The 42,441-nt window shown below is 59.2% G+C and carries 38 protein-coding genes and 1 pseudogene (1 of these 39 cut by a window edge); 15 read left to right on the top strand and 24 right to left on the bottom strand.

Annotated elements, in window-relative coordinates; genetic code table 11:
* The 7 genes from DV520_RS07200 to DV520_RS07170 form a co-directional block, all read left to right on the top strand.
* Nucleotides 1-1,343, top strand: a 1,343-nt coding sequence (locus DV520_RS07200) for an S-layer homology domain-containing protein (protein ID WP_187422458.1), incomplete at its 5' end; no start/stop codon positions are given.
* 160 nt (nt 1,344-1,503) lie between these two features.
* Nucleotides 1,504-1,731 carry a preprotein translocase subunit SecG gene (secG, locus tag DV520_RS07195; RefSeq protein ID WP_021918889.1) on the top strand — a complete coding sequence of 76 codons (228 nt, stop codon included), beginning with the start codon at nt 1,504-1,506 and terminating at the stop codon, nt 1,729-1,731.
* Nucleotides 1,732-1,813: 82 nt separating this feature from the next.
* A complete protein-coding gene (locus tag DV520_RS07190) occupies nt 1,814-2,446 on the top strand; it encodes a helix-turn-helix transcriptional regulator (RefSeq protein WP_021918890.1) in 633 nt (210 codons plus the stop codon).
* A gap of 1 nt (nt 2,447) precedes the next feature.
* Nucleotides 2,448-3,848, top strand: a complete 1,401-nt coding sequence (locus DV520_RS07185) for a Sapep family Mn(2+)-dependent dipeptidase (RefSeq protein ID WP_021918891.1) — start codon at nt 2,448-2,450, stop codon at nt 3,846-3,848.
* Between the two features lie 19 nt (nt 3,849-3,867).
* The gene (locus DV520_RS07180; RefSeq protein ID WP_021918892.1) at nt 3,868-4,413 is read left to right on the top strand and encodes a chromate transporter; all 546 of its coding nucleotides are present in this window, start codon (nt 3,868-3,870) and stop codon (nt 4,411-4,413) included.
* Nucleotides 4,410-4,973, top strand: a complete 564-nt coding sequence (locus tag DV520_RS07175) for a chromate transporter (protein ID WP_117142283.1) — start codon at nt 4,410-4,412, stop codon at nt 4,971-4,973. The genes DV520_RS07180 and DV520_RS07175 overlap by 4 nt, the downstream gene beginning before the upstream one ends.
* Before the next feature lie 40 nt (nt 4,974-5,013).
* Nucleotides 5,014-6,378, top strand: a complete 1,365-nt coding sequence (locus DV520_RS07170) for an MATE family efflux transporter (protein WP_021918894.1) — start codon at nt 5,014-5,016, stop codon at nt 6,376-6,378.
* A gap of 40 nt (nt 6,379-6,418) precedes the next feature.
* Here DV520_RS07170 and DV520_RS07165 read toward each other — a convergent pair whose 3' ends face one another.
* Together DV520_RS07165 and DV520_RS07160 are read right to left on the bottom strand one after the other, a co-directional pair.
* Entirely contained in the window at nt 6,419-7,330 is a 912-nt protein-coding gene (locus tag DV520_RS07165; protein WP_165850061.1) for a DUF975 family protein, read from the bottom strand.
* 25 nt (nt 7,331-7,355) lie between these two features.
* Nucleotides 7,356-8,981, bottom strand: coding sequence for a VanW family protein (locus DV520_RS07160; RefSeq protein WP_117142281.1), 1,626 nt, complete (start codon nt 8,979-8,981; stop codon nt 7,356-7,358).
* 281 nt (nt 8,982-9,262) lie between these two features.
* On the opposite strand from DV520_RS07160, the gene DV520_RS07155 reads away from it, so the two are divergent.
* Nucleotides 9,263-10,090 carry an EFR1 family ferrodoxin gene (locus DV520_RS07155; protein WP_117142280.1) on the top strand — a complete coding sequence of 276 codons (828 nt, stop codon included), beginning with the start codon at nt 9,263-9,265 and terminating at the stop codon, nt 10,088-10,090.
* Nucleotides 10,091-10,188: 98 nt separating this feature from the next.
* On the opposite strand, the gene DV520_RS07150 is transcribed toward DV520_RS07155, so the two are convergent.
* The 16 genes from DV520_RS07150 to ilvD form a co-directional block, all read right to left on the bottom strand.
* Nucleotides 10,189-10,662 (bottom strand): GNAT family N-acetyltransferase, encoded by a 474-nt coding sequence (locus DV520_RS07150; RefSeq protein ID WP_165850060.1) that lies wholly within the window; start codon nt 10,660-10,662, stop codon nt 10,189-10,191.
* A 228-nt stretch (nt 10,663-10,890) separates the two neighbouring features.
* Nucleotides 10,891-11,622, bottom strand: coding sequence for a DUF1835 domain-containing protein (locus tag DV520_RS07145; RefSeq protein ID WP_117142278.1), 732 nt, complete (start codon nt 11,620-11,622; stop codon nt 10,891-10,893).
* A 55-nt stretch (nt 11,623-11,677) separates the two neighbouring features.
* Nucleotides 11,678-12,115, bottom strand: a complete 438-nt coding sequence (gene rpiB, locus DV520_RS07140; protein ID WP_021918900.1) for a ribose 5-phosphate isomerase B — start codon at nt 12,113-12,115, stop codon at nt 11,678-11,680.
* A 41-nt stretch (nt 12,116-12,156) separates the two neighbouring features.
* Entirely contained in the window at nt 12,157-12,960 is an 804-nt protein-coding gene (locus tag DV520_RS07135) for a histidinol-phosphatase HisJ family protein (protein WP_021918901.1), read from the bottom strand.
* Nucleotides 12,961-12,987: 27 nt separating this feature from the next.
* Nucleotides 12,988-14,151, bottom strand: a complete 1,164-nt coding sequence (gene dnaJ / locus DV520_RS07130) for a molecular chaperone DnaJ (RefSeq protein WP_021918902.1) — start codon at nt 14,149-14,151, stop codon at nt 12,988-12,990.
* Between the two features lie 116 nt (nt 14,152-14,267).
* Complete coding sequence (gene dnaK, locus DV520_RS07125) at nt 14,268-16,142, bottom strand: molecular chaperone DnaK (RefSeq protein ID WP_021918903.1); 1,875 nt, start codon at nt 16,140-16,142, stop codon at nt 14,268-14,270.
* A 106-nt stretch (nt 16,143-16,248) separates the two neighbouring features.
* Nucleotides 16,249-16,785: a nucleotide exchange factor GrpE gene (gene grpE, locus DV520_RS07120; RefSeq protein WP_117142277.1), complete on the bottom strand. Its 537-nt coding sequence runs from the start codon at nt 16,783-16,785 to the stop codon at nt 16,249-16,251.
* Nucleotides 16,786-16,802: 17 nt separating this feature from the next.
* Complete coding sequence (hrcA, locus tag DV520_RS07115; protein WP_021918905.1) at nt 16,803-17,861, bottom strand: heat-inducible transcriptional repressor HrcA; 1,059 nt, start codon at nt 17,859-17,861, stop codon at nt 16,803-16,805.
* 287 nt (nt 17,862-18,148) lie between these two features.
* Nucleotides 18,149-20,809: an ABC transporter permease gene (locus tag DV520_RS07110; RefSeq protein WP_242984662.1), complete on the bottom strand. Its 2,661-nt coding sequence runs from the start codon at nt 20,807-20,809 to the stop codon at nt 18,149-18,151.
* Between the two features lie 7 nt (nt 20,810-20,816).
* Nucleotides 20,817-21,488: an ABC transporter ATP-binding protein gene (locus DV520_RS07105; RefSeq protein ID WP_117142276.1), complete on the bottom strand. Its 672-nt coding sequence runs from the start codon at nt 21,486-21,488 to the stop codon at nt 20,817-20,819.
* 99 nt (nt 21,489-21,587) lie between these two features.
* Complete coding sequence (locus DV520_RS07100; protein WP_117142275.1) at nt 21,588-22,526, bottom strand: sensor histidine kinase; 939 nt, start codon at nt 22,524-22,526, stop codon at nt 21,588-21,590.
* A gap of 1 nt (nt 22,527) precedes the next feature.
* Nucleotides 22,528-23,202 carry a response regulator transcription factor gene (locus tag DV520_RS07095; RefSeq protein WP_117142274.1) on the bottom strand — a complete coding sequence of 225 codons (675 nt, stop codon included), beginning with the start codon at nt 23,200-23,202 and terminating at the stop codon, nt 22,528-22,530.
* Nucleotides 23,203-23,436: 234 nt separating this feature from the next.
* Nucleotides 23,437-23,913: a hypothetical protein gene (locus DV520_RS07090; RefSeq protein ID WP_117142273.1), complete on the bottom strand. Its 477-nt coding sequence runs from the start codon at nt 23,911-23,913 to the stop codon at nt 23,437-23,439.
* Between the two features lie 250 nt (nt 23,914-24,163).
* On the bottom strand, nt 24,164-25,537 hold the full coding sequence (locus DV520_RS07085; protein ID WP_117142272.1) for an ATP-binding protein: 1,374 nt from the start codon (nt 25,535-25,537) through the stop codon (nt 24,164-24,166).
* Between the two features lie 89 nt (nt 25,538-25,626).
* Nucleotides 25,627-26,691 (bottom strand): branched-chain amino acid aminotransferase, encoded by a 1,065-nt coding sequence (locus DV520_RS07080; protein ID WP_117142271.1) that lies wholly within the window; start codon nt 26,689-26,691, stop codon nt 25,627-25,629.
* 75 nt (nt 26,692-26,766) lie between these two features.
* Nucleotides 26,767-28,431, bottom strand: coding sequence for a dihydroxy-acid dehydratase (gene ilvD, locus DV520_RS07075; RefSeq protein ID WP_021918912.1), 1,665 nt, complete (start codon nt 28,429-28,431; stop codon nt 26,767-26,769).
* Between the two features lie 129 nt (nt 28,432-28,560).
* Here ilvD and DV520_RS12675 point away from each other — a divergent pair, with 129 nt between their 5' ends.
* From DV520_RS12675 to DV520_RS07060, 3 genes are all read left to right on the top strand, one after another.
* The gene (locus DV520_RS12675) at nt 28,561-29,241 is read left to right on the top strand and encodes a FadR/GntR family transcriptional regulator (RefSeq protein ID WP_021918913.1); all 681 of its coding nucleotides are present in this window, start codon (nt 28,561-28,563) and stop codon (nt 29,239-29,241) included.
* Between the two features lie 166 nt (nt 29,242-29,407).
* Complete coding sequence (locus DV520_RS07065; protein WP_021918914.1) at nt 29,408-29,704, top strand: hypothetical protein; 297 nt, start codon at nt 29,408-29,410, stop codon at nt 29,702-29,704.
* A 2-nt stretch (nt 29,705-29,706) separates the two neighbouring features.
* On the top strand, nt 29,707-29,901 hold the full coding sequence (locus DV520_RS07060) for a helix-turn-helix transcriptional regulator (protein ID WP_021918915.1): 195 nt from the start codon (nt 29,707-29,709) through the stop codon (nt 29,899-29,901).
* Nucleotides 29,902-29,996: 95 nt separating this feature from the next.
* Here the strand turns inward: DV520_RS07060 and hpf are convergent, their stop codons facing one another.
* From hpf to DV520_RS07035, 5 genes are all read right to left on the bottom strand, one after another.
* Nucleotides 29,997-30,542 (bottom strand): ribosome hibernation-promoting factor, HPF/YfiA family, encoded by a 546-nt coding sequence (gene hpf / locus DV520_RS07055; RefSeq protein WP_021918916.1) that lies wholly within the window; start codon nt 30,540-30,542, stop codon nt 29,997-29,999.
* Between the two features lie 265 nt (nt 30,543-30,807).
* Nucleotides 30,808-31,827: a ketol-acid reductoisomerase gene (gene ilvC / locus DV520_RS07050; protein ID WP_117142269.1), complete on the bottom strand. Its 1,020-nt coding sequence runs from the start codon at nt 31,825-31,827 to the stop codon at nt 30,808-30,810.
* The gene (gene ilvN / locus DV520_RS07045; protein ID WP_021918919.1) at nt 31,808-32,359 is read right to left on the bottom strand and encodes an acetolactate synthase small subunit; all 552 of its coding nucleotides are present in this window, start codon (nt 32,357-32,359) and stop codon (nt 31,808-31,810) included. Before ilvN ends, ilvC begins: the two co-directional genes overlap by 20 nt.
* Nucleotides 32,360-32,374: 15 nt before the next feature.
* A complete protein-coding gene (gene ilvB, locus DV520_RS07040; RefSeq protein ID WP_117142268.1) occupies nt 32,375-34,093 on the bottom strand; it encodes a biosynthetic-type acetolactate synthase large subunit in 1,719 nt (572 codons plus the stop codon).
* Nucleotides 34,094-34,543: 450 nt separating this feature from the next.
* Nucleotides 34,544-35,458: a ketopantoate reductase family protein gene (locus DV520_RS07035; protein ID WP_242984661.1), complete on the bottom strand. Its 915-nt coding sequence runs from the start codon at nt 35,456-35,458 to the stop codon at nt 34,544-34,546.
* A 264-nt stretch (nt 35,459-35,722) separates the two neighbouring features.
* On the opposite strand from DV520_RS07035, the gene DV520_RS07030 reads away from it, so the two are divergent.
* Both DV520_RS07030 and DV520_RS07025 read left to right on the top strand, forming a co-directional pair.
* A complete protein-coding gene (locus tag DV520_RS07030; RefSeq protein ID WP_117142267.1) occupies nt 35,723-37,510 on the top strand; it encodes an aminopeptidase P family protein in 1,788 nt (595 codons plus the stop codon).
* 27 nt (nt 37,511-37,537) lie between these two features.
* Nucleotides 37,538-38,209 carry a peptidoglycan recognition protein family protein gene (locus DV520_RS07025; protein WP_021918923.1) on the top strand — a complete coding sequence of 224 codons (672 nt, stop codon included), beginning with the start codon at nt 37,538-37,540 and terminating at the stop codon, nt 38,207-38,209.
* A 113-nt stretch (nt 38,210-38,322) separates the two neighbouring features.
* Here DV520_RS07025 and DV520_RS12565 read toward each other — a convergent pair whose 3' ends face one another.
* A complete protein-coding gene (locus tag DV520_RS12565; protein WP_117142266.1) occupies nt 38,323-41,694 on the bottom strand; it encodes an S-layer homology domain-containing protein in 3,372 nt (1,123 codons plus the stop codon).
* Between the two features lie 333 nt (nt 41,695-42,027).
* Here DV520_RS12565 and yabP point away from each other — a divergent pair, with 333 nt between their 5' ends.
* Entirely contained in the window at nt 42,028-42,321 is a 294-nt protein-coding gene (gene yabP / locus DV520_RS07015) for a sporulation protein YabP (protein WP_021919355.1), read from the top strand.
* Nucleotides 42,318-42,441, top strand: a pseudogene (gene yabQ, locus DV520_RS12770) (spore cortex biosynthesis protein YabQ); its annotated part runs 134 nt beyond the window's last position; the annotation flags it as partial. The gene yabP and the pseudogene yabQ, both read left to right, overlap by 4 nt.

Raw genomic sequence — 42,441 nt, 5'->3', positions numbered from 1 at the left:
CCATCACCTCGGATGGCCTATTCACCGCGGGAAGCAACACCGCCAGCGGTAAAATCAAGGTGGCCTCGGGCAACTACGCGGTCACCATCTCCGTCTCGGTGACCGCCCCCGCCAAGTACACCCTTCTCTCGGACTTTGAAGGAAGCGACCCTGGTTTCTCCGCCCAGAACGCCACCCTTTCCCTGAACGATACCCAGGTGCGCTATGGCAGCCAGAGTCTCCAGGTCGCCTATCAGAACGACGCCAAGCTGACCGCCTCCCGCACCCTGACCCAGGCGGACCGTTATGTCTCCCTTTGGGTCTACGGGGATGGGTCCGGCAGCATTCTCTCCGCCGCCTTCTCCTATGAGGACGGCACCCCCGTCACCCAATCCCTGGCCACCTTAAACTTTACCGGCTGGAAACAGGTCAGCGCCGCGGTCCCGGAGGGGGCGGTCTCCTTCGACGGCCTCTCTCTGTCCGCTTCCCAAAAGGGCACCCTGTGGCTGGATCAGGTGGTCCTGTCCAACGAAAACACCTGGGACACCACCGCGCCCACGGTCTCCCTCTCCGTCTCCGGGACTTCGGCAACCGCCAAGATCACCGACAATCTCCAGGGGGGCTTGGCTGCGGATCGGATGACCTTGAAGGTTGACGGACAGCCTGTCCCCTTCCAGTGGGACGCCGCCTCCGGCACCCTCTCCGCCACCCTCTCCGGCCTGGGCAAGAGCAGCCATCAGGTCACCGTCACCGCCGCCGACACCTGCGGCAATCTGGCCCGGGATTCCGTGACCCTCTCCGGCGCCTCCTCCAACCCCTTTGCGGACATGACCAACCACTGGGCCCGGACCTATACCGCCCGCCTGAGTGAGCTGGGCATCATCTCCGGGATCACCAGCGGAGACGTCACCAATTTCTACCCCAACCGCAACATCACCCGGGGGGACTTTGCCCTGATGGCGGCCAACTGGCTGGGACTGGACCTGAACGCCTATGCGTCGGTCTCCCTTCCCTACACCGATACCAAAGACATCCCCTCTTGGGATCTGAACGCGGTAAAGGCCCTTTACGAGCTGGGCATCATGCAGGGCAGCCGGGCCAACGACGGGACCCTGCGGGCCAATGCCCGGGCCTCCATCACCCGGGCCGAGGCCATGACCATTCTGGGCCGGATGACGGAAAAGGGCTATCCCCAAGCCGCTCTGTCCGCCTTCTCCGACGCCGCCGCTGTCCCCAGCTGGGCCAAGGAACACGTGGCCACGCTGGTGGGCATGGAGGTGGTGGGCGGCTCCAATGGGAAGCTGCGGCCCAGTTCCCCGGTCACCCGGGCGGAGGTGGCCAAAATGCTCTTCACCCTTTGGTAACCCCCCATTTTTCCTGGAAAAAAGCCTTGCAAATGACAGAATAGTATGGTATCATGCTTTGTAATCAATTTTAATACTCTTCTTTCAATGGGAAAGAGATGCCGTTTTCCAGAAATTTTTTTACATTCATGGGATAAGGCAAGGGAAAGGAATATATACTATGGCTGTAACAATCCTCTCGATCATTCAGGTGCTGTCAGGCGCCGTCCTCATTCTGTTTGTGCTGGGTCAGTCTGGCAAGCACTCTGGCCTGGGCATGATCTCCGGTGCCAGCGATTCTTTCCTGTCCAAAAACAAGGCAAAATCCGCTGATGCCAAGTTAGCTCGCTGGACCAAATGGGTCGCCATTGTCTTTATTGTACTGACCCTGGTGTTGAACTTCCTGTAATCGTTTCCTTCCAAAATGCCCTTCCATACCGGAGGGGCATTTTGCGTTTATTTTTCCACTTTTCCAAGAGGTGATATCCCCCATGACTCGTCAAGAAGCCTTCACAATGCTGGACCAGATGGCGAAAGGCATCGCCGAGATGTTTGGCTCCAACTGCGAAACCGTCATTCACGACTTGGCCGACCCCCTTCACCCGGTGCTGGCCATCTACAACGGCCACGTCTCCGGCCGCTCGGTGGGTTCCACCCGGGACGTCACCGGGGTGGAGCAGGACCTCTACCTGGACAACGACGTGGTCAATCTGTTGGCCGTGACGCCCAGTGGACAGCAGACCAAAAGCTCCACCTTCTCCATCAAAGGGGAAGATTACCACCTGGGCTTTGGCATCAACTACGATTTTACCCCTCTGGCCTACGCCAACCGGGTCCTGCTGGACCTGATGCACACCGAGGTGGACTTTCACAGCGCCGTCTATAAGCCCCGGGACAACGGGATCAGCGAGCTGTTTGACAGTGCGCTTCTCCGGGTGGGCAAGCCCGCCCGGGAAATGAATAAGGCAGACCGTCTCCGGGTGATTGAGTACCTCAAAAACATGGACGCGTTCTCCTACCGCCGGGCCGTGCCCTATGTGGCCGCCCATCTTGGCGTGTCCCGCTATACCATTTACAAGTACCTGGACGAGGTCAACGGAACCCAAGAGGAGGAGGCCACCTGACATGCACGAGCAAGCCATTCAACACTACTTCGCAGACAAGGAACCGATGCTGGTGGAGGCCGTCTCCCGGCTGGTTCGAATTGACAGCACCTTAGGCCCCGCCCTGCCTGGCAAGCCCTTCGGCGAAGGGCCGGCCGCCGCCCTGGAGGAGCTGCTGGCCCTGGCCCGGTCCTGGGGCCTGTCAGGGCAGAATCTGGAGGGCTATGTGGGCACAGTGGACCTGAACGACCAGGAAACCGTCCTCCACATCTTAGGACACCTGGACGTGGTAGACCCTGGAGAGGGATGGACCGTCACCGAGGCCTTTGTGCCCAAGCTGGTGGACGGTCTTCTCTATGGCCGCGGCACCGACGACGACAAGGGGCCTGTCGCAGCGGCCCTGCTGGCGATGAAAGCGGTCAAAGACCTGGGCATCCCCCTGCGCCGGAATGTCCGTCTCATCGCCGGCACGGACGAGGAAACCGGGTTCCGGGATGTGAAATGGTATTACAGCCGGCACCCCTATGCCCCCTATACCATCTCTCCCGACGCCGATTTCCCCATCATCAACATTGAAAAAGGGCACTATCAGCCCACCTTTCAGGCTGCCTGGCCCCAGGAGCAGGCTCTGCCCCGGGTCTCTGACTTCACCGGCGGCACCCGGCTGAATATGGTCCCTCCCAAGGCCCAGGCCACGGTTTTGGGTCTGTCTCTGGACACCGTGGAAGCCGCCATCCGGGACCTGGCGCTGGAGGAGGCCATCTCTTTCTCCTGTCAGGAGAAGGGACCAGGGGTCCACATCCTCTGCAGCGGGCAAAACGCCCACGGCTCCACGCCGGAAGAGGGGCACAACGCCCAGACCGCCCTGGTGGCCCTGCTGGCCGCCCTGCCCCTGGCGGACTGCCCCTCCACCCGGGCTCTTCGGGCCCTTCACGCCCTGTTCCCCCACGGAGACCACCACGGGCAGGCCCTGGGCATCGCCCAGGCCGATGACCTCTCCGGTCCCCTGACTCTGGCCTTCACCATGCTGACCCTGCACGACACCGGCTGCCAGGGGCGGTTCGACAGCCGCACCCCGCTGTGCGGAACCGAGGAGACCATCTGCCGCCCGGCGCAAGCTGCCTTGACCCAGGCCGGGTTCACTGTCCAGGGTCCTCTGGACCCGCCCCACCATGTTCCCGCCGACTCTCCCTTCCTCCAGGTCCTGGCCAAATGCTATGAGCAGTACAGCGGCCGGAAGAGCCAGTGCCTGGCCATCGGCGGAGGCACCTATGTCCACGATATCCCCGGCGGGGTGGCCTTTGGGGCCAGTATGCCGGGCTTCGTCTCCAATCTCCACGGCCCCGACGAACGGGTGCATGTGGGGGACCTGCTCACCGCCGCCAAGATTTACGCCCAGGTCATCCTGGCGCTCTGCGCCTGATGGGCGGGAAGGAGACCGCATGCGCGAGAATTGGGATCTTTTTCTGACCTTTGCCCGGATCAGCGCCAGCTGTTTCGGCGGTGGCTACGCCATGCTCCCGTTTTTTCAGCGGGAGCTGGTATCCAAAAAGGGCTGGCTGACCGATGAGGAGCTGCTGGACCTCAACGCCGTCGCCCAGTGCACCCCTGGCGTCATCGCCGTGAACACCGCCACCTTCTGCGGGTACCGGGTCCACGGTCTGTCGGGATCTCTCCTGGCAACCCTTGGCGTGCTGGTGCCCCCCATGATCATTGTCACCATCATCTCCGCCTTCTTCTGGTCTTTCGCGGAAAATCCCTGGGTGCAGCACGCGCTGACAGGGGTGCGGGCCTGCGTCTGCGCCCTGATCATCAACAGCACCATCCGCCTCTACCGTAAGGCGGTTCTGGATCTGCCCACCTTTCTTGTCTTTCTCACTGTGCTGATCCTGGCCGCTTTTGTGGGCCTCTCTCCCGCCATTCTGGTGGTGGGCGCCGGTCTGTTCGGTCTGGCGTATCACCGCATCCGAAAGGAGCGCCCTCTATGATCGTCCTGCTGCTCCGCCTGTACTGGGAGTTTTTTCTGGTGGGCCTGTTCTCCATGGGCGGCGGGATGGCCACGGTTCCCTTCCTGTTTGACCTGTCAGCACGAACCGGCTGGTTTACCACGGCGGACCTGACCACCATGATCGCCATCTCCGAAGCCACCCCCGGCCCCATCGGGGTGAATATGGCCACCTATGTGGGCTATGTCTCCGCGGGAATCCCCGGCAGCATCATCGCGCCCCTGGGCCTTGTGACCCCCGCGGTGATCATCATTCTTCTTGTCTCCAAAATTCTCAATACCCTTTGGCAAAACCCGAAGGTCAAAGGACTCTTTTACGCCCTGCGCCCCGCCTCCGTCGGCCTGATTGGCGCAGCGGCTTTTTCTGTGTGCGCGGTCTCATTGTTCAGCACGGAACAGGGCCTTGTTCTCCACTGGCCCTCTATCCTGCTGTTCGGAATCATGCTGACTGCGATGAATCTTCCCAAGCTGAAAGAGCTTCCCTCTGTCTTCTTCATCGCAGTTGCCGCAGTGGTAGGTATTGTTTTTCAAATGGTGGATTGAATGAATTAAGATAGAACATTCTTAAAAGGAGATGACCCTTATGTCCTCTTTACAGCAGTCTACCAACGCGTTTGACGCCTTACCCATTCGGCAAGCTGTATTCCGGCAGACCTTTCCCGCCATCGCCAGCCAGATGATTACTTTGATTTACAACCTGGCGGACACCTATTTTGTGGGCATGCTCAACCAGCCCAGTCAGACAGCGGCCATCACCGTAGTCTATTCCTCCTTTCTCATGCTCACTGCCATCTCCAACCTGTTTGGCGTGGGCGGCGCCAGCGCCTTGGCCCGGGCACTGGGGCGGAAGGCCCCCGATGAAGCCCGGCGGATTGCCTCCATCTCCTTCTGGTTCGGCCTTTTCAGCGGGGCCCTTTTCTGCCTTCTCTTCTGGTGCTTCCGGCAGCCCATTCTCGTTCTCTGCGGCGCCACCCAGGACACCCTTCCCATCGCCCTGGGCTACGCCCAATGGGTGGTGGTGATCGGCGGCCCCGCCACCATCCTCAGCACCCTTTTGGCCAACCTGGTCCGGGCGGAGGGCAAGGCAGGGCAAGCCTCCTTCGGCCTTTCTTTGGGTGGGGCCGCCAACCTGGTGCTGGACCCGTTGTTTATTCTGCCCCAGTTTCTGGGGTTGGGCGCCGTGGGCGCCGGCATGGCCACCTGTCTGTCCAACGTTCTCTCCACCCTTTACTTCCTGGTCCATTTGCTGCGCTGTCAGGGAGAGACCGCCGTTGACCTCCACCCCCGCCACCTGCCGTTTATCCGCAAGTATGGAAAAGAGATCCTGGCCATCGGATTCCCCTCCGCCCTGCAGTATGCCCTTACCGTGGTGGCGGTGGCCGCCCAGTCCCGGTTTGTCTCCCGCTACGCCACCGAGGCGGTGGCGGGGCTTGGCATTGTCAAAAAGCTGGATCAGCTTCCCCTGTATTTTTCCATCGGCGTCTCCAATGGTCTGCTTCCCCTGCTGGCCTACCACTATGCCGCCGGACAGCAGGAAAAGCGCCGGGCCGCCTTCCGACTGGGCTGTACCCTCTCCCTGGCCTTTGCCCTGCTCTGTCTTGTGACCTTTGAGCTCTTCGCCCCACAGTTGGCCTCTCTCTTCATCGACGACCCGGCCACCATTCATTACAGCGCAGGATTTCTGCGGCGAATGGTCATCGCCATGCCCATGATGTCCCTGTGCTATCCGATGATCATCCAGTTTCAGGCCATGGGCAAAGCCCGGGAATCCCTGGTCTGCTCCATTCTTCGGAAAGGGGTCCTGGACATCCCTTTGCTGTTTCTCCTGGACACTTGGCTTCCCCTCTACGGCTGTATGTGGGTACAGCCCATCGTAGACACCATCTCTCTGATCGTCGCCATTGGATTTTACCGCGCTCTCCGCCGGAAAGAGGATGCTTCCCCATAAAAAACCTCCGCAGCGATGTTCGCTGCGGAGGTTTTTTATCTTAGCTTGCCTGGGGTGTCTGTGTTCCACCCTGTCTGGCCCTGGCAGCCTCCTGGAGGAACACCATCCCGCCCAGGGAGGAGTAAGGGGTCACAAACAGGTCCATCGCCCCATAGGTGAGCTGGGACGCCGCAAACCACAAAATGTAACTCAGCCGGAACCGGAAGAAAGCCCCCCGAACCCCCTTGGCGCTTTGCAGTCCCCGGCGGAAGGTCTGCCCCAGGGAATACTCTGGATGGGCGCACAGGCAGTACCGCACCGGCAGAAAGACACTGTGGAGCCAGAAGGTAAACAGCGCCGCCGCCACCGCCAAAAGGGTTGCCCCCATCTGCGTCAGGGAACTCAGTGTGGTATAGGCGTCTGCCGACGGGGTGTTGGTATAGAAGACATAGAAGAGATACAGGCTGGGAATGGTGGCCACAATCCCCGCCAGCCGCACCAGAATGCTCAGCACAAACTCCACCGCCACAGCCTTTCCCAGGCGCTTGGGCTGGCGGAACCACTGAAACACCCGGAACACACTCAGTTGTGTGCTGCCCCGCAGCACACCCCAATACTGCTCCATCGCCCCCAGACGCAGAGGGGCCAGGAGGACAAAAAAGAGGGCATTGACCAGCAAAAACACCAGGATCTGATGATAGGTCACGGGAATGGCCAGCACCGTCTGGGTCAGATCCATCCGAAAGAGGATGCTGAAGCCCTCCGCGTTAAAGTAAATCCCGCTGGCCGTATCCCCATACTCAGAGAGTTTGGCCAGTCCATAGGTCAGCGTCCCGCCGCAGAAGACGCGCAGGCCATAGAAAGCCAGCTGCACACAGACCAGCAAGAGGGTCACCCGCATGCAGATCGGGTGCATCATCAGACGTTTGGCCAGGAATTTCATCTCCCGGCGAGTAGGCAAGTTCTGTTTCATACGTTTTTCCTTTCTGCCGCTGGAATCAGAGTCCATACTGCGCGGCATCCTCCGGGCTCACCAGAACCACCTTATCCCGGCTGCGATACACACTGGTGCTCTCCAGCTTGGTGTCCTTTAACTTGCCGTTCTCATAGAGGTTCCGATACACCTTCACCGTGTACCCGGCGTAGGGGGTCACACTGACCCGGGTGGACCCCGCAGGCAGGCTGCTGTCCACCTTATAGACCGTCTTGTAGCCGGTGGTCCCGACGGTCTGGTTGGTCATCTCCACAGTGATGTTGTCGCTCTTGGTTCCCAGGATACTCACCGTCAAAGACCGACCGGACACAGAGCCCACCACTTGAATGGGGAAGGGCGTATTGTTTCGGAATCGGAAGTCCTTCGCCCCATAGTAAACCGTGGCGTCCATCCCATCGGGGACATAGCGGGTGATATAGCCGTGGGGATATCGTTCCACAATTTCCAGGTTTGACCGCAGCGCGGCCAGATACACTGTGGAAGAGCCCTGGCAGACACCGCCCCCCGTCTCCTGCACCGTCTCTCCGCCCACGTAGGCGGGGGCGGGCAAAAAGCCCCGGGCCGCGGTGCGCCGTCCCACAACACCGTTGTAGGAGAATTCCTCCCCAGGCATTAAAACGGTACCGCTGAAATACTGGGCGGCCAGCTGAATGTTCCTCACCCGGTTGGCACTGCCGGAGATGTTTGTGGTGCAGGAGCCCAGCACATCCTGATAAAGCTGCGGTGTCAGGTCCGCCACCGTGGTCTCCGGCTGGGTGATCTCCAGGGGAATCTCCTGGCTCTGTCCCCAGTCCAGCCCATCAAAAACGGTCTGGGCCTGGGCCGCGTCGAAGGAGACCCCCGGCTGATCCACCTGAAACTCCTTTTTGGCCTTGTCAAAGCGGGCGTTTTGCACCTTCCGCTCCACCTTCCCCAAAACCTCTGTGAGGTCCAGCTCCCCGGGCAGGGTTTGGGTCAAATCTATGGTAAATTGGGGCTTTGCCCCTTTCAGCTCTACCATTTCGTTCTTCCCCAGGGCCTGAAAAATCGCCTCCTGAATGGCCTTTCGATCTACCTGGTTGCCGGGCTGGCCCTTGGTGAGGATCAAGTGGGTGTCGTTGGTCTCCCAAGTTGGCTCCACCGGGTCCCGCCCCAGTGCCTGCTCCACCCCATCCAGGATGGTATCCAGGTTTTCACTGTCTTGGTACACCGGCAGCACCGTTTCCCCCTGCACCAGGCATTTCAGATACACACCGCCCCGGGCTCCAAAGGACAGGGTATTTCCCACCTGCCAGGCCCGGTCGATGGAGGCCGCGTAGTCCGTGGCCACACTGGACAAAGGCACCTCCACAACCTTTTCCTCGCCCTCGGCGGTGCGGACCGCGAAAACCACCCCTCGGCTCTCGTCCGGCGCCTGCTTCTGCACCGCCTTCTCCAAGGCGGTCTGAGCCTCCTGCTTTGTCAGTCCCCCCACGTTCACCCCGCTGATGGTAACATTGGGATAAATAGTCCCTCTTCCGGCCATGCCGCACAGAACGCAGTATGCCACCACAAGGATGGCCGCCACCAGACAGCACAGCAGGAGAATCTTTTTTCTGGGATTCGGTTTTGTCTCCTCCAAATGGGTTTCCGTCGCATGGGTTTGGTCCATGGTTCCTCCCCTTTCCCGGCCCACAGAGCTCTGGGGGCCGCTTGCTTCTATCTTACGCAACACGTTCTTCCCCGGGACTAAAACACGCCGCTGGGAAAAAACGGCAGTCTTCGACAAGGCTATGGTTAGGTTATATTATATGGAATATACCGGGAAAAATCAACACGGCGGAAGAGGTTATTTCCCTTTCGCCTTTTTCCCCCAGGATATTTACTTTTTATAGGAAATCTTTATAATGGATACCAACCACGCACTCTATTTTAGGAAAGGGGAACTCCTCCATGACAACCAAAACCGTGTGGGCCGCCTACTTCAGCGCCACCAACACCACCAAAAAAGTGGTCACGCAAATCGCCCGGCGGCTGTCTCAGCAGACTGCCTGCCCCATGGAAATCTATGACTTCACCCACCCGCAGGCCCGAAAAACGCCCAAAGCCTTTGCGCCGGGAGATCTGGTGGTATTCGGAACGCCAGTCTATGCCGGCCGGGTTCCCAACCTACTCATCCGCTTCGTGGCCGCCGTCCAGGGCAACGGGGCTCTGGCGGTCCCCGTGGTCTGCTACGGCAACCGAAACTACGACGACGCCCTGATGGAACTGCGAAACACCCTGGAGGCCGGCGGGTTTCATACGGTGGCCGGCGGGGCATTCTCCTGCCAGCACGCCTTCTCCCTCACCCAGGCGGCCGGCCGGCCGGACCGCAGCGATCTCACCATTGCCTCGGGATTTGCCGACCAAATCTTCCGCAAAGTGGAGGCCCTTACCTCCCTGGAAAGCCTTTCCCCGGTTGCCGTGAAGGGCAACGACCCCGTGGGTCCCTACTACACCCCCCGGGACCGCCACGGAAACCCCATCAATATCCTCCCTGTGAAACCCAAAACCACGGACGCCTGTACCCAGTGCGGCCTGTGCGCCCGGGAATGTCCTCTGGGGGCCATTGACCCTGAGGACGCCCACCTGGTGCCCGGCAAGTGCATGAAGTGCAACCGCTGCGTCCGCCTCTGTCCCAAACAGGCCAAGTATTTTGATGACCCCAATTATCTCTATCACAAAACAGAGTTGGAGGACCTGTATTCCTGGCCGCGGAAAGAGCCTGAGCTGTTTCTGTAATTCCATTTATGGTCTCCCCCGTTTTCATCTGTTAACGATACAGAGAAAGCAGATCCAAAAAGCCCCGGTTCGGTGAACCGGGGCTTTTTGGATCTTTTCTATGCGATTCGTCTCACTTTTGGTGGCAGTGTGGTATTTTCAAACATCCGGGTGGGCTCTCCCCAGGCACAGGCGTCGGGGCCAATGGGGAAAAATCCATACTTCTCATAGTAGTTGCTGTGCTCTGTGGCCAGATAGATCTTCTCAAATCCCAGCCGGCCGCCCTGCCGGCGGGCATGAGCAAGCAGGACCGGGCTGAGATGCCTGCCCCGAAACGCAGGGTCCACATAGAGGGTGGCAATCCAAAGGCCTTTGTCCTCACTCCAGAGAATCTCTTTCACGGCCAGAGTGTATCCTCCCACCACCTTGCCCTTCTCCACCGCAATGTAGGCGTCGGGAAGGGGGGCGTCGGTCTGGCGCACCTGCTCCATGTGCTTCTGAATCCACGGCATACAGGCCGGCCAATGGTTTTCCAAGCTTTCCAGCATGGCCGGAATGTATTCCGGTCTCTCCCGAATCGAGTAGATCCTCATCATTGTCCCCTCCTTTCCGGGGTCATGATGTCTGCCATGTCCTTCTGGCGTGGGTACCCTCTTCTTCTATCTATAATATATCATTTTCGTGTGGAAATCGCAATATAATCCCATTATTTTTGTATATATTTTATTGACAGCACCCCCTGCTCCGATTCTTCCGGTGCAGGGGGGTGCTGTCAGTCCCAAAACGGCAGGCCTCCTCCGAGTAGGAGCTCCTCCTCTTTTTTACATCTCCCGCCGTCTCACAACGTCCACACGATGAAGCAGAAAATGAATGTTCATCTTCCCGTGGAAACGGGTACGGTACTCTTCCTCCACCTGGATGGCAATGGAAAAATTGTCCCTCTCCTGTGGCGCCTCTTGAGCCAAAAGTCTTTGAATCCATGGATCAAAAAAGGTCTCTGGAACGGAGCGAGGGAGCCCATCCACAGCAATCCGAAGAGACGTGTTTTCCTCCTGCAATCGCTTCCAAAGGGCTGCCCAAGGGCGCAGAGAGGTCACGGCAGCTCGGGAGAGTAACGCGTCACAGACCGCCCGGGCCCTTGCGGGTTCAACGTCTTGCAGCAGACCACTGTCGCAAAAGAGAACCTGTTCTCGTTTGGAGGCCAGATATGTACTGGCCAGCGCAAACCCCGTCAGCTCATAGGGGTCCTTGGAGCACCAGACATAACAGGAATCCTCCGGCGACAGTCCCTCTATTCTCCGAAGAAACGTGCGGTATTCCCCACAAAAAGAATCTTCTGTCAGAATTCCCCGTTCCTCCAACATTCGCTTTCGAAAGGAAGGGGTCAAGGGATTCAATCGCCCAACGGACAGGTCCTCATCCAAAAAAAGAAGGTCCATGGTTCTGCCCATCTCTGCATGATAGGTCTGCATGAGGAGCCCTCTGATATTGGCATCAAAACAGAGATGGACTTGTCTTTTTTTATACACGGTGTGCCTCTTTCTCTTTTCCATGCCACACCCCCCAGGCGGTCATAGCCGCCTGGGGGGTGTACCCGTCTTCTATAATTTATGCCTCTTCCATCTCCGTAATCAGCCCCACCCGTCGGGCGTGGCGTCCACCCTCGAAGTCCGTGTGGAGAAAGACCTCCACAATCCGCTCTGCCAAGTTGGGCCCCACCATGCCGGCGCCCATGGCCAGCATATTGGCGTCGTTGTGCCGGCGGGTCATTTCCGCGGAGAGGGGATCACTGCACAGAGCGCAGCGGATGCCCCGCACCTTGTTGGCCGCAATGGAGATGCCGATGCCGGTGGTGCAGATGACGATGCCCTTTTCACAAACCCCCGAGGCCACGGCCTCCGCCGCGGCTTTGCCAAACACAGGGTAATCACAGCTCTCCTTGCTGTGGCAGCCATAGTCCTGATAGGGGATGCCCTCCCGGTCTAAATAGGCCTTCACCCGTTCCTTCAGGTCAAAGCCGCCGTGGTCAGAACCCAATGCAATCATGGTCGTCTCCTCCTTGTTTTTTTCGGCGGGGCCCTGCCCCGTTATTTCAGCCGGATCATCTCCGGCTTGCGTGCATGGTAAACGGCCACATAGCGGAAGCCGCAGTCGGCCATAAGGCCATAGGCCTCCCGAATCCCCCGGCCCAGAGGTTCCGGCGCGTGGGCATCCGAGCCCACTGTGAGGATCTCCCCTCCTAACTCCCGGTAATCCCGCAGAATGGGAATCCATTCCCGGAGCGTCTGCCCCTTCCAGGTATTGATCTCAATGCCCCGGCCCGACTGAATGGCCAGGCGAAGGATCTCCCGGATTTGATCCCGATACCGGTCCAGGCTGGGGGTGTCATAGGGGCCGTTCATGTAGCGAAGCGGATAGATCACATGGCCCACCACATCATAGCAGGGGCTGGCGGCCATGGCCAGCATGGACTGGAAGTAGTTGTCCAGAGCCCGATAACAGTCCTCCAGGGTGTCATAGGGCAGCAGATAAAAGTCCCGTCCTCCCGCCGCCTCGTCCAGGTTGTGGCAGGAGCCGATGACAAAATCCAGCCCGGGCTCCCCGAGAATTTTCTCAGATGCCTCGGGAAACAGATGGCCCATGCCAAACTCCAGCCCCATGGGCAGGTCCAGCCGGGCACCGAAGGCGTCCAGCATCCCCTTCCGCTCCCGGTGCACAGGGGTCCAATCATAGTCCAGAGTCCGCTCCCCCTCCAGGCTCAGCAGATCACAGTGGTCTGTCAGGCACAGCGTATGCAGACCATATTCATAGGCCTTCTGGGCCATCTGGAGCATGGGGGCATTGCTGTCCGGGGAGCAGAGGGAGTGGGTGTGGCAATCGGCAAGAAACATATTGTTTTCCTTTCTGTCTACGGAGCCTTACTTTTTCTTCCGACGGTGGAACACGGACCGCTCCCCGCTTTCCCCTGCGCTGCTGGAGGCGGGAAGCTCTCCCATGGCCTCGGCAAACTTCCGCAGAGCCTCCTTCTGGTCCTCGTTCAGGTTCCGGGGAATCTCCACCCGGATGGTGACATACTGGTCCCCCCGGCCTCTGCCGTTGAGGGCCGGCACGCCTCTGCCCCGCAGGCGGAGGGTGGTGCCCGGCTGGGTGCCTGGCTCCACCTTACACTTCATCTTGCCATCCAGAGAGGGAATCTCCACTTCACCCCCCAGCGTAGCCTGGAGAATGGAAACCGTCTGATCCAAGTAAATGTGGGCGCCGTCCCGGCGGAGCCGGGCATGGGGCATCACATTGATTCCCACAATCAAATCCCCGGCAGGACCGCCGTTGCGTCCCATATCCCCCTGGCCCCGGACCGAAATGGCCTGGCCGTTGTCAATGCCGGCGGGCACTTTCACGTGAACCTTCTTCTGCCGGCGGACGCCGCCGCTGCCGCCGCAGGCCTTGCACTTCTGGTGGATGATCTTCCCTTCTCCCCGGCAGTTGGGGCAGACGGTGGAGGTGGACATGGTCCCAAACATGGTCCGCTGCTGCATCCGCACTTGGCCGGAGCCGTGGCACTCCGGGCACACCTCTGCGGTGGTGCCCGGCTCACAGCCTGTGCCGCCGCATACGTCACAGGACTCCACATGGGAGATGTTCACATCTTTCTCACAGCCGAAGGCCGCCTCCTCCAGGGTCAGGGTCAAACTGGCCCGCACGGTGCTCCCTTTGGCCGGTCCTGTCCGGGACTGTCCGCCCCCGCCGAACCCGCCAAAGCCGCCGCCGAAGAAGGAGCCAAACAGGTCGCTCACGTCAAATCCGCCGAACCCGCCAGCCCCGCCGGGACCACCGGCGCCAAAATTGGGGTCCACCCCCGCAAAGCCAAATTGATCGTACTTGGCCCGCTTCTCCTTGTCCGAGAGCACCTCATAGGCCTCATTGATCTCTTTGAACCGGGCTTCCGCCGCTTTGTCGCCCGGGTTCAGGTCCGGGTGATTCTGTTTGGCCAGCTTCCGGTAAGCTTTTTTCAGTTCATCGTCCGAGGCGCCTTTCTTGACCCCCAGGACCTCATAGTAATCTCTTTTCTTCTGGTCTGCCATTGGTTTCTCACCTCACAATAGGCTCTATGGAACCGGCGCAGCCCCGCCGCTTCCTTTTCACACAAGCAGGGGGACAGGAAATCCTGTCCCCCGCTGGCTGCGTTGGATTCGCTTTCTTACTGGTCGTCAACCACGGTGTAATCCGCGTCCACAACATCATCGGGGCCCTTGTTCCCGCTGCCGCCGGCTGCTCCGCCGGCCTGCTGGCCGCCAAAGCCCGCGCCGCCCATATCGGGGCCAGGCTGGCCGCCCTGGGGATTGGCCTGCTGATACATCTTCTCACTGACCTTATAGAAGGCCTGGGTCAGGCTCTCTGTGGCGGTTTTGATGGCCTGGGTATCGGTGCCCTTCAGGGCCTCCTTCACCTTGTTGATCTCCGCCTCCAGCTCGCTGACCTCGCTGGCATCCAGCTTATCCTTCATCTCCTCCATGGCCTTCTCACTTTGATAGACCATCTGGTCGGCCTGGTTCCGGGTGTCCACTTCCTCCTTGCGCTTGGCGTCCTCGGCGGCGAACTGCTCGGCCTCCTTCACGGCCTTCTCCACATCCTCCTTGGACATGTTGGTGGAGGAGGTGATGGTGATATGCTGCTCCTTACCGGTGCCCAGATCCTTGGCCGAGACGTTCACGATGCCGTTGGCGTCGATGTCGAAGGTAACCTCAATCTGGGGCACACCCCGGCGGGCGGGGGCGATGCCGTCCAGGCTGAACCGGCCCAGGGTCTTATTGTACTGGGCCATCTCCCGCTCTCCCTGGAGGACGTGGACCTCCACCTGGGTCTGATTGTCGGCCGCGGTGGTGAAGATCTGGCTCTTCTTGGCGGGGATGGTGGTGTTGCGCTCGATGAGCTTGGTGTTCACGCCGCCCATGGTCTCAATGCCCAGGGACAGGGGGGTCACGTCCAGCAGCAGCAGGCCCTTCACGTCGCCCACCAGCACGCCGCCCTGAAGGGCTGCGCCCATGGCCACGCATTCATCGGGGTTGATGCCCTTGAAGCCCTCTTTGCCGGTGAGCTTCTTCACCACATCCTGCACAGCGGGAATCCGGCTGGAGCCGCCCACCATGAGGACCTTGGCGATGTCATTGCCGGTGAGGCCCGCGTCGCTCATGGCCTGCTTCACCGGTCCGGCGGTGGCCTCCACCAGGTGGGCGGTCAGCTCATTGAACTTCGCCCGGGTGAGGGTCAGGTCCAGATGCTTGGGGCCGGTGGCATCGGCGGTGATATAGGGGAGGTTAATGGTGGAGGAGGTGACGCCGGACAGCTCAATCTTGGCCTTTTCCGCAGCCTCCTTCAGGCGCTGCATGGCAACCTTGTCGCCGCTCAGGTCGATGCCCTCGGCCTTCTTAAACTCCGCCACCATCCAGTCCATGATGCACTTGTCGAAGTCGTCGCCGCCCAGCCGGTTGTTGCCGGCGGTGGCCAGGACTTCGATGACCCCGTCACCGATCTCCAGAATGGAGACGTCGAAGGTGCCGCCGCCCAGGTCATAGACCATGATCTTCTGATCCGATTCCTTGTCCACGCCGTAGGCCAGGGCCGCCGCCGTGGGCTCATTGATGATCCGCTTGACCTCCAGGCCGGCAATCTTGCCCGCGTCCTTGGTGGCCTGCCGCTGGGCGTCGGTGAAGTAGGCAGGGACGGTGATGACCGCCTCGGTGACGGTCTGGCCCAGATAGGCCTCGGCGTCTGCCTTCAGCTTCTGCAGGATCATGGCGGAGATCTCCTGGGGAGTGTACGCCTTGCTGTCGATGTTCACCTTGTAGTTGGAGCCCATCTCACGCTTAATGGAAATCACAGTCCGGTCGGGGTTGGTGATGGCCTGGCGCTTTGCCACCTGGCCCACCATCCGCTCGCCGTCCTTGGAAAATGCCACAATGGAAGGGGTGGTGCGGTTGCCCTCCGCGTTGGGGATAACGACGGCCTCGCCGCCCTCCATCACGGAGACGCAGGAGTTGGTGGTTCCTAAGTCGATACCAATAATCTTAGACATAATGTTGTTCCTCCTTATCAAGAACAGATGGCTGTTGTTTACACGTTTATCAAATTTATATGGTGATCTGGAAATGGTTCGGGGCTGTCCGCCCGGACAGGGCCGGTCAGTTGGCCACCTTGACCATGGCGTGGCGAATGACCTTTTCTCCCATCTTAAAGCCGGCCTGGAATACTTCTACTACGGTATTCTCTCCCAAAGCCTCGTCTTCCATGTGCATCACTGCGTTATGGACATTGGGGTCAAAGGATTCGCCCTGGGCGGGAATCTCCTCCACCCCCAGCTTTTCCAGCACAGTCTTGAGCTGGGTCATGGTCATCTGCACGCCCTTGGCATAGGCCTCGTCGGCGGTCTCCTGCTTCAGCGCCCGCTCCAGATTGTCATACACCGGGAGCAGTTCCTTGATGGTGTCCGCCCTGGCGGTGGTCCAGGCGTTTTCCTTTTCCTTCTGGCTTCGCTTGCGGTAGTTGTCGTACTCCGCCAGCAGCCGGAGGTATTTGTCTTCCTGCTCCCGCAGGGCCTGCTGGAGGGCTTCCTCCTGGCTGGATTCCTGCTTTTCCTGAGAGGCTTCGGTCACTTCCTCCGGGGTCTCCTCCTTGGTTTCCTCGGGGACCTGATTCTGATCGTTATTTTTCTTGCTCATGGGATGTGGTATCCTCCTCATTCTTCAGGTTCGCTCCCGGCGGGGGGCGGAATCTCGCCTTTGCCAAACATGCGGGAAAGACCTTCCGCAAAGTAGGACAACCGGGCCGCCAGGTCCGCATAGTCCATGCGGGTGGGGCCCACCACGCCGATGACGCCCTGCATTCCGCCGCCAATATCATAGCTGGCCATGATCACGCTGGATTCTTTCAACTCGTCGGCCACGTTCTCCGGGCCAATGAGAATTTTTACGTTTTCTCCCTGCACCACCGGCAGGTTGACCCCCTCTCCCATCTCGGAGAGAAAGTTCATCAGGGGTTCCGCCCGCTCCAGGCTCTGGTACTCCGGGTGGGCCAGCAGCGTGGGGATGCCAGCGGTGTGAATCACATTGGTCTCCAGCTCCTCCAGCACCTCCATGGCGAAGGAGACCACCAGACTGATCAGTCCGTAGGCCTCGCCCCCGGCATGGGAGGCCACCCGCGCCAGTTCCGGCCCCAGTTCCTCCAGGGTCAGGCCCGTAAACGAGGTATTCAGCAGGGTGCCCAGCAGCTGCAGCTGGGTCTCCGACAGGGGGGTAGGCAGGCGGAAGAGCTTATTCTTCACCATCTGGCCATCGGTCATCAGCACAGCGATGAACGCCGATTCCTCCACCATGAGCAGGTCATAGCGGGCGATGGTGGCTTTTCTGGTCCCCTTGGTCAGGGAAAAGGTGGGATACTTGGTCAGCTGGGAGATGATCTTCCCCGCCTCCGTCATCACCTGGTCCATTTCCCGGATTTTGAGGTTGAGAGCTTCGTTGATCTTTTGGGCCTCCTGCATGGTCAGCCGGTGCTCCTCCATGAGTTCGTTCACATACAGCCGGTATCCCTTGGGAGAGGGAATCCGTCCGGCGGAGGTATGGGGCTGTTCCAGGTAACCCAGGGTCTCCAACTCCGCCATCTCATTGCGGATGGTGGCGGAGGAGACCTTCAGGCCGGCGCTGACCACAATGGCTTTGGAGCCCACAGGTTCGGCGGTCTGTATGTAGTTTTCTACCACCGCGCGAAGGATCTGTTTTTTGCGCTCCGACAGTTCCATTCTCAGGCCTCCTTTGGCCTCTTCTATCATTTTAGCACTCATTCTCCCTGAGTGCTAAAGCTAATGTAGCACTTCCCCTGCAAAATGTCAAGCACTCCGAAAAAAATATCTGAGCTTCTTTTCACTTTCAGGACTTTTCATAGTTTTGTGTTCCCCCTGCTTCCGTTTTCGTGCAATCTTTGCACCTTCCCGGCGAGACTGCCAAAACGCCATCAACAAACCGGCCCTATCCTGTGGGATAGGGCCGGTTTGTTCCGAACGATTATGCAGTTTGACAGGGCAGCGCCTCAGCCCTCCGCCTCCCGCAGCCGCTCCACCACGGAGACCCGGGCCACCGACCGGTAAACCGCCAGCGGGACCAGGCCGCCCAGCAGCAGAAAGATCGGCAGCAGAATCAGAACCGGGGTCACCGTCAGATGATAGGTGAAGAACCAGAACAGGTTCTCCAGGGTGGGTGCGGACAGCGGCCCCAGCACCAGGGCCAGCACCAGGGCAATGAGGATAGACCCCAGCGCGTAGAAGAGGCCCTCCCAGACCAGCATGATCTTCAGCTGCCGCCCGGTCATGCCGATGGACTGGAGCACGGCAAACTCCCGCTTCCGGGTCAGGATGCCCGTCAAAATGGCGTTGAAGAAGTTCAGCACGCCCACCAGCCCCACAATGAAGCTCAGCGCCCCGCCCAGCATCAGGAACATGGCGCGGAAGCTCTCAAACTCCGCCTGGTAGGTGACCTTGCTCACATAGTCGTATTGGGGATTCTGGTTTTCCGTGTAGTCGGCCAGGAAGTCCTCCATGGCCGTCGCCCCGCCCTCCTGGGTGTTGAAGGCATAGAGCATCACGCTGTCACTCTGCGTATCTTGGCAGAATGTTGCATCGTTGAGCACAAATTCATCCGCCCCATAGTAGCCATAACCCAGACAGCTGGGCACAGCTACCAACGCCGCCACCTCATAGGTAACCTCTTGGTATTCCACCGCCCGGGACAAGTATGCCTCTTTCTCCGGGGGTTCGGACCCGAAGACCTCCCCGGTGGTGGGGCTGTAATATTCAAATTCTGACACGTACCGCAGGGTGACCTGGTCCCCCACCTTGGCCCAATGGGAGTCTGGCCTCCACTTGCCATAGTCATCCTTGTTATACACGGCGGCAATGTAGCGCCCGCCCGGCTCATACAGCTTGGACAGGTCCCCTTCCATCACGTCCAGCTGATCCAAGGCAAAGCCTTCCATGCCATAGAGCTGTGCTCTGTCCAGCAGGTGGTTCCCAGCATCCCGTTCCATGCCCGTAATCAAGCTCTCCATTTGCTCCTCGGTATACCACTGCTGGTTGGCAGAACGGAACCAGTCCTCCGTCACGCCCTCCTGTACTGCGGTCGTCATTCCATAGACCTTTCCCCCCTCGGCCACGCCGCCCTGGCTGGTCACCTGGTCAATGACCTCCTGGGGCAGGGCCATACCGGCGTGGAAGGTGTCCCCCACCTGAAAATGCCCCGCGTCCGCCAGGACAAAGTCCGTGCAGATGCTTTTGGAGAGATACTTGTCCATGTCAAAGCCCCCCACAAAGGTGGCCGTTATGGTGGTGAGCACCACCGCCAGGGACAGGGAGAGCACCGTCACCACGGTCTTGCCCTTGCTGCGGCCCAGGTTGGCTCGGGCCATGGAAAAGGGCGACACCCTTCCGCTGCCTCGCTTTGCCTTCTTCTTGCTTTGGCTGCCCTCCGTGTACCGTACCGCCTCAATGGGGGAGACCTTCGCCGCCAGCCGGCCTGGCTTGGCGCAGGACAGCAGCACGGTGAACAGGGCAAACAGGGCCGAGCCCACAAAGATCAGGGGATGCACGGACACGGTACTCACTACGCCGTCCAGCCGCTGGATCACCATGGGCGCCAGCAGACCGCCCACCATCCAGCCCAGCACAAGCCCGATGGGGATGCCGATACAGCTCAGAAGCAGCGCCTGCTGCCGCAGCAGAGCTTTGATCTGCCGCCCGGTGGTCCCGATGGTCTTCAGCAGGCCATAGAATCGGATGTCGTTGGTCACGGAGATCTGGAAGACATTATAGATAATCAGGTATCCGGTGAACACAATCAGCAGCAGCACCGCCGCCAGCGCCGCCAGCGTGGCCGGGTCCATGTTCTCGGCCATCTTGGCTCCGGTGTAGCCCCAGTTCACGCCGGTATTCACATAATTGTCCTCCTGCCGGTTCTGGTCCTGATAGCCGTGGTTGGCCAGAATGGTCTGGACATCCTGTTCAATGTGCAGGGAGCTGTCCAGCATCACATCCAGGCCCCAGAGTCCCGCGCCGGAGGCGTCCTGTCCAGGGACATATCCCGTCTCCGCCAGGATGGACTCCAGCCGGCTCTCGGGAATGAGCACATGGTCAGCCGGGATGGCCTCGTCATATTCCCACCAGCCGCAGAGGGTAAAGGTCTGGGTGGTCTCCACCGAGCCCGCCCCGATCCCGAAGGTCAGGGTAAACTCCGCCCCCAAAACAGGCTCCACCCCCAGCAGCTCCAGTACCCGGGTGTCGGTGGCCGCCTCATTGGTGCCCTCCTGGGGCAGGCGTCCCTCCTGGGGCTGGCAGAACATCCACTTGGCCTGGGTTGGGTCGGAGTAGCCGATCTCCACATGGCTCTTGTGAAAGGGGGCCTCTGTGGGCATCCCTATGAACCGGCGCAGGCCCCACTCCTTAATCAGGGGGTCCTCCTTGATCTCCCCAAATTGTTCCTGGGTCAATGATTTGAAGGTGGCGTGGTTATATCCCCCCGCCTGCCGGAAATTGGACTGCTGAAAGCCGTCGTTGATGGACAGGGCGATGGTAAACAGGGAGGTAAAGAGCACCGTGGTCAGGGCGATGGCCAGCACGGCGATGCAGTTTCGGGTTTTGGCCGCCTTCATGGACTGGCGTCCCAAATGCCGGACGCAGGCTTTGTTGGATACGCGGATCATGTCCCTCTCACCCCCGGCTGGTAATCTGTCCATCCTCAATGCGGATGGTCCGGTCGGCCATTTGGGCAATCTCCTCATTGTGGGTGATCATCACAATGGTCTGGGCAAACCGCTGGGAGGTCACCTTGAGCAGCCCCATCACGTCCTGGCTGGTCTTGGAGTCCAGGTTGCCCGTGGGCTCATCGGCCAAAATAATGGCGGGCTTGGCCGCCAAGGCCCGGGCGATGGCCACCCGCTGCTGCTGACCCCCGGAGAGGTTGTTGGGCAAATTTTGGAGCTTCTTCTCCAGCCCCAGGGTGGCGATGATCTGCTCCACATAGGCCCGGTCCTCTACTTTGCCGTCCAGACGAATGGGCAGGACAATATTCTCGTAAACGTTGAGCACAGGCACCAGATTATAGTTTTGAAAGACGAAGCCGATCTTCCGGCGGCGGAAAATGGTCAGTTCCTCATCCTTAAGCTGAAAAATCTCCCGGCCATCCACCGTTACAGACCCCGACGTGGGCCGGTCTAAGCCTCCCAGCATGTGCAGCAGGGTGGACTTGCCGGACCCCGAGGTCCCCACCACCGCCACAAACTCTCCTTTTTCCACCGTGAGATGGACGCCGTCCAGGGCACGGACCTCCGTATCCCCTGCGCCGTAGACCTTTCGCAGGTCTCTGGTCTCCAAGATTGTCATATCAAATTCCTCCATGGTTCCAAACAGAAAATAGTCTGTACGTCCTTCGACAGTACAGACTATACCAGAGGATTCTTTCCACATTCTTTCTGAATTCTATCAGTTTCGAAAGATTCTCTCCGACGCGGCAGCCCCCTCCCGGGGAAGAAACAGGGAGAAGGTACTCCCCCGCCCTCGCTGGGAGGATACCTTGACATAGCCCCCCTGCCCCGCCGCAATCTGCCGGACCAGGTACAGGCCGATCCCAACGCCTTCCCCGTCCCGGGCCGCCGGAGCCCGGTAGAACCGCTGGAACACCTTGGCCTGCTCCTCCTCCGCCAGGCCCATCCCCGTGTCGGTCACGTCAATCCGGCAGAACAGCTCATAAGCGGTCACCGACACGGTGACCGCCCCGCCGGTGGGGGTGTACTTCACCCCGTTGTCCAACAGGTTGCACACCGCCTCCTCCGTCCACTTGGGGTCAAACCGCGCCTGGGCCTGGGTGGGCAGCAGGGTCAGTGTGATCCCCTTCCTGTCCGCCTTGGGCTGGAGTCCCGCCACCGCCTGTTCCAGCATAGGGGCCAGGGGCCCCACCACAGGCTGAAAGGTCAGGATGCCGTTCTCCAGGCGGGAGGTCTTCACCAGGGCTTCAATGAGGGTTTTTAATTTCTCCGCCTGTCTCTCCAGGGCCGCGGCACAGTCGCGGCCCTGGGGGGGCAGAGGCTGCTCCCCCAGCAGCTGGGCATACAACAAAAGATTGGCAATGGGCGTCTTGGTCTGGTGGGAGATGTCCCCAATGAGGGTTTTGATGGCGTCCTTTTCCGCCTGAAGGTTCCGCGCCGACACCGCGGAGGCCTCCAGGTAATCGGCCAGCCGGCTCTCCACCGCGGAAAAGAGGCTCTCGTCAAACTTGGTCGGGGAGAATTCCCCACAGATGGCCTGGTCCAGCATCCCATCCAGGCTTTGCAGGGTGCGCTTTTCCCGCCGGCGAAACCACAGCCCGCCGGCCAAGGCCCCCAGGACGGCGGAAACCGCGCACAGAACAACGGTCACTCCCATCTCACTTCACCGCCCAGGTATACCCGATCCCATAGACGGTTTTGAGATACCGGGGCTTGGATGGGACCTCCTCCAGCTTGTCCCGCAGCCGCTTCACCGTGACAGACAGGGCATTCTCCTCCACATATTCTGCACCATCGGTCCACACCCGGTCCACCAGGTCCCCCCGGCTGAGGGTGGTCCCCCGGTTCTGGACCAGGAGCCTCAACAGCCTTTGCTCCGTCTTGCTCAGCTCCACCAGCTTCCCCTTCTTTCGATACTCCATCCGGCCAAAGTCAAAGACAAATTCCCCGGTCTCCACCACCTCATTCCCGGCGCCTTTTCCCCGGCGCAGCTGGGCATTCACCCGGGCCCGGAGGACCGCCAGGGAAAAGGGCTTTGTAATGTAGTCCTCCGCCCCCAGCTCCAGCCCGGCCACAATGTCGGTCTCCAGATCATTGGCGGTGAGGAGGATCACCGGCACCCGCCCCTTGACCTCTTCCAGCAGGGACAGGCCGCTGCCGTCGGGGAGGTTCACATCCAAGATCAGCAGGGCAAAGGGCCCGGCCTCCTCCAGCGCCTGCCGGGCCTGGGCCAAAGTCCGGCACAAGGTCACCGGCCGGTCATCCCCCTGCAGCGCCAGCCGGACCCCCTCTCCCAAGGCCAGATCGTCCTCCAAAATCAGCAGCCGTTCCATCCTACGTCTCCTCTCTGCACCCGCGTCATTTTTGCGGTAAAATGATAGCACACTTTTCTCTCCCGGGCAAGGCAGAACGCCGGGAAACAAAAGAGACAGCCTGATCCGCCGCTCTTTGGACCAGGCTGTCTGCTCATCCCTTTGCTTCTAAAGGGGAAATTCACCGATTCGTCTTTTCCTATTCTGAAAAATATAAAACCAGGGCATGGGAGAACTCCCATACCCTGGTGTCCTTTAGGGTTGTGACATGGGCATATCGGCATTCAGGGAGATGACCGCCGCACTGTCATAAGCATCATATCCAGAGCCCAAGCTGACATAATAAGTAAAAGGTACCGTAGCTTGCCAACCATCGTCACTGAGGTAAATGTGCTCTCGGTCAATCTCTGCAACCCGGTTTACATGGAACCAGCCTTTCGCATTCTCTACCGTGGCCTCTCCGATGCCGGTAATCTGCTTTTTCCCTTCCTTATCGCTGTATTGGAAAGACAGAGTCACTAAGACCCCATAATCCTCACCCACGCTCACCGGAGTAGCTAAGGTACCTTGGCCGTTTTCTCCTAAGGTGAGAACTGGCTTGTCTGGCATGATTGGTTCCACTGCGGCAGTGTCTTGGACAGGCTCTGCTGAAATAGAAGCTGTTTCCTGCGGTGTACAGGCCGCTAAACCCAGTATCATCATCAAAAACATTCCGTAAAATAGATACCGCATAAGTTCCCCCCTTATTTTCTATGTCATAGTTTATCTATAACATAATTTCGCAAAATTCGCAACGCATTTTCATCATTTTATCTATTATATTTCAAATTGTTTTCCTCAATTACGGTATAATGAATAATTGAAAACACTTTTATATGTGATTTCATCAAGGTGTAGCGTATTCGCATATCCGACACACCCAAATTACAAGGCCACCTCTCCCTGTTTCTCAGAGAGAAGCGGCCTCGCTTTTAGACCCTCTTCAAATAGATGCTTCTCCCGGGGAAGGAGATTCTCTTTTTTCCATCTGGTTCCCCGAACCAGCAAATGCTGGGGCGCTGGCCCCACCCATATAGTTGATAAACTGCTGGGCCGTGCGGCCGGAGACGCCGCCGTGGCGCAGTTCCCACTTGTTGGCCTCCGCCAGCAGCACCTCCGCCGGCACCGTCAGGCCCTGCCGCTGGGCCAGGGTCCGAACCATCTCCTGGAACTGGGTCCGGTTGGGGATGGAATAGTTGATCCGCACGCCAAAGCGGGCGGAGAGGGAGAGCTTTTCCTCCAAGGTGTCCGAGTGGTGGACGTCGTTCTCATGCTCCATGTCCGCCCGGTCCTTCCAGGTCTCCCGGATGAGGTTTCGCCGGTTGGAGGTGGCGTAGAGAAGGATGTTGTCCGGTTTGGTCTCCACCCCGCCCTCAATCACCGCTTTGAGGAACTTATACTCCACCTCGTTCTCCTCAAAGGAGAGGTCATCAATAAAAATAATGAACCGGTAATTCCGGTTTTTCACCTTGGCAATCACCGCCGACAGGTCCCGGAACTGATGCTTATAAATCTCAATCATCCGCAGGCCCTGGTCATAGTACTCGTTGATCAGAGCCTTGACGCTGGAGGACTTGCCGGTGCCGGCGTCCCCATAGAGCAGGGCGTTGTTGGCGCTTCGCCCCGCCAGGAAGGCCTCCGTGTTGTGCCGCAGCTGCGCCTTCTGGCTCTCGTAACCCACCAGGTCCCGCAGCATGACCTTGTCCGTGTTGTAGATGGGGATAAACCCAATCCCCTCCGGCCCCGACTGGATGCGGAAGGCCTTATTCAGGCCCAGCATCCCCACGCCATACTGCCGGTAATGTTCCGTGACCAGACGGAAAAACGTCTCGTCATCCGGGGCCGCGGCCAGACGGCGGCTCAGGTCCCGGACCTTTTCACTGACGTTTTGGTTGTACCGCCGCCCGTGCTTGGCAATGGCCTTGTAATGGCTGAGGGTGGTAAAGCAGTCCAGGTTCAAATCCCCCTCCACGGCAGAAAAATCGTAGTGGAACAGGGCCCGAAAGACCCGAAAATCGTTCCGGGCAAAGTGGTTCACCGAGCCGTCCTGGGCGCCCACCCGCTCGGTAATCAGGCTGAAGGAGTTCTCGTTGGTCATCAGCAGAAAGGTCAGGTAGTTCTGCCACAGATTCTCGTCAAAGCCATACTCTGTCGCCAGGTCCAGCAGCCCCTTGACCTGGTGGTAAATGCCCCGCACCAGGGTCTGCCGGGGCATACTACTTCCCTTCCAAGCCTGGAACAGCGCCGCCAGTTTGGACAGAATGGCCTCTTCTCCCAAGTCTCCGTACAGGAGCAAGCGGGATACCAGTTGGTCCATTGTCAATCCTCCTATCGTTTTCTCCGCAGCAATTTGGCCGCCCGCAGGCGGCCAAATGGTGTGTTTTCTCGTTTTTCCAGGGGTGCGCCTCAGTCCACCCGGACCCGCCAGCCAAACTTGTCCTCCAGTCTGCCCAGCTGAATCCCGGTCACCGTGTCATAGAGCTTCTGGCTCAGAGGGCCAATCTCCCCGTTGCCGATGACCATGACATCGTCCTTATACCGCAGCTTGCCCACCGGGGAGATCACCGCGGCGGTGCCGGTGCCGAAGACCTCCTCCAGCTTGCCCTCCTTCTGGGCCTGGATGAGCTCCTCCACGGAGATTTTCCGCTCCTCCGTGGGCAGGCCCCAGTCCCGGCAGAGCTGGAGCACGGAGTTCCGGGTGATCCCCGGCAGGATGGACCCATTGAGCATGGGAGTGACCACCTTGCCGTCAATCTTGAAGAAGATGTTCATGGCGCCCACCTCTTCAATGTATTTCCGCTCCACCCCGTCCAGCCACAGGACCTGGGAATAGCCGTCGTCATGGGCCTTCACCTGGGCGGCCAGGGAAGCAGCGTAGTTGCCGCCAGTCTTGGCAAAGCCCATGCCGCCCCGGACCGCCCGGACATAGTCGTCCTCAATCCAGATGCCCACCGGCTCCAGGCCGCTTTCATAATAGGCGCCCGAGGGGGAGAGAATGATGATAAACTGGAAGGTTTGCGAGACATCCACCCCCAGGAAGGGCTCCGTGGCAATGATAAAGGGGCGGATGTACAGGGAGGTGCCGGGGGCCGTGGGAATCCAGTCCTGGTCCACGGAGACAATGGCCTTCACCGCCTGGACGTAGTCCTCCTCCGGAACCCGGGGGATGCAGAGGCGGTCGTTGGTGTCGTTGGTCCGCTTGGCATTCATGTCCGGGCGGAAAAGGTAGTTGGCCCCATCATCCCCCTTGTAGGCCTTCAGGCCCTCGAACATCTCCTGGCCGTAGTGAAACACCATGGCGGCGGGAGACAGGGTGAGGTCCTGATAGGGCACAATGCGGGGGTCGTGCCAACCCACTCCCTGGGTGTAGTCCATGACAAACATGTGGTCGGTAAAAATCCGGCCAAAGCCCAGATTTCCCTTGGGCTTTTCCTTGGGGGCTGTGGTTTTGGTGATCTTGATGTCTAACATTTGAAACGCTTCCCTTCTCAATACAAATACAATACGGCAGCGAAGCACCCCACAGGGCTGCCTCCGCCAATTCCTTTAAAAATCCAGAATGGCACCCTTGTCCGCCGAAGTCACCATCTTTGCGTAGCGGGCCAGGTAGCCCGTCTTGACCTTGGGTTCCGGACAGACCCAGGCGGCCTTCCGCCGGGCCAGTTCCTCATCGGAGACCTCCAGCTGAATCTTGCAGTTGGGGATATCAATGGAGATCAAATCTCCCTCCTCCACCAGACCGATGGTCCCGCCGGCGGCGGCCTCCGGGCTCACATGACCGATGGATGCCCCCCGGGTGGCCCCGGAAAACCGGCCGTCGGTGATGAGGGCCACAGATTCCCCCAGCCCCATGCCGCAGATGGCGGAGGTGGGGTTGAGCATCTCCCGCATGCCCGGGCCGCCCTTGGGCCCCTCGTAGCGGATGACCACCACATCGCCGGGATGGATCTTCTTCCCATAAATATCGGCAATGGCTTCCTCCTCGGAATTGTACACCCGGGCGGGGCCTTTGTGGACCATCATCTCCGGGGCCACGGCGGACTGCTTCACCACGCAGCCATCCGCAGCCAGGTTGCCCTTCAGAACCGCGATGCCGCCGCTCTGGGAGTAGGGATTCTCCAGGGGACGAATGACGGTGGGGTCCAGATTCTGGACCGGGGCCAGGTTCTCCGCCACGGTCTTTCCCGTGCAGGTGAGAAGGCTGGTGTCCAGCAGGTCCTTCTTGGTCAGCTCCTTCATCACCGCGTAAACGCCGCCGGCCCGCTCCAGGTCCTCCATAAAGGTGTCCCCCGCTGGGGCCAGATGGCACAGGTTGGGCGTCCGGGCGGAGATGGCGTTGGCCTCGTCCAGGTCAATGGTCACCCCGGCCTCATGGGCGATGGCGGGCAGGTGGAGCATGGTATTGGTGGAGCAGCCCAGGGCCATGTCCACGGTCTCCGCATTGTGGAAGGCCGCCGGCGTCATGATGTCCCGGGGCCGGATGTCCCGCCGGATCAGCTCCATGATCTGCATGCCCGCTTGCTTGGCCAGGCGGCGGCGGGCAGAGAGGGGCGCGGGAATGGTCCCGTTGCCGGGCAGAGCCATGCCAATGGCCTCTGTCAGGCAGTTCATGGAGTTGGCGGTATACATCCCTGAGCAGGAGCCGCAGCTGGGACATGCGTTCTCCTCGTACTCCCGCACCCCCGCCTCGTCCAGGGTGCCGGCGTGGTAGGCCCCCACCGCCTCAAACATATGGCTCAGGCAGGTGCGCCGGCCATCCCCCAGCCGGCCGGCCAGCATGGGACCGCCGGAGCAGAAGATGGTGGGGATATTCAGCCGGGCGGCCGCCATCAGCAGGCCCGGCACATTCTTGTCGCAGTTGGGCACCATGACCAGCCCGTCAAACTGGTGGGCGGTCACCATGGCCTCGGTGGAGTCGGCAATGAGGTCCCGGGTGACCAGGGAATACTTCATCCCCACATGGCCCATGGCAATGCCGTCACAGACCGCGATGGCGGGGAAGGTCACCGGGGTTCCCCCCGCCGCCCGGATGCCGGCCTTGACCGCCTCCACAATTTTATCCAGGTCCATGTGACCGGGTACAATCTCATTCCAGGAGCTCACCACCCCCACCAGGGGCCGGTTCAGCTCCTCCTCGGTATAGCCCAGGGCGTAGAGCAGGGACCGGTTGGGGGCCCGTTCCACGCCTTTTTTGATTTGATCGGAACGCATCAGGCTGTCCTCCTTATAAAAACTCATACAAAATTGTATGACCTCTCTTGAATTGTCTGACATTATATTATAGGATAGAGAGAGCAATGTCAAGGGAAATCCGCAGGTTTTCCCCAAAAGGAGGTCCCTATGGAGAAAAAAAGTCTATCCCAACAAACCGCCGACCGGCTGTACACCATGATCGTGGTGGAGCACCGCCTGTCCCCCGGCGAGAAGCTGCCCAGTGAGGTGGAGCTGGCCCGGGAGCTGGGGGTCAGCCGCACCACCCTGCGGGAGGCCCTCCATGTCCTGGTCTCCCAAAAAATCCTGGAGGCCCGCCGGGGGCGGGGCACCTTTGTCACCGACCAGGCAGCCCAGGTCAACGACTATGGCTTTTCCCACCTGGATCAGGTCCGGGGGGAGCTGAAGGACCTCTTTGAACTGCGGGCCATCTTTGAGCCCAGCGCCGCCCGGCTGGCCTGCCTCCGGGCCACGGAGGAGGAGATGGCGGACATCCTGGCCCGGGGAGAGGACGTGGACCGGTGCATCCGCCTGGGGCAGGACCGAACCGAGGCGGACCGGGAATTTCATGCCGCCATTGTCCGGGCCACCCACAACAGCTTCATGATGCGCCTGCTGCCCATGATCAACCAGGCGGTGGCCGCCGCCATTGCCTCTGGCCAGCACAAGGACCAGCTGGCGGAGGACACCCGCAAGGACCATGCCCTGCTGATGGACTTCTTCCGAAAGCGCGACGCCGCCGGCGCAGGGCATGCCATGGCCATTCACATGCACCACTCCATTGACGTCATGGGGCTGGGTACCCAGTGATCCCCCAGCAATCCCCTTGGGAACCCTTACGGAAAGGCAGTACCCGAATCGGGTGCTGCCTTCTCCCTCTATTCTGTAAAAAATGTTTGACATTTTAATCGAAGTATGCTATCCTCATAATGTAAAGAGTTTTTGACATTATGAGTTTATTCCTGGAGGTTTCCCCATGTCATTCGATCTGATCACGCTTTCCTTTTTTCTCCTCTTCCTTGGCTTTCTCCTTGTCTGCATCATCCGCATGTTTTTCTGCCTCCTCCGTCTGGGGGATGAGAGACGGCAGATGATTGTGGGAAAAGCCTGTACCTTTTCCTTCACAGGCACGGTGGGCTATCTGCTCCTGTCTGTCCTGCGCGCGTTCTTCCATGGTCAAACCGTCCTGCTCAATCCCCTAATCACCCTTTCCACCGTCGCCATTCTTTTCACCTGCAGCCTGGCCTGGTACCAGCGGAAGCTGGGGGGGTGACCATGGAAAACCGGATTCGCGCCTTGCGGAAGTCTCTGGGTCTGTCCCAGGAGGAACTGGCGAAAGGATGCGGGGTCTCCCGTCAAACCATCAATGCCATTGAGAACAACAAATACGACCCCTCCCTGGCCCTGGCGTTCCACCTGGCACGGGAGTTGGAGACCACAGTGGACGCGCTGTTCATCCCCGTCCCGTAGCAAAACCGCCCATAGGTTTCCACAAAAAACGGGCTCCCGAATTTCGGGAGCCCGTTTGTCCTCTATCCAAAGATTCCGGTTAGCGCGGCCCGCTGTCAGGTCTTATCCACCAGGATACCGTATCCGCCGTCATTGCGGCGATACACCACGGAGAACGCGCCATCCTTCTCCTCATTTCGGAAAGCAAAGAAGGAGTGGCCAATCAGGTTCATCTGCAAAATGGCTTCCTGCACGGACATGGGGCCAAACTCGAACTGCTTGGAGCGCACCACTTGATAGGCCGGCTCGTCAAAGCGGTCCACCTCCGGAATGAAAATGAGCTCATCGGCATCCTTCTCAAAGGCATCGCTGTTGATGTTGTTGGACAGCTTCGACCGGTGCTCTCTCAACTGGCGCCGAATGGAGGAGACCGCAGCGTCGATGGAGACCAGCATATCGGAGGTTTTTTCCACCACCCGGAAAATGGTGGTGCCAGAGAAAATCGTCAGCTCAATGACGTGCTTGCCGTCCTCCGCGCTGAAGACAACGACAGCTTCGGGTTCTCCGCGGAACAGATGATCCAATTCATTGATTCGCTGCTCTGCATGGGAGTAGACGCGATCGGGGACAGTCATATTCTTGTTGGAAAATTGAATCTTCATCATGACGACTCCTTTCCGCAGTCCATAGGGGGCTGCACACATGGCAAAAGGTTTCCGATCCTTTGAAATAGCTCCTCCCTATCTCTATTGGTATTATAGCACACCTTTTCCCGTTTTGCAAACATTATTTTTAGTCACCATGACAATTTCTTTTCCCCCGCAGCAGGCATATTCCACAAACCCAAAACCGGCTCTCCCGTCTGACGACGGGAGAGCCGGTCTCCTTGGCGCCGCTGATGGCATGCGCCGCGGCGGTTCTTCAATTTTAGTTGGAAGCGGTGTCGGGGTCCGCGTCGTCCCCCCAGAGCATGTTCTTCCGCAGTTCCGCACCCACGGTCTCCATCGGGTGCTTGGCCAGCAGGGCCCGCTTGGAGTTAAAGAAGGTACGTCCGTTCTTGTTCTCCGCGATCCACTTGCCGGCGAAGGTGCCGTCCTGGATGTCGTTCAGCACCGCTTTCATATTGGCCTTGGTCTGCTCATAGGGCAGGATGCGGCTGCCGGAGACATACTCGCCATACTCCGCCGTGTCGGAAATGGAGTAGTTCATCATGGCCACGCCGCCCTTGTTGATCAGGTCGATGATGAGCTTCATCTCATGGATGCACTCAAAATAGGCGTTTTCCGGCTCATAGCCCGCTTCCACCAGGGTCTCGAAGCCCAGCTTCATGAGCTCCACCACGCCGCCGCAGAGGACAGCCTGCTCCCCGAAGAGGTCGGTCTCCGTCTCATCGTGGAAGGTGGTCTCCATGACGCCGGCCCGGGCGCCGCCGATGCCCGCGATGTAGGCCAGGGCGATGTCATAGGCCTTGCCGGTGGCATTCTGTTCCACGGCCACCAGGCAGGGCACGCCCTTGCCGGCCACATATTGGCTGCGGACCGTATGGCCGGGGCCCTTGGGGGCCGCCATGAACACGTCCACATCTGCGGGGGGCTGGATCTGCTGGTAGCGGATGTTAAAGCCATGGGCAAAGGCAATGGCCTTGCCGGCAGTGAGGTACGGCGCGATGTCCTTCTGGTACATCTCCGCCTGGTTTTCATCGTTGATGAGGATCATAATGATGTCCGCGGCCTTGGTGGCCTCGGCAACGGGATAGACCTGGAAGCCATCCTTCTCCGCCACGGGCCAGGACTTGCCGCCCTTGCGCAGGCCGATGATGACGTCACAGCCGGAGTCCCGCAGGTTCAGGGCGTGGGCATGGCCCTGGGAGCCATAGCCCACAATGGCGATCTTCTTTCCATTGAGCTGGTTGAGGTCGCAGTCCTTCTCATAATACATCTTTGCCATAGTTGAACTCTCCTTTTTCCTTGGTGTCTTCGTCAATGGTATATTTACCACGTTCCAGGGCGATCATGCCGGTGCGGACCAGTTCCTCAATCCCAAAGTCCGCCAGCAGCTCCTGCACCGCGTCGGTCTTTTTCTCGTCCCCGATGACGGAGAGGGTGAGGGTTTCTTTGGACACATCAATGATGGAGCCCCGGAAAATGTTGGCAATCTGAATGATCTCGTTCTTATCCTCACTGGTTTTGGCGCGCACCTTATACAAAACCAGCTCCCGGCGAATGGAATGGCTGGGCACCAGCAGCTTGACCGAGTGGACGGGCACCATTTTCGCCAGCTGATTGCACATGAGGTTGGTCTGGTTCTCATTGGCCAGAACCTCGATGGTCATGCGGGAGATGGCGGGATTGTCGGTGGTCCCCACCGCCAGGGATTCCACGTTGAATCCTTTGCGGGAGAACAAACGGGACACCTGGGACAAAACGCCCGATTCATTGTCCACCAAGACGGACAACGTGCGCAATTTCACTTCTTCCATGTCTCTTGCCTCCTCTTAGTTGACCAGGAACTCGGTGATATGGGTTCCGCCGTTGACCATGGGACGGACCAGCTCGGTCTCCTCAATGGTGCAGTCCACCACATAGCCCAGGCCCTTCTTCTGTTCCTCCAGCGCCTCCTGGATGGCGGCCTCCAACTCCTCCACGGTGGTGACCCGGCGGCCCTTCAGGCCGTTGGCATCCGCCAGCTTCACAAAATCGGGGCCCCGCTCGGTGGTGGTCTGGCTGAAGCGGTTCTCATAGATCAGCTCCTGCCACTGGCGGACCATGCCCAGCCGGTGGTTGTTGAAGACAAAGGTGATGACGGGGGTTTTGTAGAACTCCTCGGTGGACAGCTCATTGCTGTTCATCCGGAAGCAGCCGTCCCCGGCGATATGGATCACGGTCTTATCCGGGTTGCCCAGCTTGGCCCCGATGGCCGCCCCCAGGCCGAAGCCCATGGTGCCAAAGCCCCCGGAGGTGAGCAGCTGGCCCGGGTAGTCAAAATGGAAATGCTGGATGGCCCACATCTGATGCTGGCCCACGTCGGTGGACACGATGGTGTCGTCGGGACAGAGCCGGGCGATGGTGTGCAGAATCTGCTTGGGCGTCAGGTGGTTGGGGTTCTCATCATAGGCCGTCTCCGTGGGGAAGGAGAAGACATACTCCTTCCACTCGCTGTGGTCATACTGGGGCACCTTCTGGTTCAGCAGTGCCAGCACCTGCTTGGCGTTGCCGATGATGTGGTGGTCGGTCTCCACATTCTTGTTGATCTCCGCCCGGTCAATGTCGATGTGGACAATCTTGGCCTGCCGGGCAAAGGTCGCCGGCTTCAGGGCCACACGGTCCGAGAAACGGCAGCCCACGGCAATGAGCAGGTCACAGCCATCACAGGCCATGTTGGAGGCCTTGGAGCCGTGCATGCCGATCATGCCCGTGGCCAAGGGGTCCCGGCCGGCGATCCCCCCCGCTCCCATAAGGGTAATGGCCACAGGGGCGTCAATCCGCCGGGCGAATTCCCGGAACTCCTCATGGGACCGGCTGCGCACCACGCCGCCGCCGCAGATGAGCATGGGCTTCTTGGACTGAGCGATCATCTCCACCAGCTTGTTCACATCCTCCTGGTTGGGCTCCGGCATTTTCAGGCTGCTGGTCCGGGCCCGGCGGATCAGGTTGGCCAGACGTCCGGAGTGAATGTGTTCTTCCCGGGGAAGGGGTTCATACTCCGCCTTCTCCGCAGTGACATTCTTTACGATATCAATGAGCACAGGGCCGGGCCGGCCGCTGCGGGCGATGGCAAAGGCCTCCCGCACGGTGTCGGCCAGGTTGTTGACATCCCGGACCAGATAGGTGCATTTGGTGATGGGCATGGCAATGCCGGTAATGTCCACCTCCTGGAAGGCATCCCTTCCGATGAGGTTTTGGGTCACGTTGCAGGTGATAAACACCACCGGGGATGAATCCATGTAGGCCGTGGCAATCCCCGTGGTCAGGTTGGTCGCGCCCGGGCCCGAGGTGGCCAGGCACACCCCCACCTTTCCTGTGGAACGGGCATAGCCGTCCGCCGCGTGGGACGCACCCTGCTCATGGGCGGTCAGAATGTGGGTGATCCGATCCCTGTAATGATACAGCTCATCGTAGACGTTCAGGATGGTGCCGCCGGGATAGCCGAACACCAGGTCGACCCCCTGCTCCAGCAGGCATTCCATCAAGATCTTGGCACCAGTCATTTCCATGCTGTTTTCTCCTCCTTTTCGGGAATCTTTCGTCTTTGGAACAACAAAAAAGCTCCGTGGTCTTTCACGTGCTAAACGTTAAAACCACAAGAGCTTGTAAGTTCTCCGCAAATCTTGGTTCGTAAGGGCCCCCACAAGCGGGATCATTCCGTCAAACCTGCGTGCTGTTTGCGTTTCGCTTTCCTGTCCTGGACATAACATTTAGCATTATTTCCGGTACTACTACGACGAGTAGTACCCCAATAATGCTGACAGCCAGGATGTTCAGTTCCGCGAAAAACAGATTCATTTTCAACGCCTCACGGTCCATCTCTTTGGGGTTAGATTCCTTCTTTGCCTTTCACGATAGCACTTCCCCCGTGGCCTGTCAATCATTTTTTTCGTTTTTTGCGAATTTGTTCTGCCGCGCCGCCGCGCCCTTTGTTTTTTTGTCAAGCTTACGCCGGACCTTCACCAATTTGTTTCCATCTCTTTGATTGTTTGGTACAGCGCCCGGTTCACCGGAACCTGCATACCGTAGAATTCCGCCAGCTGAATTACCGTACCGGCAAAGAGCTCCACCTCACTGGGACGGTGGGCCAGGGCGTCCTGCCGCATGGAGGGCATGGCCTCCGGGTTCAAGCTATCCAAAACGGCCACATACTCCCGCAGGTCCTTTTGGGTGACCAGCACCCCCTGGCAGGCTCCGACCTTGCGGGCCTCGTTCATGGCCGCGATCATGGTATCCCGAGCCGGGCCGGGCGCCTGTACGCCGCCATAGCCGCAGGCATAGGCCATGCAGACCTGGTTGACCCCCACATTCAGCATGAACTTGCACCACATCCGGTGGAGAATGTCCGCCTCCTTCCGGGCGTCCACCCCCGCCTGGCGGAAGAGGGACCAGACCGCCTCCAGCTTGTCTCCCCGGTCAAAATAGTCCTCCTCCGGCACCCCCAGAAAGAGGGTGCCCTCTTGGGTACAGGTGAGCCGGTTGTCCTCCCGCACGGCATCCATGCCCTGGGCCACCGCATAGAGCACCTTCTCCGGACCAAAAGCCTGGCTGAGGGTCTCCTCGCTGGTCACACCGTTGAGCACAGACAGGACGACGGTCTCCTCCCCCACACAGGGGGCGGCCAGGGCAATGGCCTCTTCCAGCGCGGGGGCCTTGACCGCGAAAATCAGCAGCTGGGCCTCCCCGTCTGTCCCGTCGGAAAACTGGAACGCGCACTTCTTTCCGTTGCACCAGGCCCCTTCCCTCCGGTATCGCTCCAGCCGCTCTCCCGCCGCCAGGAACCGGACGTGGTCCGCTCCCAAATACCTGGACAGCCGGTCTCCGTACAGAATCCCCAGCGCCCCCATGCCCACGATGGTCACCTGTTCTATCATCCCAATCACCTTCCTATGGTTTCTCCGGCACGGCCTCCTGGGATCCGCCCGGTTCGGTTTGAGGGTATTGTACCACAAATTTCGCCGTTGGCAAACCGGAATCCCTCCCGTTGGCCCGGCGGGGGCTTTCCATTTTTTCATTCTCGTGCTATACTGAATTTGTCTGTCGTTCTTCCCCCTTTTTTATCAATTCTTAAGGAAAACTTCAGAATCCCTTCAAAAAATTGTCCTATGATACAGAAACAGGATAAAGGAGCAGTACCCATGGCACATCCTCTTCAGGCCCTCCGGGACGTGATGGCTGAACATCAAATCGACGCGTATCTCATCCCCACCGCTGATTTTCACGGCAGCGAGTACGTGGGGGAACACTTTGCCTGCCGGGAATACATCTCCGGCTTCACCGGCTCCGCCGGCACCCTGCTGGTCTTTGCCAACTGGGCGGGCCTGTGGACCGACGGGCGGTACTTTCTCCAGGCAGCGGAGGAGCTCAAGGGCTCTGACATCCGCCTCATGAAGCAGGGGGAGCCCGGGGTCCCCACCATAGAGGCCTTTCTCCGGGCCAGCCTGCAGCCGGAGCAGACCCTGGGCTTTGACGGCCGCTGCGTGGATGCCCGGACCGGCCGGCGGTACCACGCGCTGGCCCGGCAGCTGGGCGGAAAAATCAACCACCAGCTGGATTTGGTGGGCGAGGTCTGGCCCCAGCGCCCGCCGCTCTCGGCCCAGCCGGCCTGGCTGCTGTCAGAGGAATACGCCGGCGTGAGCCGCCGGGAAAAGCTCCGGGAAATCCGGGGGGCCATGACCGCGGAGGGTGCCGACGTGCTCCTTCTCACTTCCCTGGAGGACATCGCCTGGCTGCTGAACCTGCGGGGCGGAGACGTGGCCTGCAACCCAGTGGTCCTGAGCTATCTGTCCCTTACCCAGGACAGCGCGGTTCTCTTTGCCAATCCGGCCGTGTTCTCCCCGGCGGTCCTGGAGCAGTTGGAGGCCGACGGGGTCTCCCTGCGTCCCTACGAGAGTGTTTATTCCTATGTAGGCCGCCTCACCCCCAGCCAGCGGGTCATGCTGGACACCCGGCGGATCAACACCACCCTCTTGACCAGCATTCCCAGCCATGTTTCCGTGATGGACCGCCCCAACCCCACGGCTCTGCGCAAAGCCATCAAAAATCCCGTGGAGATCGCCAACATGAAGCAGGCCCATCTGGCCGACGGGATCGCACTGACCCGGTTTATGTACTGGCTCAAGACCCAAGTGGGAAGCCAGCCCATTACCGAGCGTTCCGCCGCAGCCCAGCTGGAGGCCTTCCGCCGGGCCTGCCCCCTGTACCTCCAGCCCAGTTTTGACCCCATTCTGGCCGCCGGTCCCCACAGCGCCATTGTCCACTACTCCGCCACCCCGGAGAGTGACCGCGCCGTCACCGGCCAGGGCTTTCTTCTGGCGGACACCGGCGGACACTACTACACCGGGACCACTGACTGCACCCGGACCTACGCCCTGGGGCCCCTCTCGGAACAGGAAAAAACCCATTACACCGCAGTTCTCCGGGGAAATCTGGCCCTGGCAGACGCAACCTTCAAGGCCGGCTGCACGGGCAGCAACCTGGACTACGCGGCCCGGCAGCCCCTGTGGGAATTGGGTCTGGACTTTAACCACGGCACCGGCCACGGGGTGGGCTACCTGCTCAGCGTCCATGAGGGCCCCCAGAGCATCCGCCAACTCCCCATGGGACGGGAAACGCCTCTGGCCCCCGGCATGATTACTTCCGATGAGCCGGGTGTTTACTTTGACGGCGCCTATGGGATTCGTCTGGAAAATCTCCTGCTGTGCGTGGAGAAATCTGTCACCCCCTTCGGCACCTTCCTGGGGTTCGAGACCCTGACCCTCACGCCTTTTGATCTGGACGCCGTATGCCCCGCCCAGCTCACACCCCGGGAGCGGACGCTGCTCAATGCCTACCACGCCCGCGTCCGGGAGGCCCTCTCCCCCCACCTTCCCCCAGAGGAGGCCGCTTGGCTCCAAACCGCCACCCGTCCGGTCCCTCTGCCCTAATCCTGCCCCAAAAGGAGGCCCATCGTCATGCCCACAGCCACACCCCGTCCCCGCACCGCCCCCCGAAAACAGACGCCCCGGCGCAGAGCCCCCCGGCCCGCCTGGGACCTTCCCCGCCTCCTCCGCCTCCTGATTCCCGTGCTGGCCCTGGTGGTGATTGTGGGGATTGTCGTCAACCTGGTGGGCGGCGGGGACCAAATGTCCAAACTGGCCCGGGACCGTACCCCCCATTGGGTGGACAAGCAGATCATTGCCATCAACGGCAGCGGCCGGCGGGGGGAAAAACTCAGCGGCGTCACCGACATCGCCATTCACTACGTGGGCAATCCCGGCACCACCGCCCAGCAGAACCACGACTATTACGACCAGCCCGACACCACGGTCAGCTCCCATTTCCTGATCGGTCTGGATGGTGAGATCATCCAGTGTATCCCCATGGATGAGAAGTCCTCCGCCACCAACGACCGGAACCTGGACACCCTCTCCATCGAGGTCTGTCACCCGGACGCCACCGGCCAATTCACCCAGGCCTCCTACGACGCCTTGGTGAAGCTCACCGCCTGGCTATGTGACTACTGCGGCATTGGCCGGGACCACGTCATCCGCCACTATGACGTCACCGGCAAGCTCTGCCCCCTCTACTTCGTGGATCACCCAGACGCCTGGACCCAATTTCTGGCTGATGTCAAGGACTACTGATCTCCCCTCCCGCCCCTCGCGGGAGGGGCTCTCTTTTTCTCCTGTTTTCCTATTCTACAAAAAATGAGGAGAGAGCAAAGGCTCTCTCCTCATTTTCAATTTCTCTCACGCCCTTACTGCATGACGTTCTCACAAAAACGCATGAGGATGGTGGCCACCTGGGCGCGGGTGGCGCTGCCCTGGGGAACCAGGGTCCCGTTCTCCATCCCGGCAATCAGGCCCTGACCAACCGCCCAGTTCATGGCCGGAATGGCGTAGTCACTGACCTGATCCCCGTCGGGATAGCCCGTCAGGTTCTCCTGAAGGGTAACCGCGTCCATCCCCTTGTACTGGGCAAACCGGTACAGCATGGTCGCCATCTGCTCCCGGGTGATGGGACTGTTGGGGGCAAAGGTAGTGGCGCTGGTGCCGTTGACAATGTCGTTGGCCGCTGCCCAGGCAACGGCATCGGCATACCAGGCGCCGCTCTCCACGTCGGTGAAGGCGCTGCCGCCGGACACCGCGGGCTCGTTCTCCAGCCGGTAGAGGATGGTGACGATCATCCCACGGGTGGTGGTGGAGGCAGGGGCAAACCGGTCCGCCGACACGCCGGTCATCATGCCCTTGTCGTAGACGTACTGGACTGCCTCATAGAACCAATCCCCTGTCTTCACATCGGTGAAGGGAAGCGTCCCGGACTGGTTTTGGGTGAAGGAAGCCTGGACTGTCACCTTGGACGCGGGCATGGTAAAGGTATAGGTTCCGCTGCCCTTGTCCGTGAGCTTCACCGTACCGCCCTTGCTGTCGGTCACCGTCAGCCCGTCCAGCTGGTAGCCCTCGTCCGCCCGAACCGTCAGGGTCACCGTCGCGCCCTTGGCTGCCCGGGTTGGGCTGGCTGTCACGGTGCCCCCGGTGGTGCCGCGCACTTCCACGGAATAGCGGGTGGTGCCGGAGGAGGAAGAATGCGTATAGGTGAAGTCCTCGCTTGCATTCTTTTCAATCGTCTTTGTCGTGCCGTTAATCGTGACGGTAATGTTCTCGCCGGTACCGTTTTCTACGTAGATGGTCTTGGAGCTTCCGCTGATGGTGGCATTGAGAGTAGCGTTAGCATCAAGCACTTTGACCGTCCCATTGTCTCCAGTTGCATCCACCGCAGCCTGGAAGGAAGTGTACCGGTTACCATTCACCTCCGCCACAGCTGCGGACTTCGTCGTGACAGTAAACGCACTGAATCCATGGGGGTTCGTGAAGGTGGCGGTCATCTTTCCGCCCGCTTCGCTTACTTGTGCCTCATACTCATAGCCTTTGTGCTGAACATAAACATCCTGCGCCTCATTAACAAACCCCTCCGGCAGAGGAATAGAAACTGTCGTCTTTCCGTGAATAGATAGGGGCTGTTCCTTCTTAATTACATCATTTTGTGCACCTGCTGTGTTAGACGTCACCACCAAGTCATAAACAGGTGTAATATCCAGCGTATAGGTTTGTCCCACGTCATACCCCTGGGGTTCAATCTTCAAATAAGCTTGTACTTCAACTTTTGCATTCTCATCGTCCTTTAAGCTGGATTCAGCCTTTATCGCAGCCGCCTGATCTTTTGTAACGCTATTTGCTTCCGTTGCCGCCGCTGCTTCCAGTTCAGGAACCTCGATTCCCTTCGCTGCCTCCTTGACTGCCCCTTGACTATCAGAAGGGATCGAATCAGGCAAGTCTTCCGGGACAGACGGTTCTTGAATCTCAGGTTCAACAGGAACGTCTGTCTCTGTTTTCTCCTCCACCATGTAAGAATAGTCTTCCTTATCACTGATCACAGTAATGTAACCATCCGCTACATAGCTGCTGGGGTCGCTGTTAAAATAGCCGCCATAGATAGCAACCGCACTTTTCGCAGCATTGGCCGCACTCGAAGTGGCCTGCACCCCTCCAAAATGACCATTGCCCTTGATCTCCAACCGATGCGTCCCTGCATCCGTGCTGTCATACAGAATTATCCCGTTGATGGTTCCCGTGTAGCTCTCGTCAAAAGTAACCGTTACCCCAGGGTACGATGAAAACTTGCAAACATCAAAGGCAATCGCCTCGTCACTCGTTGTGTAAATGCTGGTATTTCCTTTAATGACAATCGTACCATTGTTGAAACTCAGGGCATAGTCTTCCCCCTCCACCTGGTTTTCCGCATAGATCTGCATGTCCTCCAGGGTCAGGTTTGCATAGTTCTGAATGATACGCTTAATATTATTGGGGTTCTGTCCAATCCGAATCGTTCCGTTTTGAAAGGTAATGGTGGAATCCTTTAACAGTTGGAATCCGTTGCTCTCCGTAGACGGTGAGCCGGCACCAGGCCCAGTCAGCGTGTAAGTGTGTCCGTTGAAGTCCACGGTAAACGATTTCTCGGAAGGAACCACAATCCCATTGGCATTGGGCACATCTCTCAACAAGGTGATGGTTTCGCCCGCTTGGACCTTGTCAATGGCCGCCGCCAAGCTTTGATAGTAAGTCTCTCCAATGGCTGCAACTGCATTGTCCGCTGTCAGGCCAGTCACCGCGTACATGTCATCTTCCTGTTTCACGCACACATAGCCATCCCCGGCGAAGGCACTCACATCACTGGAAAAAGTACCGCCGGTAATCTGCGGCGCCGCAGCGTCTGTCGTTCTGCCCACAGAGCCATTCGTGCCAGAGAAGCTGCCGCCGGAAATGGTCAGCTCTCCCTTGTCCATCGGCAAACTGCTGTTACCACAGTTGACCACAGCCCACTCATCCGAGTGGAACGTGCCGCCACTGATGCTGGCTATATTCCAGTTCATCACCGCGTACTGTGCCACGTTTTCAAAGACGCCTCCGGTAATCGTCAAATCACCATAATCGTCGTTTTTAATGGTGTTGATCCCGCCGGTAAAGGTGCCACTGTGAATGGTCAGCTGGGCATCTCGCTCATATGCCGGTTCTTTGTTGGGCTGTCCAGCAGCTGCACCGTCTTGCCAGCCGTTGGCCACTAAGCTGGAATACTTCCCTGTAAAGGACACCTTGACCGCGTCGTTCGGAGCACCTTCTTCGCCGATGGTCATCGTTCCAAAATTCTTAATGGCATACCAGCTGTTTCCGCCGGAATCCGAATCACTTTGCCCGTTTTCCTGACTTCTAGTATAGTTGCCGCCCAGGATGGTGCAGGTTGCGCCTGCATCATTGTACACCGCACCCTTCCCATGGCTCACATTGTCCACAGTTCCAGTCCCCACGATGGTTAAGGTTCCCTCGTTGGTGATGGTGTGCTTCCCTTCCTCGTTGATCAGCGTCTGTCCATTCAGGTCCAGCGTGATTGTCTTACCCTCTGGAATGGTAATACTCTCCGTGTACGCCTTGTCCAAGGTAATTGTTGCATTTTCTGACGCTTGGTTAATCTTGTTCTGTAATGTGTCTCCGTCTGCTCCCTCAGCAAACGCAGATGGAACCATTGTCAGCATCATGCACAGCACCATAAATACCGACAAAAATCGCTTTTTCATCGTCTGTATCCTCCTTGTTTGTTTTTATTAAAGCTGCGCGTTCTAAACGATTTTCTTACTCCCTTACTCCACCTCCCAGCTATCAAAAGGTGTACCTTTTGATAGTTTTGTTCCTCGAGTCATATTTTACAGGATAACACTAAAAAAAGCAAGCCTCGACGAAGAAGATTCGGAGAATTCCTCCAAAGGCATTTCAAAAACCTCCTCCTTTTTGCCAGCTGTCAAAAGGTACACCTTTTGACAGTTTTGTTCCTTCCTCCTTTCCCCTGCATACTTCCCTTCTCCCCGCCATATACATAGCCAAGATCACATCACGGGAAAGGATGGGATGGTATGTCCTTCGACGAAAAAAGCCCCCAGACGGGGGGAGCGGCGCATCGGATTGTTCTGGACAACCGGAACCGGCTGACGGTGTCCGGGGTGGACGGGGTGGAGAGCTTTGACGAGACCTCCATCGTCATGTCCACCGCGGAGGGAAGCCTCATCATCCGAGGCGAATCCCTCCACATTGAAAAATTAAGTCTGGACGGCGGGGACCTGCTGGTGGAGGGTACGGTGGACTCCTTAACCTATGAGGAGGAAGAGCCCCGCCAGGGCAGCTTTCTGGGCCGTCTCTTCCGGGGATGAGCGTCTCCCTTCAGGAGCAGATCTCCACTCTCTTTTCCTGTCTGGCCATGGGGTTGGGCGTGGGGCTGCTGTATGATCTGCTCCGCCTGGTCCGCCTCACCCTGCCCCGCCGGACCCTCC

The organism is Evtepia gabavorous, from assembly GCF_003425665.1.
Lineage (GTDB): Bacteria > Bacillota > Clostridia > Oscillospirales > Oscillospiraceae > Evtepia > Evtepia gabavorous.
Note: the sequence above shows the minus strand (reverse complement) of the source record. Positions and strands in the feature narration are given on the sequence as shown.

Bases quoted from the DNA above. Each gene is read 5' to 3' on its own strand.
- DV520_RS07155 (WP_117142280.1), top strand. From the start codon at position 9,263: ATGACAACCAAAACCGTGTGGGCCGCCTACTTCAGCGCCACCAACACC.
- dnaJ (WP_021918902.1), bottom strand. From the start codon at position 14,151: ATGGCAGACCAGAAGAAAAGAGATTACTATGAGGTCCTGGGGGTCAAG.
- DV520_RS07085 (WP_117142272.1), bottom strand. From the start codon at position 25,537: ATGGACCAACTGGTATCCCGCTTGCTCCTGTACGGAGACTTGGGAGAA.
- DV520_RS07110 (WP_242984662.1), bottom strand. From the start codon at position 20,809: ATGATCCGCGTATCCAACAAAGCCTGCGTCCGGCATTTGGGACGCCAG.
- ilvN (WP_021918919.1), bottom strand. From the start codon at position 32,359: ATGGAAGAAGTGAAATTGCGCACGTTGTCCGTCTTGGTGGACAATGAA.
- DV520_RS07060 (WP_021918915.1), top strand. From the start codon at position 29,707: ATGGAAAACCGGATTCGCGCCTTGCGGAAGTCTCTGGGTCTGTCCCAG.
- DV520_RS07185 (WP_021918891.1), top strand. From the start codon at position 2,448: ATGCACGAGCAAGCCATTCAACACTACTTCGCAGACAAGGAACCGATG.
- DV520_RS07165 (WP_165850061.1), bottom strand. From the start codon at position 7,330: ATGAAACAGAACTTGCCTACTCGCCGGGAGATGAAATTCCTGGCCAAA.
- grpE (WP_117142277.1), bottom strand. From the start codon at position 16,785: ATGAGCAAGAAAAATAACGATCAGAATCAGGTCCCCGAGGAAACCAAG.
- DV520_RS07175 (WP_117142283.1), top strand. From the start codon at position 4,410: ATGATCGTCCTGCTGCTCCGCCTGTACTGGGAGTTTTTTCTGGTGGGC.
- DV520_RS07030 (WP_117142267.1), top strand. From the start codon at position 35,723: ATGGCACATCCTCTTCAGGCCCTCCGGGACGTGATGGCTGAACATCAA.
- DV520_RS07065 (WP_021918914.1), top strand. From the start codon at position 29,408: ATGTCATTCGATCTGATCACGCTTTCCTTTTTTCTCCTCTTCCTTGGC.
- DV520_RS12565 (WP_117142266.1), bottom strand. From the start codon at position 41,694: ATGAAAAAGCGATTTTTGTCGGTATTTATGGTGCTGTGCATGATGCTG.
- DV520_RS07145 (WP_117142278.1), bottom strand. From the start codon at position 11,622: ATGGAAAAGAGAAAGAGGCACACCGTGTATAAAAAAAGACAAGTCCAT.
- DV520_RS07100 (WP_117142275.1), bottom strand. From the start codon at position 22,526: ATGGGAGTGACCGTTGTTCTGTGCGCGGTTTCCGCCGTCCTGGGGGCC.
- DV520_RS07180 (WP_021918892.1), top strand. From the start codon at position 3,868: ATGCGCGAGAATTGGGATCTTTTTCTGACCTTTGCCCGGATCAGCGCC.
- DV520_RS07095 (WP_117142274.1), bottom strand. From the start codon at position 23,202: ATGGAACGGCTGCTGATTTTGGAGGACGATCTGGCCTTGGGAGAGGGG.
- ilvB (WP_117142268.1), bottom strand. From the start codon at position 34,093: ATGGAAATGACTGGTGCCAAGATCTTGATGGAATGCCTGCTGGAGCAG.
- DV520_RS07160 (WP_117142281.1), bottom strand. From the start codon at position 8,981: ATGGACCAAACCCATGCGACGGAAACCCATTTGGAGGAGACAAAACCG.
- DV520_RS07025 (WP_021918923.1), top strand. From the start codon at position 37,538: ATGCCCACAGCCACACCCCGTCCCCGCACCGCCCCCCGAAAACAGACG.
- yabP (WP_021919355.1), top strand. From the start codon at position 42,028: ATGTCCTTCGACGAAAAAAGCCCCCAGACGGGGGGAGCGGCGCATCGG.
- hpf (WP_021918916.1), bottom strand. From the start codon at position 30,542: ATGAAGATTCAATTTTCCAACAAGAATATGACTGTCCCCGATCGCGTC.
- DV520_RS07105 (WP_117142276.1), bottom strand. From the start codon at position 21,488: ATGACAATCTTGGAGACCAGAGACCTGCGAAAGGTCTACGGCGCAGGG.
- DV520_RS07170 (WP_021918894.1), top strand. From the start codon at position 5,014: ATGTCCTCTTTACAGCAGTCTACCAACGCGTTTGACGCCTTACCCATT.
- DV520_RS07080 (WP_117142271.1), bottom strand. From the start codon at position 26,691: ATGTTAGACATCAAGATCACCAAAACCACAGCCCCCAAGGAAAAGCCC.
- rpiB (WP_021918900.1), bottom strand. From the start codon at position 12,115: ATGATTGCATTGGGTTCTGACCACGGCGGCTTTGACCTGAAGGAACGG.
- DV520_RS07150 (WP_165850060.1), bottom strand. From the start codon at position 10,662: ATGAGGATCTACTCGATTCGGGAGAGACCGGAATACATTCCGGCCATG.
- dnaK (WP_021918903.1), bottom strand. From the start codon at position 16,142: ATGTCTAAGATTATTGGTATCGACTTAGGAACCACCAACTCCTGCGTC.
- hrcA (WP_021918905.1), bottom strand. From the start codon at position 17,861: ATGGAACTGTCGGAGCGCAAAAAACAGATCCTTCGCGCGGTGGTAGAA.
- DV520_RS07190 (WP_021918890.1), top strand. From the start codon at position 1,814: ATGACTCGTCAAGAAGCCTTCACAATGCTGGACCAGATGGCGAAAGGC.
- secG (WP_021918889.1), top strand. From the start codon at position 1,504: ATGGCTGTAACAATCCTCTCGATCATTCAGGTGCTGTCAGGCGCCGTC.
- DV520_RS12675 (WP_021918913.1), top strand. From the start codon at position 28,561: ATGGAGAAAAAAAGTCTATCCCAACAAACCGCCGACCGGCTGTACACC.
- DV520_RS07090 (WP_117142273.1), bottom strand. From the start codon at position 23,913: ATGCGGTATCTATTTTACGGAATGTTTTTGATGATGATACTGGGTTTA.
- ilvC (WP_117142269.1), bottom strand. From the start codon at position 31,827: ATGGCAAAGATGTATTATGAGAAGGACTGCGACCTCAACCAGCTCAAT.
- DV520_RS07135 (WP_021918901.1), bottom strand. From the start codon at position 12,960: ATGTTTCTTGCCGATTGCCACACCCACTCCCTCTGCTCCCCGGACAGC.
- DV520_RS07035 (WP_242984661.1), bottom strand. From the start codon at position 35,458: ATGATAGAACAGGTGACCATCGTGGGCATGGGGGCGCTGGGGATTCTG.
- ilvD (WP_021918912.1), bottom strand. From the start codon at position 28,431: ATGCGTTCCGATCAAATCAAAAAAGGCGTGGAACGGGCCCCCAACCGG.